Genomic DNA, 57,671 nt, shown 5'->3' with positions numbered 1-57,671 from the left:
CAAGGATGTATAAATTGACGACGATGGTAAATTTAGTTGACCGTTGCTTTCATTGGATAAATGGTTCTCGAGGCCTTGCTCCTCAATTCGCTGCCATGCAATTAAACTGGCATAAGCCGCTTCTGCTGCCATGGGATTAACTTGATCTATATACGCATAGGTATCAAATGCTTGAATTGCTTCGGAATAGTCATTTAAAGCAAACAAAGCTTCTGCCATATAAAAGCGTGTCTGCGCTAATTCAGCTCGCATATCGGCTTCATTTTCCACACTTGCAACAAAACTCTGGTAGTACAAAACCGCTGATTGATATGCGTCATTTTTAGCTTGAACAAGCGCTGAATCTGACATTTGTTGTACAGATGCGACAGACATGGTTTTTGTAGAGGCAAACGAACCATGAAAATCTGTAGCTATTCGCGCAGATTTGCTAGTTGAGTTTGCTCTCTTCGCTAATACACTTTCGAAATACTGAGCAAAACTATGCTCAGTTTGCGCAAGTTCAGGCAAATACTGTTTTAAAAACGGTAAAGCCTGCTGACCAATGGGAGAATACACATTCTCAACAACGCCGTTGCCAAGCCCATATTGCGCGACAAAAGCCTGTTTTGCTGCTAACACTTTGGCGGGATATTCACCCAAAATAAACGCATCAATATGACGAACAAAAAAGGGCACTGCTCGTGGGTGCTCAGGCCATGCCTGTGCGAACGCCAACAATACCTCAGCGCTGTCTGAATAGCGGTTATCATCGAGGTATTGCTGTGCCAGTTCGTCGTAAACTAAATGTTGATAAGCTTGCTCACCCTGTTGTTGATAAAAGGATGCAATCGCGCTGGCACTGCCTTTATAAGAAAAGGTCATCGCCATAACACGTAAACTGTCTTCCACCAAGCGCAATGCCCCTTTGCTCATCTCCAACTCTGCTAAATTTGCAATATCACTTAGCTTAGATTTGGGTAAGCTGTGGGCGAGTAAACGATTAAAACCAATGAGGGCATTGTCATATTCGTCGAGCTTAAAATAACTCCACCCAAGCATGTATGCAGATATGCGGTAAAACTCCGTGTAGGAGGGAAAGGCCAGCACTTCTTGATAGTAATTGATCGCCTTGGCGTACTCTTGCTTCGAAAAATAGTGCTCGCCAATACGAAACCAAAGCTCAACATGTCTGTTTGTTACAGCAAAGCTACTAGGATGAAAACTCGCAATAAATTCTTTAGCCGCATCAACACTTTGCTGTCTTTCACCCGCAAGATCCAAGGCTCTAGACAACTGATACATCGCGTCCATTAATTTAATGTTTAATGCTTGTTGGTCTTCACTCAGTGCTTGCCCTGGCGCAGCTTGCACGACTTGATGATGATTCAATATGTTCAAATACGATGCAATGGCATCATCAAAAACCGGCTTACCTGATTGGCTGCTGCCTTGCTCGATGGTTTGTTCGGCTAACAGCATTTCAATGTCAGCGAGGCGAAATCTAATCTGTTTTTTTTGCTCTTCGTCTACAACCAGAGAGAGTAGATCGTTATATTCTTTCTTCTTTTCGAGCAAGGATAAACGGGGTATCACTTCTTTGGGTAATTTCGCTGTTGGCGTTTGTGGCGTTCTCACGGGTTGCATGTGCAACGCGGATAGTTTAGGTCGCAAACTGCCTCCTGCCACGAGCTTTTCTCTCTCTTTTATTTGTAACTCACTCAAGGCCTCTGGATTTTGACGCGACTCTTCGTTTTCCCAGTATGGCAACCCACATGCATAAAGGTTGATACTCAGGCAAATTACCGTCATCGTACGCGCTATTTTATAGCTCATTGTACGCTTACCTCAGCCTGTAAGTCTTGTAGCCGAATTTTGGCCAAACGCGTATTGACCCACTGTGTCTTGAGTTGATCGCGACGTTCATCGATAATTGCTAGCAAGACCTCCCGCAGTTGCGTTTCTGCTCGTGAAAACAAAGTCTTCGCTTGTTCCTCTCGTCGCACTATCTCGCGTTCGATAGCGGTCATATTTGACTGCTCGACCGTATTAAATGCACGGCCTTGCTTAAGTCCACTGATTTTTGTTAGCGCATGTTGTGCAAGTGCAGCCTCGTTTTTAGCCTTATCAAAGGCACGCAAATGCGCCCAACGTTTAACAATGTAACTGTCTTCCATTTGCCATCGTAAAATGCCTTCAATGCGCGTAATCCGCTCTTGATAACTTGCTTTTAATGGCCGATTACGCGGAGGATCGGCGAGTAATCGGGAGTGCCTCTGTTTTGCCTTGCCCAACCGTTGCCAAGCGAGACTCTGCGCTTTACTCATCATTGCCAAGGACAAATCATCACGTTCAAGCTGATTAGTCGGATGTAAGCGTGAACGCAAGCGCATTAAAGCATCTTGTGTATTTGCTATATCAGTCGTAAAGGAAGTGGTAGAGAGGCGATCAATTTTGCTTTGATAGTGTTGTTTTCGCTCGTTTGACAGATCCTTGAGTACACTTAATTGACGAGACTTACTTTGCAGGCTGTCGAGTACTTCTTGAAGCTGTTTACGTGCAGACAGCAACTGTCTAACCGATACCGATTGACTCGTTTTACTTGTGTCCTTAGCAACAGAGTTAGACATCAAAAACGACCGTTTTATATCGGTAAGTGCAGCTGGCCATTGCGTGTCATCATCAAAAATAAGTGAAGAGAATGCCGGTTCTTCTACTTGATCCGAAAAGCTCTGTAGATGCTCAAGCGTACTCTCTATCTGTGCACTCGTATCGTCAAGCGCGTAATACGCTTCGACAAATTGACCTTGTTGTTGAAAGGCATAAGCCAGACCATAACTCGCCTGCAATTGATAAATACCAAGGCTATGTGTGCGCAAATACTGCCAAATATCGGTTGCACTCGACCAACGATTTTGTTGTGCATGCGCCCAACCCAAGGTCAACATAGCTTGTTGAGTGTCGCCACTATCTGCAGAAATATTGCGAAGCACGGCCAATGCATGCTCATCTTCTTGCTGTTTTAGGAGGCTATAAGCTAAATGCAAATTAAGCCTATCGAACAAAGCGTCTTGCTCCAGTCTCATCCACTTTTCTTGTTCTATTTGTTGACGTCGCGCCGCCTTTGCATTTGGATCGTCCGAAAACCAGCGCCATGGTGTAATGAGTACCTTTAGCGAATGCGCCAGTAAGCGACCGCTGGATTGTGTGCGGTCAAGCCATGTGTCTTGACGTTGTTGATATGTAATGAGGGCTTGCTTTGCCTGAACATAGCGCTCACTAGCGCCAAAGTAATTGCCGCGATTAAATGCTTGCCCCGCCGCGTTGGCGTGCAAATAGGCAGGATAAATACTTTCTTCACTCAAGTCCGGCAAAAGGCTTTTCCAATCCTTGCCCTCTTGCATCATAGCGTGCGCAGACATATATAGCAGCTCTTGCCAATGCTCGAACGCTAATTCTTTTGCGAGTCGATGCGCAGAAATAGCATCATAAGCACGTAAACTAAGCTGTGTTTGGCCGGTTTCGAAGGCCGTTTTCGCTAACCAATACCAAGTATGAGCATGAATATACTGCGAACTATTTTTGTTTAACAAATGAGTAAATTTATTTTGTGCTTGACTGTTTAAACCGAGATTCAAAAGCGCAGCACCTTGTATCAAGGTCAAACGGTCCTGATCCACTTCATCCAATAAACCAAAGCCATGTTTGCGTTCAGCACTTTCCATCACATTCAGTGCAATAAGGTAGTTTTCTTCAAAGTACGCATACATCACATGATAAAAATCCGCGTACACTTTCGCTTTGCTGACGGGTATGTCTTGTTGAACAAAAGGGGCTTCAGACTCCTGAGATAAAGCCATTGCTTGTAAATGAAGGCACAGTAAAGTGCTAAATAATAAGAAAGCCCTCACAAACCTACACTTATAAAAGTTTAGCCGAAAACTCAGGCTGTTGTTTGGTACTGGAGTCGGTAATCCGAAGTTCCAAAGCAAGGGGATCCTCACCCTTACTAACATCAATGCTGACTGCGCGTTTGTACTCGCGTTGCTCTGGTCCCTCGCCAATAAAATAGGCGGTAATTTGATGATCACCTTGTGCAATATTCCCCACATACAAACGTTGCACCCCACCACGTCCCAGTGCTTTGACTTGACGCTCGGTGTACAAATAATGAGTAACAACTTGGTCGTCTATACGCAGTTCTACCGCATCCAACACAAAATACTCACCAATATCTATTGCCACATAAACAGCAATTTGTGTTGATGCAGGAAACAGCAAGTCTTCTTCAAGAATAAATAAATCTCTGTTCAATTCGACCATGGCTTGGCGCAAGCTTTCTATTTCATCAAGCAAGCTAGAATCCGTTTCGTTTGGACTGTTTTTTTCTTTTGGTTCCTGAGCGTCGGCAAAGAAGGTGATTGCCAACAAAACGATCGCCAAATAAACAAAAGGAGATAATCGAGAAAATAGGCGCATAATCAATACCAAACCGAAGCGTAAATTTTAATTACATTAGCAGAGAAGCTGAACAGAGGTTCTTGACCAACGGCGGCGTCGGCGGTCACATCTCTAAAATTATCGTAGTCAAACCGCATATAATCGAATTCAGCATGCAGACTACTTTTCTTAAATGTCGCTGTTTGTGAAAACTGCCATTCATAAGCGAGATGCAAGCCTGCGGTTATGCCAGTATAAGTACTCAGTTCTTTGTCTCGCGCCATAAAGTTAAATTCATTGGGGCGAGAGAACAGATCTTGATAAAAATCGGCTTTTTCTTGACTGTAATGGCGCACAAAAACATCAAACACCCACGCGTTAACTGGATGGATATAGCCCAATTTATAGTTATGCGCCTTAATGCCCCACGAATCATCATAAATCCTTGCATCTGCGTATAAGGCCGCGCGATACGGCAAGTAATAATTTGCATTCAACGAATAAGCGTTAGAAGAGCGCGTATTTGGATACTGCTCGCTCGAAAACCGAAAGCCTCGTTCACTAGTACTATCCGCAAAACGAATGCTGCGATAGGGATTATTTAAAAAACCTTCGTCCGATATGTGCTCAGCACTGAAGCCCATTATCAAGTTTTTGGTCATGATTTGGGTAAAACCAAAGCCAAATTTTTGTCTGTCCGCTTCTTCCTGAAAATTGTCATCACCTCTGCGTCCCACTTCGTCCCACCCTTTTGACCAAGACAGTGACACGGTACTGAGATCACCGAAAAAATCTTGGCTCAAACCGACGTAAACAGAATTGGCTTCAAAATCATTTTCAGAACTGTTGGTATAACTCACACTGAGTAGGGTTTTATCATGCAGAAAGTCCCCGCCTAGTGTTGTTTCTTTGCGCTCTTCTTGGTAAGGGGAAGCCGTGGCTCGCACGTCGATAGATGCGCCGCTTACCGTATCAACATAGTAATTCGCACTCAAGGAAACCTGTTCTCCTACTTGTTTCCGCAGCAAAATTGAGGGACCATCAATGCTGACACCGTCTCCAGAGTACTTGTGGTACATCACATCTGCTCTTTCCTGAGGTAATACAGCAGCGTTTGCGACCACCGGCAAGATGAGTGCAAAAAAGACAAGGCTGCAAACAAACTTTGCTTTCAGAAAATCCAGCATTACCGAGAGACCTTGTCGGGTACTAGTTGCAACCACAGCCACCCCCAGCTGAACCGTCTGCTCCGCGCGCACCCTCTCGGGATTCGTGAACATGTTTAGCATAGGATAGGGCAATGGGATTTCGACCTACCGCCATGATGGGATCGGCTAAATTACTGCGTTCATAGGGTTTGACCCATGGCTCTATTTTAAATCTAGCCCAAAATGAAGCTTGAGTATCTGCTTGTGTTTCGCCCTCTTTGAGCGCTTGCCCCAGCTCAGGTGAGATTGGCTTCGAACTCGAGGCACATGCACTCAAAGACACAAGACACACAAGTGCAAAAGCGGATTGTAGAGATTGGCGCATATTAGCTAATTCTCCCGAATGCGTTTATTCGCGCAAAAGCATTTTAATGGCTTTTTCGTACTTGTTTTCATCACCTGCTCGGTAACCCAAGTGAACCAAGCGTTGCTTGCCGTCTCTATCCACTAGTACGGTTGTCGGCATAGCACTCACGTCATACAGTTGACTGACTTCTCCGTTTGGGTCGTATAGCACGGGAAAGCTCACTTCTATATCGTTTAACAAAGTATCCGCACTGGCGGAGTTTTCATCAACATTGACTGCCAGTATTTCAAAGCCTAAATCTTGATATTCTTGATAAAGCGCCTCCATCTCAGGCAGTTCCTGCCTACATGGACCACACCAACTTGCCCAAAAGTTTATCAATACCATATTGCCTCTTTGCTCAGACAGGCGAATATTGCCCGACTCTTTGCTTTTTAAGGTAAAATCTGGCGCAGTTTCCACAGCACTGGCTTGAGAAACTGCCAGTAAAGCGCCAAGGCTTAAACTGGAAATAAAGAAGTGAAAGGCTTTTTTCATCGTCGTCTCGCTCAAAAGAAAAAGGTAGTTGAGAGCGTGAACGTCAAATTGTGCACGCTTTTTTCCGTACCAATAATATCGCTGTCGAAGACGTGATCACGTACATCAAATCGTACCGATAGATAATCTGTAACAAGTAAGCGGTAGCCGGCACCTAGCGAAACAGTAAAACGCTCGTCACCCGCAAAGTCAGTATTCCCTGCGCCCAAAGATAAGAAAAAATCAGTATTAAACACGAGTTGCTGGGTAAAAAAGACTTCTCCGTTGAAGTTATATGCAATGGCGAGATCATAATAGCGGTAGTCTCTTTCCTCCTCAGTCAGAAAAGGCGCACCACCGGACAAGATTTCAAAACTGGTTTCGCCTGCAGTAGCTTGTCCAAAACTGGCTTCAATGAATACGTTTTCGTTTACGTGATAAGCCAAACGCGCACCAACAACAATGTCAGAAGAAAAATCTTCAATACTAATGACGCCAGCAAATGCACTTACTTCAAAGTTTTCCGAATCAATGTCAAACTCATCAATGCTCCTGCGCTCAATATTTGGGTCAATCGCTGAGGGCTGAGTACTTTGAGCATGCACGGCAACACCGCTCAAGGCAAAATAAAGCGCAAAAAAACAAAGCCAAGTTGAGAGGCCGCAACTCTGTCTATTTACCGTTTTTTTTAAAAGTCTACGCATTGATTTACTCATTATTTGTTTACTATGTTCGCTTTAAAAAAACACACTCGCACCAACGAGCCATTGATCGAGACGCGCTTGCTCATCTCGATCAGTGAGTGCAAGAACGCTGCGATATTCCGCTTTAACTAAGACGCCATCACTTAAGTAATAGCGCACACCTACGCCTAATTCGTAATGATTGCTCTTGCGTACCTCATCTCCAGATTGCACTAAGTTTGCTTTGGGCTTGGTGCGAATTTCTCCAGTGCCTAAAGCTAAATAAGGACTGATTTTCCAAGCAGGAAAAACGGTATGGCGCATGCGAACCGACCACAGCTTGTTGTCGGAAAAATCCCCCAACGCTTGGGTATAATTAGCATCTACCGCTAGATTTTTTGTCCACACCCAAGTGCCCGTAGCAGAAAGCGCAGCGGTATTATCTAGTACCCCCCCCATTACCGTAAATTCAGCGTGCCGTGTTAGGTAATCATCAAAACTTCCACTTGCAGGCTTGAGAGCAAGCCCGTCTTTTAGCACGGTTGCGGTGAGTGCCTCGCGAAAAATCCATCCTTCTATTTGTCTTTTTGGCGACGCGACAGAACGAATCTTGTACCAACCGGTACGCGCTTTGAGAATATCTATTTCATCGCCTTTACTGAGCACGTAAAAAACGGGGAACTCGTCTGCAGGCCCCGAGTGGACGTTTATGTAAGGAGAAGTAACGGTTACTCTCAATTCATCCGCACTGGCAATAAATGCACAAAAGTACAAAACCAGAAGTAGCGCTACAGACCTATACAAAATCAGTCCTCAGGGGTATCAAAGGGGTTGTTGTAATATTGACCACCAAGATCTATCCATTCTGCAATGAGTCGCAACTCGGCGTCAGAAAGCCAGCTTTGGTGGCTGCCTGTTTCGAACACTGCAAAGAATCTGCCACTATTTAGGGCACCATTTACATTAAGACTTGGATTAACACGAACTGTACGAGTAAGCGGAATCGGTTCACCTGCTGCATCTAAAACAAGCTCGCCTTCGTCGTCTCTTTCAAATACCTGTGCACCGTTACCGTCAAGCACTGGCACTAAGCGATCTAGCAGCACACCATTGAGCAATTCTTGTTCATTATCATTAAATAAGAGTTCTCGATAACTACTCAAAAAGTCGCTATTTTCAATCGAGGCTGTCGCCGATAAATCCAATTGAGCATCGGGCACCCTTGGGGCACCATCGGCATCGTTAACACTGTGACAAGCAATACAGGTGTAGTCTTCGATAACATTGGATTCACTGTCGAGAATTTGACGAGAAAGCGAAAACAAAGGTGCAATATGATCAGGAAAATTAATGACCGCACGGCAAACGGCTGACCAGTTTTGTGCGCAAGATTGTGATATTGGCAATGGTGTATTTAAATCAGCATACGCCAGAGAAAAACTCGGTTCGGGGGGCTGTTGCGCGGAGTCAACCCAAATATCCTCAAATTCTATATCAGGCTGTAGTGTCTCTGTACCATTGAGACGGGCAAGCGTTTGCGCCATGGTTTCCCCAAGGTCGGCGAAAAGTGCGGGGTTCGCACCGGGAAACCCCTGCCCAGTAAGAGCTGCACCTTGATTAATTGAGACAGTTTGTGCGTCGATACGTCCGTGAGGTGCTTGGCTGTCTCGACGGTGACAACCGATACAAGACTTTTCTTCGCCGGGCATAAGCTGCAACCAATTGTTGTGCCGTTGCGAAAGGCGTTTACCTTGCGCATCAACAACACTAATAGTAAAGGGCACTTGCGCGGGTATGGCCACTTGTACCGAACCATCCGGTTGTATTGGTGTGTAGCCGAGTATTTCGCGCATAAGTTGATTTCTCGACCGACCAAAAGCAGATGAAGCAAAGTCGAGTGTGTCATCGTCAGGTATTGATACACTTTTTTCAACACGTAAAAAACGCGCAAGGCGCTGACTCGCCATTGTTTGCGAAGGATCGGCTGTCACCGACAAGCCAAAAGGACTGGTGTCTGCACCGTCCACATCGTAAACACTACTGATATGCAACACCCCCATACCCGCATCAAGCAAAGCGTGATTGCTACGGTCAATATTTGAACTGGGATTAGCTGGGAAAGGGCGATCCTCCATCGCGACAAGTTCACTCACTACCCGATCGAGCACCGGTAAACCCAAGGAAAGCTGGGTGTTCTGCTCGGGATCAAACATCCATAAACCGTACACTGGAGGCGCGGCTTGGTAGGCTTCGTCGGCAATGTTTTCTGCAGTACAAGCTGCGATAGTACGGTTGCTTTGCGTATCTGCGTTCATGCTCCCGTCGTCAACGCTGTTGGTCTCTTCACCTGAAGGTGCGTATAAACGGCATTGGCTCCAACTATATATTACCCGCCCGCTGCCATCCCATAGGGGGTACAATGCATTAATAAAGCCGGCGGCCGAAATGCCTCCGCTTAAATCAATGCCATCAATCAAGGCACTTTGCTGCGCCACACTACTTATTGCTGGCATGCTGGCAAAAGGCTGTTGATAGTCAACGAAATTATTAATATCAATGGTGACGAAATCTGTCCCCATCCGCGGATTTGAAAACGACTGTAGACCCAACAACACTTGGCCATCAGGATTTACGCTGGCCTTTACGTATTGAACATCTCCCGCGCCTTCTATAATGTCGTGACTGTGCCGTCCATAGACAATTTCCAAATCACTGCCGTCAGGGTTGATTTGGTACAGATTCATTCCTTTGTTGCCATTATTCTGATCCCAGCGACTAAACAGCACTTTGCCATTGGGTAAAACCAAAGGATCCAGATCATGACTCTGATTAAACGAGATTTGTTGAATATTGTCACCGTCAGCATCCATAATATGCAGCACCGAGGCGTGGATATTCAAACTTTCTTCTAGCCCAGCATATTGTGGTTTGCCTTCATCCAGTAGCCTAGCCTGATTACCACGTTGACGTGTCGAGCTAAAAATAATCCTGCCGTCAGCCAAATAAACAGGCCCCGTGTCATGACCAACTTCTGCGACCGTGTCTGATTCGATAATACGCCGTAGGGTATCTGAGCGGCGATCATACTCCCACAAATTCCAAGTAGGAGCTGTTTGCATCGAAGGTAACTCGGGGGCTCTCACGCTAAAAATCAGACGATTTCCCGAATAATCAGCTTTGAGATCTTTGATGTCGAAGGGTAAAACTTGCCCATCCTCGTCTAAGGCCTCGGGAAATAGTCTTTGGCTAATATCAACAGGAATAGCAGAAGCATTCGCGCGCTGTTTTATAAACAAGCTAGCGCCGGGAATAAACTCAGTTGGGTCACCCAGAGAGCGAATCGGATCGCCGCCAGAAACACTTAAATCTCGTTCAATATACGCGATCGGGACGTCGACCACGACTGGATCTGGAGCCTGTGTTTGGTCGGTAATGTTTTCGCCACTACAAGCGCTTAACACTAACCCCAAGGCACTAAAAAACATTGCTCTTTTGCGTGTCCGTCTGAGATTTTCGCGCTGGTTTTGATGCATACAATTACCCAGTTTAGCTGTGCTGCTTATGGTGACCGCTGGAGTGCATATCTCCCCCAAGTATTTTAGTAGCATAACGATATCTACCAGCCCTTAATAGTGTCTCAAAATAACGACTGCCAAGGTTTTTTAAGGGTTTTGAGGGAATAGCCACAGCAATCCATCTTGTTCAATTACACTCATTCAGCTTTGCAGGCGCAGCAGCACAATACAATCTTGGTTTTTATATTTAGGCATAAATCTCAATACTATTTACGGAATGTCGTGTTTGAGCCATTAGGTGTCGATAGATAGCAACACTATTTATTTAAAAAAACCAAGCAACGAATGACTTATCTTAATAGTTTCATGAACTTAATAGAATTGGCCTAAGATTTGATACTTTGACTAACGCAATATGCCAACCACTTGATGCCAGATTCGTGTTCGACATGGATGAGAGTAATTCGCGTATTGAAGATCAGACGACACAGTAAAGTCCTATAACCATATCGCTGACGCAAGGCTGTATAAACTACCCATGTTGGCTGTACGAGATCGCAACACGGGAGTAGTTAGCATGCATCGCACAAAACCATTCAATCAGCGTTTATACCAGTGCGTTTTTAGTCTGGCTAAAACGTCATTGCTGCTACTTATCTGTATGCTAGGTCACAGTTTTTCAGCAAATGCTAACAGCCTCAGCCAAGCCAAACGGATGCATGACAGACTCGTAGGCGTGCCTCCGAGTGAGCCTGTGTTACAGGAAATGCGTGCACTTATTGAGGCAGGCGATCCTCTAGCCGCGGCCTCAATCGCCATGCAAAACCCATCGTTTTACAATATTACTTTGAAGCACTGGATCAGCCCTTGGACAAACGAAGAGGGCGATATTTTTGCCCCACTTAACGACTATTCTGCTACCGTAATCGGGATCATAAGAGACGATTTAGACTTTAGACTTATCCTCAGCGGTGATCTTATTTATACTGGTGCAACAGCTGGTGTACCAAGTTATGCAGTAGACAACAACGACCACTACGCCGCGTTGGAGCAACGAGGCATAGATCTGTCAACTGCGCTTATACAAAACACGCAATCCGCTCTTCTTGGCTTACCACCCGAGGCTACAGCGGGAGTCATGACTACTCGTGCAGGGGCTAAAGCATTCTTCAAGGATGGTACCAACCGTGCAATGCTTCGTTTCACACTCATCAATCATTTATGCACCGACCTTGAGGCACTAAAAGACACCAGCCTGCCACCTGATCGTATTCGACAAGACTTAAGCCGAAGCCCAGGTGGGGATAGTCGCATATTTGCAAACTCCTGCGCGGGTTGCCACAGCGGAATGGATCCGCTAGCACAAGCCTTTGCCTACTACGAATACAACTATGATGTTGACAGCGATCCTCAAGGTGAAAACGGGCGCCTGCAATACAACAGAACTGGCGAAAATGATCCAGACACTGGCACGCGGGTCACCAAAAAACACCGTATTAATGCCAACAACTTCCCCTTTGGTTATGTCATTGAAGATGATCGTTGGGACAACTATTGGCGACAAGGTATCAATCAAACACTCGGTTGGTCAACGCAACTTCAAGGCTATGGATATGGCGCAAAAAGTATGGGAGAAGAGTTGGCGAACAGTCAGAAATTTGCCCACTGCCAAGTAAGTAAAGTATTTGAAAACATATGCTTACGACCTGCGCAAGATGCAGCTGATTGGCAACTGATTGATGAGGTTAGCAGGCAATTTATGCAAAGTGGTTATCTAATGAAACCAGTCTTTGCTGCAACCGCTAACTATTGCAAAGGAGAATGAATATGATTCATCATCGCAAGATATTCCTACTCCTAAGTGCTGCGTCGCTGATAAACGCATGTGGTGGTGGCGAAACACAGGTACAAGAAAACCCAATCCCCCCGCCAAACAATAGTCCCGTGCAAAATTACACGGGCCCAGCTGCTGCAACCGAAGATACACAGGACTTTAAAATAAATGTTTGGGACAACATTGCCACTGCGGAAAAATGTGGTGCCTGCCACATTCAAAATCAACAATCCCCTACCTTTGCACGAAACGACGACATTAATGAAGCCTATCGCATTACTAATAGCTTGATAGATAAGGCTAGCCCTCGTGATTCCTTACTGATCACCAAAGTGGCAGGCGGTCATAATTGTTGGTTGAGTAGTGTCGAAGCCTGTACTGACTTGATGAGTACTTGGGTCGCCAATTGGTTAGATACCGAAGAGACAAGCACGCAAATTGTGTTGGAGCCACCTGCCCCCCGCGCCGTTGGTGCCAACAAGAACTTTCCCGAAGAGCCTTCGTTATTTGCCGAGAATTTGCATCCTTTGTTGCAAAGTAACTGCAGCGAATGTCACAGTAGCACGGCGGCTATCCCAATTTCACCTTATATCGGTTCGGCTGACATTAGCGAAGCGTACCGAGCAGCGATACCTAAGCTAAATTTAGACAGTCCAGCAAACAGTCGGCTGGTTGTCCGCGTGGCAGAGGAGTTTCACAATTGTTGGACTGATTGTGCACAAGATGGAGAGAGCCTGATAGCGGCCATACAAGGCATGGCGAACTCGATTCCCGATACAGAACTTGATAGTGGTCTGGTGGCATCGCATGTAAGTTCAATGCTTGAGGGAACCTTAGCGAGTGGCGGCGGACGATTTGAGGCAAATATCATTGCAAAATGGGAATTTAAGACCGGCACTGGCAACACGGCCTTTGACACCAGTGGGGTATCACCTGCGATTAATCTGACACTTTCGGGCGGCTACGATTGGGTTGGTGGTTTTGGTATTCAGCTCACCAATGGCAAAGCGCAAGGCACAACCAGTAGTAGTAAAAAACTGCATGATTTAATCACCGCCACTGGCGAATACGCCATAGAAGCGTGGATTGCACCCGCCAACGTGACGCAAGAAGGCCCAGCTCGTATTGTGACTTACTCAGGAGGTGACGAGCGCCGTAATTTCATGCTCGGGCAAACGCTCTACAACTACAATGCGGCTTTGCGGCACACGAACACTGACGGCAACGGCGAACCATTTTTAAGTACCGATGACGCCGACCAAGACTTACAAGCCGCACTGCAACATGTTGTTGTCAATTACAGTGCCGCTTCAGGGCGACAAATTTTTGTTAATGGGGAATTCTCCGGTGATGAAGACGATGTTTCGGGTGGCCTACTCAATGATTGGGACGACAGCTTTGCATTTGCACTGGGTAGCGAAGTCAGCGGTCGCTATCCTTTTGCCGGCACGATACGTATGGTCGCGATTCACAACCGCACACTTTCTGCCGAGCAAATTGAGAGCAACTTTGACGCGGGTATAGGGCAGAAATTTTATGTCATGTTTGGTATTAGCGAAATCATTAATGCCGAGCAGTCTTACATTGTATTTGAAGTCAGCCAATTTGACTCTTTTAGTTATCTATTTGCCGAGCCAAGCGTCATTAGCCTCAACGAAAACACAAGCTTGGACGGCATTCCCTTGATGGGCATGCGCATCGGAATAAATGGACGAGAGGAAAAAACGGGACAGGTATTTGCAACACTCAACAAAAATATCGACACCGCGAGCAGCACTCTGAACTCATTTGGTGCTATTCCAATATCACGACAAGGTACAATTATACCGGTACAAAAAGGCCCTGAGCTTGATGAGTTCTTTTTAAGCTTTGACACCTTGGGCGATATACAAAGTACGCGAGCCGAACCCACCCCACCCGTGTTAGCCAGCCCTCAAGACTTGCCCGCGCAGGCAGAACTTGGCGTCCGCCATTTTGCGGAAATTAACGCTAGCATGGCGGCATTAAGCCAAGTTGACCCACAACAAGAAGACGTGCTTGCAACTTATACGCAACTCAAGCAACAACTACCTAGTGTGACTGGACTCAGCAGCTTTTTAGCCTCCAATCAAATGGCAATTACACAACTGGCAATTAAATACTGTGATGCCTTGGTTGAGGATAACCTTTTACGCACTGCGTATTTCCCCAATATGAATTTTGCATATGATGCAAACGGAGGATTTAACGAGACGAGTAAGCAGGCCATCATTTCTCCCTTACTCACCAATATGATTGGCGGTGATGTGGTAGGGCAACCCAATTCGTCCGAACTCACAGCAGAAATCAGCGCACTCATTGACAAACTCAGTGCCTGTTCGTTTACCAATAGTTGTGATGCCAATACGACGCCCACCGTGGTTAAAGCCAGTTGCGCAGCGGTTTTAGGTAGCGCTGCAGTAACCTTACAATAGCGCTGTCGAGGAGAGAAAAAAATGAAACGTCAAGCCATGAATACTCGATTTAGCTTTGCAAAAAAAATCAGCCGAAACAAACCTAAGCCAAGTCAAGCACACGACAAAGACGCCGCTTTGTATCACACTGATCATGCTCGACCAATGACCCGACGAGAATTTATTTCGCAAGGTTTTATGTGTGGCACTGGCATGGCACTCGGCGCATCGGCACTAAGCTTATTTGCTAACCCTCGTAAAGCCTTCGCTGAGCTCTCTCCAGATTTAGAAGCACTAAAGCGAAGCTGTGGCATAGCTACACAAGGCGCAGGTAGAATACCTTTTATCGTATTTGACTTAGCGGGCGGTGCCAATATTGCTGGGTCTAACGTATTAGTCGGAGGACGTGGCGGACAAATGGATTTTTTGAGTACACAGGGTTATTTGCGACAGGGCTTACCGGGCAACATGACCCCCTCAGTCGCCAACCCTGATACTGGCTTATCCGACTTCATCAATACCGAACTAGGCCTTGCTTTTCACAGTGACAGCGCGTTTTTACGTGGTATTACAGACAAGTTGGCTGTTGTAAACAGAGCCAATGTAAATGGCGCCGTCATCCCAGCACGCTCTGAAAATGATACGGGAAACAACCCGCATAATCCCATGTATGGGATTAACAAAGTCGGTGCCGACGGTAGTTTACTCACACTAGTCGGATCGCGAAACTCAGACTCAGGCGGGAACTCTATGGCACCGCAAACTATGCTAGATAATAGTAAACGTCCGACCAAAATCGATAGACCGTCTGATGTCACAGGACTTGTCGATACTGGTGATCTAGTGGGACTATTGAGCCAAGATGATTCCGTCGCCGTAATGGAATCAATTCAACGCATTAGTGACATGAAGTTAAGTAAAGTTAACACCGGTATTTCCAGTGACGAAGTGCTAAAAGAACTGGTGAGATGTGGCTACGTAAAAAGTGCCGATATTACCGATAGGTTTGGCGATCCAAGTTCACTCAACCCAAGTCTGGATCCATTGATCGTGGGTGAGGGTGGAATATTTAGCCAAGAGGAGTTTGCAAATGACCGAGAATTTCAAAAAACAGCCTCAATCATGAAACTCGTTATTAATGGTTTTGCTGGTGCCGGTACAATTACAATGGGCGGCTACGACTATCATGTCGGCAATCGTGCAACGGGAGAAATCAGAGATTTACGCGCGGGTCGATGCATGGGGGCTTGCTTAGAATATGCTGCTCGCGTTGGCGTCCCGCTAATGATGTATGTATGCAGCGACGGCAGTGTATTTAGCAATGGCATGTTGGATGAATCTGTGGATGGAAGAGGGAAGGGCGTGTGGACAGGTGACAATTCCTCTACTGCCGCTTCGTTCTTTTTAGTTTACAACCCAAGTGGTAGCCCTCAACTGATTGGCGCGGATGCCCAACAAATGGCGCAACATCAACAATTAGGGTTTATGCGCCGCGATGGCTCAGTCGAGACATCCGCAAGCCCAGCTGCGAACAACGTAAACTTACTGGTTGAAACCGTGATACTAAATTACCTAGCACTGCACGGGGAACAAGGCAGACTCGCAGAGTACTTTCCCAATCACGGCTTGGGCAACGCCGCACTATTAGATGCAATGACAGCTTTTGAACCGATAGTAAACGGTAGATTGGTGTAGGAACGAGTATGAATTTTGGTTTCTCTCTCGGTGGGGTTATGCTTGGAAGCTACCCCTTTTTTGTTCAATGAGGAATCAGAGCCGTATCATAGCCAAACTACTCAGTTTCAACGGGCAAGGGCTCTATCGGTACGGTCAAACATTGTGTCCCTCTCTCACACGCGGTGTAATCTTCAATGACCGTAAATTCTGCAAATCGAATCAATGTTTCAAGTTCACCAGATGCTTTCATTTCTTTGATCACCTGATCAATTTTGGGGACTAAATCGGCGTGGCTGTTGTGCAGGTAGTGGTACAAACCAAACCGAGCTAGGCTTCTTTCTAAAGGTACTACTTTTCCGACAAGATCATGCTTGTAAATAGTGAGCATGCCATCTAGATAATTGGTGAGCGCAATATCTGCTCTGCCAGCACTCAAAAAAGAAAGCATTTGCAAAGAAGAGTTAAAATCGAGGACATTACGCATCCCTTTTGTAAAGTCATCTGTGTGCCTAACGCCTCTCACCTTTACAAGCCGATAAGCTTTTAAGTCGTCTTTTTCGCGAATATTAATGATCTGCCCTTTTTGCACAAATGCAGTGGTTTGCAGGTAATAATAGGGAGTGGGGACTCTAATCACCGAATCATTGTTTTCCCCGTATGACCAGATCCGCATAATTTCCCCGTCTTTGCGACCAGACACCACGTCTTGCTCCGCGCGTCGGCCTGGTAAGGGAGTAATAGTAATGGGTATGTCGAGGCGATCATAAATTCTGTGTAGCACAATACGCCCGACTTCTTGCTCACTGAGGTTTCGAATCGATACAAATTCATACTGGACGGCATAGGTTTTATGGATGGCAACAACAAAGAGTAGCATTGAGCACACAACAACTCGCCCGATGGCTTTCATATACGACCCTCCTTAACCGGTATTACCTGCGCATACTTATATCGGCAATGTACCCAATAAGCTAACACTACTAGAATAGTACAAAATTCGCACAATTGATATGATGGATAAACGTACATACCTCAGCTTCACTCACTCAGCAGGATGACGCGCCCTAACAAGTCTTATAAAAATACCCCAACTACGGTGTAAGCCCTTTGGAATAATGCATACGACGATGATTATCCATTACTATGGCCTCGTAGGCTGGTAAGCTATTGATCAATCCGATACCGTCTTGCACACCCATTACGAATACAGCGGTAGATAAGGCATCATTGTAGACACTTTTGTCTCCAATAATGGATACCGATTGGACTTCGTGCGTCGACCTGCCAGTTCTTGGTGAAATTATATGGTGATAACGAACACCCTTGTCTTCAAAGTAGCGCTCGTAGTCGCCTGATGTAGACATTGCTGTATTTTCTAGCGGTATGACGACAGCTTGTTTATGTTTATCTCTGGGGTCGCGAATACCGACTACCCAAGGCTTTCCTTTTCGATCACCCAAGAGTTTAGTGTCGCCACCTGCCGTTACGAGGGCATGGCGAATCCCCATTTCTTGTAAAATTTTGATGGCGTTATCAACCGCATATCCTTTTGCGATGCCGCCTAAGTCTATTTTTACCTTAGGATTAAGGAATTTAACCGTTCCCGCAGATGCCTTGAGTTCAATATGTTCATAGTTAATGGCGTCCAATAAGGTTTGTATATCGCTTTGCGAGGGATGTTGCTTGTCTTTGTAGTTGTACAAGTACCCAACACTCGCATAGGTGATATCAAAGGCTCCCTTGCTTAGACGCGATATTTCAATTGAAAGTGAAAGTAGGTCGAATAGTTCTTTGGATATACTGACTGCTTTCTTTCCTGCATATTTATTGACTTGCGAGAGTTCGCTACTGTCGATGTAGGGACTCATTTGCTGGTTTATGCGTTCCATTTCTTGCATAACAGCATCTAATGCCCGACTCGCGTATGCGGCGTCTTCGTGAAATACCTCAGCATAAATATTCGTTCCCATAATACCTGCGCTGCGCTCGTGCCAATTAGCAAAGGTGAATTGAGCGAACAGCATAAGATACCCAAGTAGTGGAATTACCGCCATTGGTTTTATGCGAGACATTTTTGCAAAACCTGTATATCAAACGAGGCCGTGACAGTGCTTAGTACCTTGAGCAATGTCTGCTTTTTTTGTTCTGACACCGTCCAATAAAACGGTGTCATCATCAGTAGATGCGCTCGTTGTTCAGGCGTAGCTAAACTAAGGTCAAACGATAAATTTGTTTGCTCAAGCCGAGTAAAGCCGGGGGGGATAGCCGTAGACACTTTATGGTCATTCGGCTTGTCGTAAACCAATTGCTTGAGTTGATGTAAGTGTTGTTCGGCTGGATTAACCGCTATCCATAAGCCGTCACTTTTTAGCACGCGATATACTTCTTCTTTGCTACTTGGAGCAAATACCTGCAGCAAACAGTCCTGACTTTCATCTAACACAGGTAAGTTAAACGTGCTTGCCACTGCACATTCAATGTCTTTATACGTTCGAGCCGCCGCCTGAATAGCTGGCTTGGAGATATCAATGCCGTAAGCAAGCAAATTTTTTGATATCGACGCTTCCCTGGTTTGCCTTTCGTTTTTGAGCAACGAATAAACGGTTTGCAAATAGTAACCCTCGCCACAACCGGCATCAAACAAGGAAAAATCAGAAATAGGCGATGATTCAGCATATTTTTTCAAACATCGACTGGCTAAGTGCTCGGACAAAGGGGAATAAAACCCTTGATTTAGGAAGCTACGGCGAGCCATCACCATATCATAGTTATCGCCCGGTGCTTTACTGTTCTTTTGATTTGAAAGCAGCAGATTAACATAGCCTTGTTTAGCACAATCAAAGCTATGTTTGTTTTCGCATTGCCAAGTGTTTGCCACCTTTTGTAGCGGCGCACCGCAATTCGGGCACCGCCACGTAGAACAAAAGGCAGGGTTCGTTGACATTTACTCTTTTAACGCAACATCAGCGTCGGCAATCATATAAATGGTCGCCGCATACGCCGCCACGTTTTGCGCTAACTCATCTGGATCGATTTTATCGAGCGTATCATCCGGAGTATGGTGCAAGTCAAAGTAATCACGACCGTTTTGGTTCAGACGAATCGTTGGTACGCCTTTTTCTACTAAGGGAATAATATCTGGACCACCCCCAGGTACGTCAGAACCGCCGCGCACGATGCCCAGTGGTGAAATCACCTTTGCAATTTCGTCAATGAGTTTCGTTGCCTCTGGATTCACATTTGAGACTAAACGCCAAATACTTCGTGCACCAAAATCAGATTCGGTTGCGACAACATGGTTATGCAGATTGTTTTCATGTTGTTTAGCATAGGCAAATGCACCTAATAAACCCACCTCTTCTGCGCCAAACATTACCACGCGAATGGTTCTTTTGGGTCGCTTGGGCAACTTTGAGATGAGTACAGCCGCCGCAGTGGTAATCGCCACACCTGCGCCGTCATCGACAGCCCCCGTTCCCAAGTCCCAGCTATCCAGATGGCCGCCAATTAGTACGATTTCCTCAGGCTTTTCACTACCAATAAGATCAAGTATTACGTTGCCACTGCTAACATCACCCTTCCACTTCGAGGTGGAGTGCAATGAAACATGTAATGGCGTACCCAGTTTGTGCAAACGTCGCAAGTGGTCAGCATCGGGGTTAGATATAGCAATAACCGGAATATCAGCCCAGCCCTCTTTGCTTTCGCTCATCATCCCTGTATGCGGGAAACGATGAGAGCTCGACCCCACAGAACGTACCACTAAGGCTTTTGCGCCACCGCGTTGTGCATGTTGCCAGCCAATTCTACGACGTTGGTTGGCTGGGCCGTAGCCCGCACCTGTTTGGCTTTTAACTAAAAAATCACCGTCAACGAAAGCCGCTTTACCAGCAATTTCGCCTTCTTTTACGGCTGCTAAGGCATGAATGTCTCTAAAATAAACCACTTCAGCATCAAATCGTTCTTTAGAAGGACCCGCACCGCCCAAGGCTGTGCCATACAAAGGCTGAGTATAGGGTGTAGTTAATGAAATATGCAGGTGTCCACGATCCCAAAATGGCATGGTAAATTCTTCCACCGACACCTTATCAAAGCCTAGTTCTTTGCCCAGAGCCACACCCCAGTCACGAGCACGTTTCTCTGCTTCTGAACCGGCTAAACGCGGCCCCACTTCGGTCGTCAGCGATTCGACAATGTCGTAGGCGAGATCACTTTCTAGAGCGGTTTGCATCAACGCTCTAGCATTTTCTTTTTGTGTATTTGAAACAATGTTTTTTTCAGCAAAACTCGGAAAAGAAAAAACACTGAAGGCCACGCCAAAGGCGAGGTAACGAGTCAGTCGCATGGTGTACTCCACTAGCCATATGCTTGGCTTTTTTGATTGTTGTTTTGGCTATACCCCTGATTTAAGGGTAGCCATTGCGTCGAATGATCGCGCAGCGAACGTTAAATGTATTATCTGTCGTAATTTGCTTATTAAGCATAGGAATAATATCCAATAATGCGCTGAAATACGAGAAGATAAAAAGTACAAGAATGAGCTAGGCATGATCAATTTTTGCCTAGTACACGATAGCGTTTTGATACGTTGGGTTGATCCTTGGTTAATGCCGAGTCTTGCAAGAGTGATGATTGCAGTTTTAAATATCGCCATAAGCCTTGTCTGGTATTTTCTTTCAGTGATTTCCATCTGAAAGGCCAAACAGGTTTTAGGGTTGAAATTTGACGTTCCTCAATCTTAAAGCGATCCAATGTCGGTATATTGTGTAGATTCACAGTTTTTAGCTTGCGCTTCCAATCAATCATATGCAGGTAGTTTGCTGAAAAACCCAGCGTGTTTTTTATTTTTCCGCTTTGCCAATACCAGCCGTGAGGTAAGTGTTTTAATTCGCCCCTGTCTAGGCAATTGCGCTTTTTCCAATAGGGTTTAAATGCACACTGTCCATTTTTAATTTCGTTAAAAAGATGGAACGAAAAATAACCTTCATCAAAACCTTGACCAAAATCTTGTGTGAATGCCTGTTGGTAATTGGGCACGTGCTTGTAGTAATGGTTGAGCGAGGTAATATTGCGATATAGTGTAAAATGACCGCTTATAGCATTGGGTCGAGTAGATACAATGTCATATTTTGTATATTTTATTTTTTGTAAAAACCTTGTCATGTCTCCCCAAATGACATCCATATCACAATGCCCCCAATATTCTTGACCAACGATATCGTCTTCAAAAATATGACCGTATAGAGGTTTGAAATCACAAAGCTTGTAGGGGTTTTTGAGTGCGTGTTTTATGCCGGTTTTTGCCTCAATAAGCTCGACTAATTTTGTTTTAGGGAAATGAATAAAACGCACATTTTTCGGCTGATAGTTGGGGGGAGTGATATCTGTATATATCAACCATTCCATTTCTTCATTGAAGGCGCAAGATCGTAAAAATGCCTCAATCCAAATAGGAAATTGACCATAATAAGGCAGAACGACGGATATTTTTGGGCGCATACTCATGTGCTGTTTACGGGCAAATAGATTAAATAACTTAAAAGCATTGAGCAGCTTATGCAATGAATATTCAACAAATAAGAATATGTGGTACTTCAATCTCACTTACTATTGTTCAAATGATCGGAATATACATTTGTAAATTCCTACCCATCAGCCCCACAAGAGCCAATTACGCCCGATATATGTTTATAAGGATGGTAGAGCAAAAGTTATCGTCTACAAAGGCCGACGACGCGTGGGTAAAAGTACCTTAGCTGAAGAATTCATCGCACATTTGAATCTGCCAACGTATAAACTAATTGGACAGCCGCCAGCAAAAGTAAACCGCACAACAACCGAATTAAGCAATTTCGCTCGACAACTCAAAGAGCAATTCAATATTCAAAAACCTTCGTTCGCAGATTGGGACGATGCTTTCTCTACACTGGGCGATCTTGTCAATCACGGTAATTGCATTTTGCTAATTTACGAGATCAACTGGCTTGGCAAAACTACCTATAAGTGGAACCTCATGAACGGTGACTTTAGCAAGAAAGACGCAGTTTATGCCATCACCGATCCGTACCTACGCTTCTATTATAAAGCAGTATTGCCACATAAAGCTAAAATCGAACAAGGCCGTGGGTCGCTACCAGATAACATAGACTCGCTGTTAGGACTTCAATTCGAATACGTAATGCAAGACAATTTAAAGCCCATATACAAAATCTTAGGGATTAATGAGAGCGACATTATCAATGAGGCTCCTTACCAGGCCAAAGGAATACAAATTGATTGGTTAATTGAGACGAAGCGAAATTTCTGTATACTGGAATTTCAATTCAAACTTCATCCATTAGATGCTGATGTTGTCAGAAACATGGATAAGAAAATATCTAGAATTCAGATCCCAGAAAACAAAAGCATACGAACTGCAGTAGTTCACGTTAACGGCGTAAAAGACACGATGGAACAAAGCGCGATAATCGGTCACTGCATCAACCTTTTGCAACCAGATCTAATCACTAATAAAAAAGAACTTAACTGTAAATCCCCAAATTTCCATCGAAAACGACCTCATCAAAACCGTCTTCGATAACGTAAAGGCAAGATAAGCACAAACATTGATTTTACAAGCGAATAAAATGTATCGTGAGTATCGATTAAATTTTAACGACTAATACAATCACAAGCATGAAATACGTTCATATAGGGTTTCCAAAGACAGCAACAACATTCTTACAACGAAAAGCTTTTTGCAAACTACCAAAGCGCTTCAAATACTTTTCGGAAAATTCAGCAAAGTTTTTCAACCCGATATTGAGCTTTGATGATTCAATTTTGAACTTAAATGCACTGAAAAAAAAGATGGATTCAGAAATTGGCGATCATCCGGACGCGCTATTTTCGTATGAAGCTTTGACAGGTCAGCACCTAAATTCAGCATTTGTTAATAGGACACAAGTTGCAAAACGTTTGCAACAATATGGTTTTGAAAAGGTCATTATTTCAATAAGAAATCAATATGATGTATTAGAATCTGCATACCGGCAATATATCAAAAGTGGTGGCGTTTGCGCCTTTGAGAATTTTGTCAATTTCAAGTCAACTCATCCTAGATTCATGCACCCGCACTATTTTAACTACTATTTAATATACAAACTGTATTCAGAATTGTTCGGAAAGAAAAATATACTTGTGCTTCAATATGAAGATATGAAAACTGAAGCGTTTTGGCGTTCGCTAAACAGTTTTTTAGAAACCGAAATTCAAATGGATACTGACGAATCGAGCGTCAATTCTTCATTGTCATATAACAAAACAAAACTGCTGAGGTTGTTAAATAATTTTGCACACTCACCCTACAACCGTTCTGCTTTAATTACACCGAAGTTTTCTAGCAAATTCATATTCAATCAATTGCAGAAATTACCGAATTTTAGCAAGCCCAAACAATTTTCAACCATTGAAAACAAACAAGAGATCGGTGATTTTTACGCGCAATCAAATAGGCGATTGGAGAAATCTGCCAATATCCGCCTTTGTGATAAATATCCAAAGTGTTACTCGTAAATCTGAACTGTTCCTTCGTAGTTTTTCATAAAAAACATTTATTGCCCGCAACTTTTATAAAAACGGGCGCGTAAGATAAAACTATCCGCTATTCGAACTAATTTTCAACTTGTGATAATTATGTGAGAAATATATGAGTAAACTGATAAGAAACGACGAAACAGAGTGCTCAAGCATGCGTGATTGTATTGCAAAATTTGGCGACTATGACTAACTCATGATGACTAGTTTTACCCGACAAGTATTTCACTTTTCAAGTTTAAGCCTGAACAAATGGTCAGACTTGCACGCTATTGCTATGCTGGTAACGGTGCTTTTGTGCGTTTTTTTTAGCTCTCTCAAACTCTTGATATTTGTTGCCGCTCTGTCATTTTTGTGCTTGATACTCAGTCATTTAAAGCTCTTAACCCAATACCGTGTGTTCGCGGGTCTTGCCAATTGGGTCACTTTTTCACGTTTAGTTATTACTATGTTGGCCTTAATAAATTACAGCAACATTGCAACACAGACCTTGTTTACGCTGATGGCTTTGGCACTAGTGTTAGATGTGGTTGATGGCTTTGCCGCGCGAAAGCTCTCGCAGAGCTCAGAGTTTGGTCGAGTTTTCGATATGGAAGCTGATGCATTTTTCGTCATGGCATTGGGGTTGTATTTTTATTTCACGACTAACTTAGGTTCGTGGTTGCTGCTTCCAGGACTGATGCGTTACGCCTATCGTTTATGTGTCTTACTTTTTCCAAAGACTGGATTTAACGAAAGTAAAAAGCGATACGCCGCCACGCTTGCTGGTGTTAACTTTGTAATTTTGGTGGCGGCGATTGTATTGCCTTCAAATATACAAACCCCTGCTTTAGTTATCAGCACCTGCATTGTTGTATTCTCTTTTGGCATTTCGTTTATTGAGTATTTTGGCTATGCAGACCATCATTAACTTCGTGTGTGAAGACGCTCACAAAAAAGTGTCTGGCGGTTATATTTATAACCACCATGTACTGAATGGCTTGAAGCGTAGGGGCTACCTGCTTCGTTATTTCGACGCCAACAATATTAATACACTCACAAACGAGGGGATCACTATCGTTGATAGTATATCTGTCAATGATATCGCAGAGGTGTTGCTCACCAAGCTCGAACCTGAACATCTCATTCTGTTATGCCATTTGCCCCCAGAACTTCAAGTCGCCTATGATAACGCAAACAATAAGAACCTACTTTCGCCTTTGACGCAAGTTATTCAACAGAGTCACATATTGTTCACGGGCACCGCTTGCAAAGAGTACATGGTAAGTACCTATCAACTGCACGCAAACAAATTACATATGATCAAACCTGGCTTATGCGAAGGTTGGCGCTACAAAACCGAGTTTGCCGTTTTACCCTACCGATTAATTGTTGCCGCGAGCCTTATCCCAAACAAAGGTTATGAACTATTGTTGCAGTCGCTAAAAGCCCTCGAATATTTACCTTGGCAATTAGAAATATATGGAGAGTCACGCTTTGCGATTGATTACGCCAACTCGATTTTTGCATTAGTACAGCAATACCAACTCGGTGATCGCATCTCTTACAAAGGTGTTGTTAGTCAGCAAGATTTAAATGTAGCGATGGTTAATGCGGATCTGATGATTCATTTGTCCGCATATGAGCCATATTCAATGATCAGCTTAGAGGCGATTAATGCCAAGCTACCCATGCTTTCTTCCGTAAGTGGTGAGCTTGCAGAGTTTTCTCGAGCAAAAAATGTAAGGTACATCGATGCGTACACGGTGGAAAGCTGTGCACAGGCACTGGCTGATTTGTTGTGCAACAAAAACGCGTACCAAAGTTTGTGTCAACAAGGCGGCGGGAGTGCTCGCACTTGGGCAACAGTCGTAGACGAATTTGCAAGCCTGTTGCAGCATGTGAAGCCGAAAAAGCAGCAAAGCGGAGCTTTCATATGATTGATATTTTATATTTTATTATCGTCCTTGCTTACATCAGCTTAGCACTAGAATTAAGCTTGGCACACGTCCCAAGTGTCGCGTCTAATTTTACAATTAGTCGGTCGAACAACAATATTACTAGTGTATATTCTGAAAAATACCAATGGATATTCCACTTGCACCCCGCCCTTAAAATCCTTGTATTTTGGTTACCATTATTTGGTGTATATCTGGTTTTTTTATTGCCATTTTTAGTCATGTTCGGCTCGACAGACTTTTACTTTCCGCAAGTATTTAGGGGCTCAGAATCCACTGTGCTTTTGGGTATCGCTTGTATTGTTATTGGCAGACTCATTACCTTAAAAGCAGTGTTCACTATTCGCAAAAAAAACGCCCAAACAGAGCACAACTATAGTCTTCACACAGACAGCGTATTTTCTCGCTCTAGAAACCCAATTCAAATCGGCATGTATCTGTTTTATGCCGGCATATTCATCAGCATTCCTTCAGTCTATTTGCTCATTGGTTTGATCTACTACATTGCCTATATGCACATAAAAATAGCCATGGAAGAAGATTTTTTAACGAATAAATACGGCAGTGAATATCAACTCTACCTCAAAAATACAAGGCGGTATTTGTAATGACTGACTCAAGCGAAGAACAACAACAAATCACGAATTGGTTCAATACAACTTATGCCAAAAAAGGAGAGCGTTACCTAAGGAAAGTTGAAGCCTACGAAATATTCCTGTCCTTAGTCGACCTAAAGCCTACAGACGCCTTGCTCGATGTTGCTTGTGGCCTTGGTCGTTTGCTACAAGCGGCACAAGCAAGTAATTGTAAAATGACAGGGGTGGATATATCACCCATTGCCGTTGCAAAAACAAAGGCGCTGTTACCCCAAGCAAACATTCTCGAAGCCAATGCTGAGAATTTACCTTTCGAAACGGGTGTATTTGATGTCATTACATGTTTGGGTAGTTTGGAGCGAATGATTGATTTAGGCGCCGTATTAGACGAATTACACCGAGTGGGTAGTAAAGACGCTCGCTATTGTATTTTGGTAAGAAACTCCGAAACAGTCGTATGGAAATGGTTTAAAGAAGCATTAGGCTTAAGGAACAAAGCGGGCCATCAAGGCGCTAAGTCATTGCGAGAATGGACTCACATTTTTCATCAACATGGTTTTAATGTTGGCGATGTATTGCCCGACCAATATCCGCTGCAACGCAAGAAACGCTGGTTGTCTTTGGGTATTGCTCACGTTGATCCTAAACAAGTACTGGATAGTGGGCAAGCCATTGAAAGAACGGGCAAGTTTATATTTTTGCTTTCAAAGGCCAAAGTATGAGAACGCAAAGTAATACCGAGCGCGTCTCAGCGTTGTACGACCAACTTCTGGCTACTGAGTTAAAGCACAAGAAAGAAGCCATGTACCCGATACACAAGGTACTAAAATTTGCAGATAAAAATATTTCAGATATTTATCAGTGGATACACCACTACATCGGCTTCCCAAATACTGGGAAAATATTAGATGCAGGTTGCGGCGTAGGTTGGGGTAGTGCATTTATAGCTAAACAAACCCATGCTGCAGTAGTCGGTATCAGTGTTAGTCAGGACGAAATTTCTCAGGCTAAGCATTTTCATGGGATCCAGTTTTGTACATCGACGGATCAAGTGAGTTTTTTGTGTCAATCCTTTGATGATGTACCTACGAAAGAATATAGCTTTGTAGTCGCTGTTGAGTCACTAAAACACAGCAAAAACATTCAACATAGCTTAGGCAAACTCATTCAATCATTGGAGCCAGGCGGCACCTTAGTAGTTGTAGAGGACACTTTGCAAAACAAGGCTCCAGAAGAAAAGCTAATGTCTTTTAAAGCAGATTGGCAACTCACTGAAGTCCTCGAACAAAAACATATGGAACCAAGCTCCCTAAACCAGTTTGAAAATATCTTTGAATATCAACAACATGATTTTACCTCAATGATGCAAATACCTTCCCCAGCCTTGCTTGAGCTAAAACGGATGTTTGTATCGTGTTTGCTAAAATTTAAGCCCTCACATATGGGCTGGCAGGCATTTCGAGGCGGATTTACGCTCGATCAACTCTACGCAAGTAAACATATGAAGTACCTTGCGCATGTGTATAAGAGAGGCCTGTAAGATGCTGTTTTGGCTGGGCTTCATTGGCGCAAATATAGCGTGCTTTATGCCCTTCTACTTAATCAACATTAAGCAACAAGCTAACCCTTTCGCTTTTTTATTTGAAAAGCGAGCGCGTCATAGAAAGCTGAGGCAATTGTTGTTTAGTAAGCTAGAGTTTTCAGACCCGTTTAGAATAAACGTAGAATTTAGCCTTTTCGTGCTGGTTTGTTTGTTATTTGAGGTACCTTTCACACTTACTTTATTGACCGCTACTGGCATACTGGTGTTAACGCAAGTGTATATTATTTACCTCTCGGTCATGCTATTCGTCTTTAATCGCACCCCAGCTTTTTTAAGTGATATTTCGCTCATCGCTACCGGTATCGTGGTGTTCAAAGGACGCGCCATTGCAGTCATTGCTGGCTTAGTGTGTTTTATTCTGCTGTTAACTTTTATTGCTTACCACTTTAACAGCTGGTTAATAAACACCTACGTTAACAATAAGTCTTGGCCGCAAAGTGGCTTGGCAGTGCTAGTGTTGTTGGTGGTGGGTGTATTTACTGTACTTGACTGGAAAAAACAAAAGACACTTGCACTATTTAGCTGGCGAAAACACCGGTACAAAGACTTACATTGGCGGAATGCGTTTTCTACTTTTCATCATCTAGTAAGAAACATCATATTTTGTCAAAAATACAAACCCATCTTGTTGCAAAGCAAGGCTTCTTTTCGAGATAAAAACCCATACTCAGCAGTGCGATTGAAAGAAAAGCCACATTTCGTGTTTTTGTGCATCGAATCGTATGGTGCGCGAATATACAAAGATCCTAAACTTGCCGTTCATCTTGAAGATGTGATTAACAAATTTAGCAAAACATACCAAAAAGCTGGTTTGCATGTAGCGTCGCATTTTTCTAGTTCACCGATATTTAGTGGCGGATCTTGGCTGAGCTATACAACGTTTATGTATGGCACCAAAATTGAAAACATACAGCTTTACGACACCTTGTTTGAATCAACAAATAATTTTGGTGAATACGAGTCTATTTTTCATTTTATGCATAGAAATGGCTATCACAATTTACTGAGTTGTCCGATGGGGGGAGTGGCTGACAAGGATATTAATTGGGAGCCTATTCGTCGATGCTTTCAGCCCGACGACATTGTCGACTGGCGAGAATTGGATTTTATCGGTCAGAAACTTCCTTTTTTCGGCTTAACAAAACGTCATTGTGCACCTGATCAATATGTTATTAATCAAGGGTACGAGCGCGCTAAAGTGGTGGGCGAAAAGCCTGTTTGCATGTTTTACTGTACCATGAACTCTCATATTCCTTGGATTTCACCTATGCAAATTACAGAAGATTGGCAAGTGATCAATTCATCGGAATATCAACCCGCATTGACAAGCGACACGCTAGAGAGCAATCACGACAAATACCTAGCGTCGATAAACTATCAACTCGCCAGCGTATTTGATTTTGCCTTTCAAAATAAAGAAGATAATCTAGTACTCGTTGTATTTGGTGACCATCAACCACCCCTTATCAGCATACCGCGTATGGGGCTAGAAACACCGGTTCATGTAGTAAGTAAGAATAAACAGTATATCGATTTGTTTATACAACACGGTTTTACGCAGGGCATTAACTTGCGGGGGCACAAAGCAAACATCAAACACGAGGGCTTTATGAGTATTTTTATCAAGGTGACTAACAAGATCTTTGGTGAAGATCCCAAGCTAAATGTGCCACTGTTTCCAAATGGTATAGATCTTTACCCACCCGAAAATCCAAACATTATCGCAGAGGACGCGCAAGCTAATGGACACGTTTGAGCCCTATTGGACACAAATTTTAGCGCTTAAAGCCGCGTGTAAAAACCTGCCTGAAGACATCAATATAATTGGCTTTAGTGAAAGATCGATCGCGTTTTTTGATCACAAAACGCAATTTACTCACATTGATCGATTTGAAGTGGTATTGAGCAAACAGCCGATCAAACAACTACGTCGCGAACCCATAGTCGTTTTTAATAACAAACTCTTTCTGTATTTTCTTAAAGACTTTGACCATGCTTTACAAGCTCACTTGCAGCTATATTTGCCTTTGGCTACTGTGAAGATGCACCATCGCCAAAGCTCGTTTGTTATCACACATATGGCGCAAAGTTTAGACGGTAAAGTCTGTACAATGTGCGGCGCCAGTAAGTGGATTGGAAATACTGAAAATCTGCGACATGCACATAGAGTGCGTGCACTGGTAGACGGTGTCATCGTCGGAGGGAATACGGCCAGAAACGAAGCCCCGAGTTTGAATGTACGGCATGTGAATGGTCCTAACCCTGCTCGAATCATACTGTGCAACTCATCGTCATCTTTGCAGGCTCTGCCCAACATAGCTGGTATGCGAAATTTTCTATTATGTAAGGAAGATTGTGTAGATGGCATCGATCACAAGTCTATTCCCGTGGCAAACTTAAAAACGGTTGCATACTCAGGCGCAAACAAGCAGCAGTCTATTGAAAATGCGCTCGCTAAGTTGCGAGAAGAAAACATTGGCTCAATTTTGCTAGAGGGCGGACCCACCACGATAAAGGCATTTATGCAAAGCCAATCGATATCTTGGCTTCAACTTCATATCGCCCCTCTTATTTTTGGTTCGGGTCATTCTTTTGTTTCGCTTCCCGAAATTGAAACGGTCGATCAGGCAATAAAATTAGAAAACGTCCTTTATACTCAAATGGGCAATGCCATGGTCGTCACAGGGCAACTTCACAATGTCTAATCTAGCACTATGGCATGTAGACAATACAAAGTCAGAGTTACGCGAAGTTGACACAGCCAAACTAGATTCCGAATTAATACAGGTAAACAGCTTATTTTCACTGGTTTCAAGTGGTACTGAAAAACTCGTCGCTACCGGTAATGTAAACAAAAAACTGGTTGATAAAATGTCTGTGCCCTATATGCAAGGCAGCTTTAGTTTACCTATTAAATACGGGTATTCTCTCGTCGGGAAAACACAAGACAATGCACTCGTTCATGTTTTACACCCACATCAACAAATAGCTTACGTTAACAAAGCCGATGTATTCCCCTTACCAGCAGATATACCTGCCAAACGGCTTAGTCTATTGAGTAATATGGAGACAATAGTTAACGCAATATGGGACAGTGAGCACCTACTTACACTAAGTAATAAAGATTTACCTATCGCCATATGCGGGTTTGGGAACATCGGTGCATTGCTGGCTTGTACCTTGAAGCAAATTGCTTTAAAAAATATCACTATCATCGAAACTGACGAATGGCGTGCATCGAAGGCTGCAGCACTCGGTTTTAAAGTTAGCTCCCCCCTCATTAAGAATCAGCAGTATACACTTATTTACCACACCACCTGCACTCAAGAGGGCATACAATGGAGTTTGCAGTCGGCATGTTTTGAAGGGACAATTGTTGAGCTAAGTTGGTATGCGAGCGAAGCTGTGGAATTAGTCTTAGGTGAACATTTTCACTACAATCGTCTGCGTATAATTAGTTCGCAAGTTTCCAATATCCCTGGGCATAAACCTGACGAAACTTACGCCAGCCGCAAAAAACTTGCGATCAATTTCCTGCGTGACCCTATTTACGATAGCCTATTTGCAGAGGACATTGAATTGAAAGACGCACCTGACTTTTTTAATCATTTACGAAACCAAACGCTTCCCAAAGGACTCATTTGGTGTATTCGCTATCCGAATATTAATCCGTAAAAAACATCACATACAGGATAAAATCAAAAGTATGGTTGTTTTTGATACCACGAAGGAACCCACACCCTATGTTTGCTGTAAAAATTAGAGAATCTATCATGATTGCTCACTCTCTACCTGATCCCTTTTTCGGACCTGCGCAACATATGCACGGCGCTACGTATGTGGTCGATGTTGAATTTCAATCAGCGACTATCACAAAACACAATGTGGTCATCGATATTGGGGAGGCAAAAACGATCACCAAGAAAGTGTTGGCAGAACTCAACTATCAAAATTTAGACGAGATAACAAAATTCAATGGACAACTCACCACAACCGAATTTTTAGCTAAGTACATTCATGACGAAATCAAAATCCTCACTCAGCAAACTTTTGCGGGAGCCATAAAAGTGTGTTTAGGCGAAACACATGACGCTTGGGCATCTTATCAAGGCAGCTAAGCTATAGCGTAAATTCCAGCACTACGGCGTCAAGTTTGTCTACGTTTTGGTTAACAGCAAGCGCTGTTTCCTTGGTTTTCGAAGATATCTCTTTGGCATTCTTGGCAATATCTCGCAATTGCCCTAGATTTTGGTTAATACCGTTGAGCACTCGATTTTGTTCTTTCGCTGAATCGGCGACATGCTCTGCTGAAGTATTAATTTGTGTTGAGAGCGCTTTTATAGCTGTCAGTGCAGCATTTGCTTCATCCGCTTTCTCAATTGTTTGTGCTGCCTGACTTTGGCTCTTATTCATAGCCGCTACAGCCGAACTCGAATGGGCTTTAAACTGCTCAATAATATCACTGATTTCTTTTGTAGAGTTCTGTGTTCGCGTCGCCAACGTTCTGACTTCATCCGATACTACCGCAAACCCTCGTCCATGTTCGCCAGCGCGTGCGGCCTCGATCGCCGCATTTAAGGCCAGTAGATTGGTTTGTTCGGCAATCTGCTCTATGACCTCAATGACTTTTGCGACGTTTTCGCCACTCTGCGCCAATTCAGAAACGACATTAGCGGCAGATGTTACATCACTCGACAATACACTTAACTCAGCACTGGTTGTTTCCATTGCCGATCGCCCACTCTCAGCACTTTGATCTACATTTTTAGCGTTGTCAGCCACCGACATTATTTTGTCGTCTACGTCTTGAATAGCCGCAGTTATATGTCCGATAGAGTCAGAAATTTCATTTGTCATCGTAAATTGCGTCGCCACACTTTCGTTTGAATCTTCTGCGAGCTGTGCAAGTTTTTTGCTTTCGTCAGAGAGGGAAGTATTTGACGCAATGACCTTGCCAATTAATGCTGCAAATTTCTGTAGCAAGCGACTTAAGGACTCGGCTACCGTGCCTATTTCGTTATTTGAAAAACCTTGCGTCGCGTATGAAAGTTTATTCGACTTTTCTAGCATAGATATGTCATCTCGCAACAAAAACAACTGTGATTTAATCTGCTTCATTAGCATGTAAGCGCCAATTAATAGCACTATCGCAAAAAGAACAGACATACTCACAATAAGCGTCACCATAAAATGCCTGATTTCAGGCACAATTGCGGCAAATTTTAACGAATGCTCTTCTGCAATTTTTAAGGGGGCTTCAACGTCTTGTACAAAGTCCAAGGCTGACAGCTTGGTTTGTTTTAAGTCAGTGGCTAGACTTACTAACGCTTCTCGGTTATCAAGGGATGCTTTGCAAATATCAATGGCTTCACCAAAGCCAAGCAGATTGAATAACACTACTTCAATGGGTAGTACCGCGTCGAGGCATAATTCTGCCTGTTTTTTGGCAGACTTTGCCGCTGCTATAACGGTATTTGCATTTTCTATTAGTGTAGGCCTCGTGCTTATCTGGTCCGCGTGAGAAGCAAGTTGGATATTGCCCACGGCATCCCGTATTTTAATGATCTCAACGATGTGTTCTCGCTCCAAAAACGTAAAATATGCTGTTTTAGCGATGGTTAACATACCAACAATGTTGATGATCAGCAGCACGATCAAACTGACAAACAGTACCGAAAACATTTTTTGGATCGACCAGTTTTTCATATTCCAATGCCTATACAGTGCGAATGCGACATGAAAATGCAAAAAGCGATCCCAACTAGCTTTTTCGCTCACAAAAAACCAAGGGCACATCGTCAGTGGGTTTCGCTACAGGCAAGCCTGATATGCTAAATGCATAGTTCGCTGTAAGCGCAATCTCATAGTGGAGCAATATTTGGTATATAAAGGCTTTAATTTCTAATGTCGCAAACTTCATCCCGAGGCAAAGATGCGCGCCGTGACCAAATGGTACCCATGCATAGGGAGGAATTTTTGGGTGTGAAATCATAGAATCAAAGAAGCGATTTATACAGCGCTCATTGAAAGGCTTGATGAAGAAATGGCAAGCGCGGTATTCGAACATTTTCCCGATAAGCACAAATTGCAACCGGAACAATTTTTAGCGCGTGTATTACGCGCTCGAATACAAGCTGCGATCGACTTTCCAGCGCTAGAGTCGTTATTGCGAGCAGAAATACCCGATAGTTTATTCAGCGAACAGGTAGATCGCACCTATGCGCGATTCGAGCAGGGTATGAAAGCCTTTGCCATGGCCTATCCTGATAGAATTAGAGTACGTCATCTAGACACCGCTATCGAACTTGGTACAACACTGGTCGAATCAACAGTACGCGCCCTCGCCAGCCACTCTCCAGAAAGACTAAAAGATGAAGTATTGTTACAAGAGTTTATTGATGTTGTCACACACTATATTTTAAAAGAGTAGGGGGGCGAGATGATGCCAAAAAGAACCTTTTATCAGGGATAGCTTTCAGCATTTGTTGTTTGCTGCTTCTATTGTTTAAAGCTCTTTATTTCGCAAATTTTAGTCATAATATGCGCTGGGTATCGTAGACAAGGCACATTGCGTCAAAGTAAATATGCGCCATGTGTTTGATCTAGTTGCATTGCCTTATCGGTTTTCCAATGTTACGCAATGCCACGGATATTCCTGCATATTCTTCTGTGCCAAGATTGTCTGGCCAGTATCGTCGTCGAATATTAACTGTAGATAACTTATGTCCTGCAACTGCAAGCTGCGTATATAGTTCAAATTTTGATGCAGAATCATTCGGATCACGGATTAATTCGGTATATCTTGCATTCACTAAATAGGACAACGCAAGGTTACCTTGTGATAAAAGATGTAACTCATCTACTGTATTAATTGCAAGTTCTAATTCAGGTGGCAAAACCCCCGTTCCAACTAGTTTCCTCTCAGAAATGAAATCACCGACTGTATAGTCAGGTTTATAATCTTTTAGAAGATTAATCAACTCATCAAGCGCGCGATTGAACGTAAGGCTAGCCAACTTCTCTATTTTGACATAGTCCGGATCTGTAAATTTCTCGATTTTACTCAACCGTTCATGAATTTCGTCAACAAGAGCATTTAATTCATGATTGTAAACGTATTTTAACTCCTCTTGCGTTGGAAACCCGTTTGCCAGTGCTAAATTATATTTTTCTCTACTATTGAAATTGAATGCATCGAATAAACTGTCGTTTAACCTTTTATGCATAAGCTCTGATTCACTCGACAATTGACTCAGATATTCAGAATACGTTGTTGCTTTTATTTCTTCGGAAGACTCTAAAAACTGAACGGGCTTTAAACGGCTAGATCCGTTGTTCAATTTTTTAAATTCTGCTGCGCTCTCCTTTTCCGAAATGGATTGGTTATTATCCGTTTCCGAACAAACCAAGTATTTATCGAATTGGGTGTATATGTATAGTTATTGCCCTCGCCTACGCTTTCTAAATTGACGTTCGAAGGGCTTTCATCAAACTTACCTGACGTAATCGCAAAACCAAAATATCCAACAATACTGCCGAATATGAAGCCAATATAGAGCTTTAAATTTTTCATTTTACCCTCTATATTCCTGACGTACTTCTGCAATTTCGAGCATAGTCATCTTTATATTCTTTGCAATTTTTGGTTTGAGAGGATGCGATGTATGGATCGGCTCCGTGATCTCTCACTAGTGTATAGTACTTGTTAGCCATTCTTTCGCAGGACATACTAAATCCACAGAAACTCAATATATCATGCAAATGTGAGTTTTTTGGAAGATCTCACCGCACAATAACGATAATTCCATTTGGCACGTAACTGATAAATTATTTCACCAAAAACATATTTACGTTTTTAAACTACAAGGCCATTGCCTTAGCCCAAGCTTCGCCAAGTTTTTTTGAAGCCCAGCTTCTCCAATCAACAGAGTCGACAGACGATAAAGTATTGTATTTGTATTCACAAAATATGTCTTCGATTACTCTTTTATCTCGTTGTTTTGGCGTTTCTTTTACTTTGATCTTGTTGGCACGCTTCCGCTCCTTTAAGCGCGTGTCTATGTGGTATATTTTCCTAATTTCGTCCAAACTATTGTCGGAAAAGGTTTGCTTGGCTCTTTGTTGAGCCGAAGCATCAATTGCTCTTTGTTCTTCTTGAGGGATTTCAGACCAAGGTATCATGAAGTGCTTATTTTCTATCGATAGTTCCTCAGCATGTATGACATTTGAAAACCCATCCGCCGATATAAAATCAGATTGGTCTTTTCCCAAAAACACTATTTTTGACAGATTATTGTAAAACACCTCAGCAGGCAATTTATCAATTTGCTCACTTAAACGCCTGAATACATAATCTGCCTTGGCTAAACGTGAGCGCTCTTTAGGCTCTCTTGTTGGTGGAAGGCTAAATTTGAGATCATTCACAATAAACATCATATCGTGAATCTTTGCGTTAAAATCCCAAGCGGAACGAGGCCTCGCCCCGAGATTAAAACGAAACCCTCTACCCGCAAAGTTAACAAAGGGAAATGCCCAACCCATGCGCTTTTTGGCACCAATGGATCGCGCTTCACAATTTAATTGGCTCATCTCGGTTCTCCTGTCTTATAAATGCACCTTACTGAAGCACGTCACCGCATTCAAAAGCTACCTATACAGACTTAAATTAAGCTGTGTATTGAAAACTGATCGACGTCTGCGCTCTCAAGCTAGCATACAAGGCTTAAAAAAGTTAGCCTGTCACACTAAGCTGAATAGTGGAGGCTGAAACAACATTCTCTCACTGATTGTACAACGGAGTTATTAGGGATGTTCAAATGGAAGCGCTAGCCGTTTTGTGCGCAGCACTATTGCACGCCTCATGGAATGGGATGTTAAAGCACAGTAGTAATCAAACCCGCTCATTGGTTTTAAACAGAGCTGTAGCAGCGAGTGTTGGTTTACTCTTTATTTTCTTTTTACCGCCTCTTAGTCCGGCAGCATGGCCCTATTTGCTGGCCGCTAGCGCCATTCATTTAGTTTACTTTTTTAGTCTTTTAGGGGCATACCGCTATGGCGACTTTTCGCAGGTATACCCTGTTTCTAGAGGATTGGCGCCAATATTTATCCTAGCTTTAGGTCTTGTCTTTGGGTTTGATACGATGTTGGCCCAAGAGATCGTGGGTGTTATTTTGGTCAGTATCGGCATATTGTTGCTCGTGAGAAAAGGCTTTGTAAACAACACAAAACCTTTGGCATATGCCTTACTCACCGCAATTTGCATTACAGGTTATTCTGTTTCTTCTGGACTGGGTGTTCGTATATCTCAAAATTATTTGGTGTATATCGCCTATCTGGAATTTATTTCGGGTTGCCTCTTCGTTTTTAGCGCATTGCTCACGCAAGGTGATAAATTGCAATGGCAAACCCTGTCTGCAAAATCAGCAAGCATAGACTTTGCAGCAGGATTAATGGCATTAGGCGGATTCGGCGTGGCACTTTGGGCAATGTCAACGATTCCCATCCCTACCGTTGCCGCCTTGCGCGAGACCAGCGTTATTTTTGCGATCTTTATCGCGTGGTTTGTGCTAAAAGAACCTTTAGCAAAAGGCCGTCTAATTGCTGCACTAGTCGTTTTTAGCGGAATAGTGTGCATATTTTTGACATGACAGTGGTAGGCTTACTGGGTTCGCTTATTTTATCGTTCTTTCATAAACGATTTTGCTCGTAAACTTGCGTTTTCTCTAATGTTCATATGGAAAATTGCAAAATTGACACCGTGCATAGCGTGATCACTCATCAAGCCTAGCGCTGCATATTGACTATGTGTCGGATCATTCACATAAAGCAAACCATCCTTACGTTTTGCCCCTGTAAATTTCGTTGTGATTAGTGGCTCATCAAAATTTGCTTTTTTATTCATTAAACTATTGTCCAATACATACTGTCCTGAAATTGAATCTGCCCCCAGATGTAAGGCTTTGTCAGCGTAGCGATCATCTTTTGTCCATGTTAGTGGATTCACACAAATCGCATCTTGTGAAAAAGGTACGATGAGCTGCCCTCCACCGTCACCGATTGTTTCCCAATGAACTAGGCACTTTATTGTATGCGCTGCTTTACATACAGAGAGATAAACTAAGGAATCTACAAACTTTTGCGAAATTGGAGAAAACGCATCACCCAATACGAGATCCCATAAATAAGCCTAATACAACCGCAATCCCGAAAACAGCATAAGCTAAGTTCTTAAAGTAAAGAGCTACTTTATAGTAAGTGTGCTCGTTATCTCTCTTATCATAATGGTCAACAACTTCTGCAATCATCATTATCGATGCAAAAACGATTGCCACGAACATTAGAATGGCCGGTATACCTGTTAATACAATACTTATCCGTTTTGCGAGAGGAACCCAAAGTTCATTTACATGCAAGCCATAGCCACCATATAAAATAATACCCACCGAGAATAGGGCGTTAGTTACCCTGTTTTTTTTCGGTATTTCATTTGGGATGTAGTTTCCTTCATCGTCGTATTGTGGCTCAGGAGGCAAACATGTGTATGAGGGTTTTGACTCTTCATTGGGGCGATCCATGTTCGACGATTCGTAAGCCTTTGTAGTGAGTTGAAAACCTGTTTCCGTTTCAACAATAAGGCCTTTTTCCTGCATGAATTTACATATTTTTTGAAACCTTTCTGGGTAGTTTTCCCTATCGATACTTTCGTAAGCTTCCAATAATTCCAAATGAGAATAATTCGTGTAATTAGGACCATCCGACATAAAAAATTGCTCCATTAGATACGATTCTTGACTCCCTTCCCAAGCCGATTAGTTTGGGTGAAAACTGAATAGGGGATAGACTGAAATATGAGGCACCGCCTTTTCATGCAAGAATAACAAACTACCCATGGTATGTCCGCTCAAGACCAATTCATAGCCAAGCTAGACAAGATTAATTTCCAATCTCGGTCAAAAACGCAACTTGACGTTTAAGTTGGATGCTTTGTTTATACCCCCAAACAAAAACACCAGCACAAATAAGACTGCCTGCCAAAGCAACACCTGCGACCAAATAGTGCTTAAACTCTAGCGGCTTGTTTAGTGCCACAAAGCCAATCAAACCGATTAAGAACAACATTATTGTAAGGACAATCAACCCAACGATTCGGCAAAATGACAAGTATTTCAGGTTGTTTTTGGATTGCTCAAGTAAAACCGTTACATGGCTTTGTGTACTGCCTGTTGATATATCAATAAAACGTTTTGACGATAAAAATGTGTAGACACCTACGGATATCGCTATGACTAAAAATACTGAATATAAAATGATATCAGCGACAGAGGGTAGCCCGCTATACATCTCAAAAACAACATAGATAGCTAGGGCAATACTGGCAATTGAATTCGCTAGTACCTCCATTTTTTTATGCCGATGTTGTTTTGTTATTTGGGCGATCAACACCTTATCAGAAGGTATTGTTTTGTCGATGCTTGTATCGTTTATCTTCCACGTTTTCACTACACCGTCCCATGTGTTTGCTTGATGACTCATTGTTGTTTCTCCATTAATTGAATAAGTTTAGTTTTGGCTCTGTTTAGTTGCACCCCGACATTTGTCTTGGATAGCCCAGATATTTCCGCCATGTCGCTGTAAGAAAAACCCTCTAGTGACAAGGTAATCAATTGGCGTTGAACGATGGGCAAGAGCCTAATTTTGCTGATCACATGCTCTGCTGATTTCAGAGTAATAATGTGCGCTTCTATGTCACTTTTTCGACATTCAACACTTTCAAAAAGCGCTGCGTGACTTTTCGTTCTGCTTTCTTTAGCAACATGACTCAGTGCTTTGTTGTACGCAACCCTATAGATAAATGTATGCAAAGTACTTCGCTCTCTAAAAAAAGCTAAGGCTTGCCATATCGCTAACAGCATGTCTTGCAATAGATCTTGTTGAACAATAGGGTCGGCTTCAAACGTAGCAGCAACTTTAAACAAGGATAATCTATGCTTCGCGACAATCGATTCGAAGTGCTTTTGGTAGTTAGACATGCGCTTCTCTGGCTCACAAAACTGTGAGCGACTGAATATTATTCACGCCGCTATCGGATGGTCGAAGCTTATCCGGATATGTCTTTGTTGCTTGCCTCATGTGACTTGTATTTTCCATAATATTTGTATGTTGTGATTGATAGTTTGTTAGTAGGTATCGTGGAATATTTATTACAAATATTTTTATTTATTTGCTCTGAAGATTGATAGCTACTTATATCAGTTTCAAGACTATGAAAGGCGTAAGGTGTTGGCGGCAATTCAATAGCGGCATTGACCGATTAAATCAGCGCTCGCGTTATCGTTTTTCCATGCTGTAACTCGTCTGCACTTGGGACTTCAAATCGGGTTTCCATAAAGTCAAACATTTGCTCTGTGACCTCAAAGGCATAAAGTTTTGGATCTTTTTCGGTATTGCGTTTTGCTACTTGTTGCTTACGTATATTGGTATCCACGTTTAAATAATGTAGCTCTGCTTGTACGCCTATGGACAAACCTTTATCAATAAATTGTTGCCGCTGTGCTCGTTCCGTAAATCCTAAATCTAGGATAACATGCCCGCCAGTCTGTAAGATCTGACTGGCGGTTTGCCATATTTGGTCGTAACAACGATATACGCGTTCAATCATCCAGTCGTAGTTTGGATTTTTGATATCTGTATCTGGGACGAATAAGGTTTGCATCCAAGAGTCAATAGAAAAACATACCGCTTGTATTTGCTCCGCTTGTGCCAAGCTATAGCTTGTTTTTCCAGCCCCAACTTGCCCAGTGACTAAGATCAATCGAGGTTTCGAGATGACTTGTTTCTTGACTTCTGACATGGTTAATACATCCTGCGTAATAGGTTGGCTAACTGCTCACCTTGCTTAGAAGTAAGCTTTTCAAACAATTGATTCGACGTCTCGTTCACTGCAGTTTCAGCTTCTTGATAAATCTTATGACCACTAGTGGTCAGTTTTACCAAACTTACTCGGGCGTCACGAGGGTTTGCGGCTTTTTCGACTAAACCTATTTTTTCCATCGGAACTAACATACGAGTAATCCCTGAAGCTGTTAGACTCACTTTTTTAGCGAGTTCGACACGGCTTAAACAGTGCTTGGGCGCTGAAACTAGTTGGTTCATGACTAAGAATTCACTAAAGCTAATACCATGCATATTGAGCTGGCCTTCTATGTGTTTGCTTAGATTGTTGTAGGTGTCGCCAAGTTGGACGACTAACTCGGAATTTTGAGATAAAGCCATAACAAATTAACTTAACATATAATTGATTAATCAAGTATTGATCAATTATATGGGTTTGTCTAGAGCAAAAGTTTATGGTTTGATGTTGTTGGCCGCTGCTGTTGACAACATGCCATCGTTATTTGTATGAGTACTGAACAACTGCTCATTACGTACTGCGGTCGTTCGATTTAAATTGTGTATTGGTGCGCGTTAAATGTGACTAGATTCCTTATGAAGTCTTTCTGCCTATCGCTCTCGTCCTCATCTAAATCGTTGATTGCCCACAATACTTCATCTGCATAGACAAGCAAAAGCATACTTTGCCAGCTTTCTTTTTCAATTTCGGTCATTTGAATATGTTTTTTATAACCTGAAAGAAACAACTCCCATTCTTCTGGCGTAAAAACTCTGTTTGGAGCGGAGTCTTCACATGTGTGAAAAAGAAGCAACGCTAGCGATAGGTCAAATATTCTTGGCACCTTCCCCGCGTTGTCGGTATCAATTAGAACGGGTTTGTTAGTCTGATAAACTAAATTACTGGCTTTGAAGTCCCACGTGCAATCAGAAGTCGGAAGTTCCTGTCTTGCTAGGTTACTAAACCTTTTCGATGCTTCTAGTGCTATGGCGCGAAATAGCTTTTGACCTTCATGCGAATTAAATTCTGTTGGGTAACACTTCGAAATTATCTGAATGTCTTCAGCAACCTCATCATAAAATTCGCCATCATAGTTTTCCCACGAAAAGCCATGCTCGAAAACACTGTCAGATGTAGCATGAATTCTCCCAAGCAACTCACCTGCGCCGTGTATTTGCTCTTCGTTAGCCTGATATTTATTCCCTTTTATAAATGGGTAGACAACCCAATTTTCCGTTCCTATCGAATGATAGAACTTCTTCTTGAACGCTATTGGGAGAATTGTTTCAATTCCGCTACCTTTTATAGTTTGTTGCCAAGTTAGTAGATTTGCAAGTCTATCTGTTTGCTCTTTGGTTCTTTTGATTATGACTTCTTCAGTGTCAATTATGCTCTTATATACAGGCGCATATTTGTATATAGATTTGGTGTCTTTCTTTAAGTCGAAATACTCAAAAACGTCCATAATTCTCCATCTTAGCTTCTGGCTTTTACAATTAGTTTTTCTCGCAAAAATTGAAATGGCATGCGGATTTCATTAAAGCGAGAAAGATAATGCACTTTAGATGCATTTTTCATCGCTCACAACAAGGTAATTTATTTCAACGAAAAAGAGATCGCACACGCACACGCATCCAAACCAAAAAACTTGATCTAAATCAAAAACCTTTTATACTTTCAGAAAATATTGAATCTTCAGAAACAAACATTATGCAAATGACACCGATGATCGAATCTTTTGTATTTCACTTTGGTGAAATGGGCAGCCGTTGGGGGTTTAATCGCACTGTCGGCCAAATTTATGCGCTTTTGGTTTTGAGCGAATCAGCGTTAAGTGCAAATAAAATTGGTGAGTTATTAGGCATCTCTCGCGGCAATGTGAGCATGGGCTTAAAGGAATTACACAGTTGGCAATTGGTGCAAACCACTTATAAGCAAGGGGATAGGAAAGACTATTACCAAACCAAAGGCAGTATTTGGGACATGGCTAACAAGGTTTTTGAAGAGCGACGCAAACGCGAAATGGATCCTACCTTATCGCTATTAAGGGATATTTTACTCGATGAACCGGCTAACTCTCAAGAAGCCCATGCGCAACAAAAAATACACGAAATACACGATTTACTCGAAAACATCACGCATTGGACGCAAAGCTTGCAAACCTTATCTCCTGAAAAGCTCAATACCTTAATGAAGCTTGGCTCGGGTGTAGGAAAGGTACTTGACTTAAAAGACAAGCTTATTCAAAAAAAAGCGGAGTGAGCGCAATCAATAGCGCATATCGGGGTAAAAAAATTCTTAATTTACCAGAGGTAATCAATAATGGACGTTTTGCTGCTATCGCGGATCCAGTTTGCCGCAAACATTAGCTTTCATATTCTGTTTCCAACCATCACCATCGCCCTTGGTTGGCTACTTTTTTATTTTAAAATCCGATTTGATTTGTCTAAGCACCCCGTCTGGATGCGTGCCTATCGGTTTTGGGTAAAGGTATTTGCGCTTACCTTTGCTTTGGGCGTGGTGAGTGGCATAACCATGTCATTTCAATTTGGTACCAATTGGCCCGGATTTATGGAAACCATTGGCAATATTGCTGGGCCATTGCTGGCTTATGAAATTTTGACTGCTTTCTTTTTAGAAGCAACCATGCTTGGCATCATGTTGTTTGGTTTTAATCGTGTGCCTGCTTGGGCTCACACTCTGGCCACGTTCTTGGTGGCATTGGGGACGAGTATGTCTGCCTTTTGGATCCTCGCATTAAACTCTTGGATGCACACCCCTGCAGGCTTTGAAATGAAAGACGGCGTTGCACACGCTACTGACTGGTTGGCTATTATTTTCAACCCCTCATTTCCGTATCGCTTAACACATACGCTACTGAGCTCTGCATTAACCGTGTGCTTTTTAGTCGCAGGTATCAGCGCATACCGCATTTATCGAGGCGATAACAAAAAAGCACCTCGACTCAGTTTAAAAACTGCGCTCTTTACTGCGGCAATACTTGCGCCAAGCCAAGCCTTTGTGGGTGATTTACATGGTCTTAATACTTTGCAGCACCAGCCTGCCAAAATCGCTGCAATGGAAGGGGTATGGCAAACACAAAAAGGCGCGCCTCTTGTGCTCTTTAGCATACCAGATGCTGAGACTAAAACGCATCGCTTTTCGATAGAGATACCCAAACTCGCCAGTGTCATCCTAACCCATGATCCAGAAGGAGAAATAAAAGGTATCGATGCATTTGCCGACGCCCACCCGCCTGTAGTACCCGTGTTTTTCAGTTTTCGGGTGATGGTTGGGATCGGGTTAGTGATGATTATCCTAGCTTGGTGGACAAGTTATTCATTATTAAAAAACAAGCGCTTATCCACAACACAACTTAAGCTTGTAATGGCAATGACGTTTTCAGGTTGGCTTGCGAGCTTAGCGGGTTGGTATGTCACTGAAATAGGGAGGCAACCCTACTTGGTTACTGGTGTTCTTAGGACAGCTGACGCAGTGACAACAATAGCTGGAGAAAACGTGGCGCTCACGCTCGTCGCGTACTTGACTATCTATGCAGTACTATTGGTCGCTTACATATCCACCCTTTTAAACCTTGCACGTAAAGCAGTGAATGTAGAAGAGTACGACTTAAAGATACCCGGCGTACCGGAGACAAAGGCGTATTCAAATCCCAATGTTCAAAGAGGAGCGCAACTATGATGGATTTAAGTCACCCTCAACTGGCTATCATATTTGCCAGCTTAACCGCCTTATCCATATTAGTATATGCCATACTCGATGGTTATGACCTAGGTGTAGGTATTTGCCTATCGATGAGCAAGGAAGAATGGCGAGACACCGAGATCGCCTCCATTGGACCTTTTTGGGATGCTAACGAAACTTGGCTAGTACTGGCTGTCGGTTTGCTGCTTGTGGCATTTCCGGTCGCGCATAGCGAAATCCTAAGGGTATTGTATTTACCCGCCTCATTATTACTCATTGCATTGATCTTACGCGGGGTTGCCTTCGACTTTAGAGCCAAAGTAAAGCCAAAAAATAAAATCCACTGGGATATATGTTTTAAAGTTGGCTCTATTTTGGCCGCATTTAGCCAGGGCTTTATGCTAGGTATCTATATTATGGGATTAAAATACAACATATGGAGCAGTCTATTTGCCGTATTTAGCGGTGTGTGTGTCATCGCAGCCTATGCACTTATCGGTAATACTTGGTTGATATTGAAAACCTCTGGTGAACTGCAAAAACGGGCGATACAGCGCAGTAAACAAGCAGGCATAGTGAGCTTTATTGGTATACTCACAGTGTGTTTGGTCAATCCTTTAGTAAACGCAAATGTCTTGGCTGTGTGGACGCAGCTGCCAATGGCCTATTTATATGCCGCAATTCCCTTGTTGTGCTTTGTCATGTTTGCCTTGGGATACGCGGTACTCAAGCGCTTACCTCTAAAAAACGACAGTGGTGCTTGGTTGCCATTTTTGATGACTAGCATAGTATTTGTAAGTTGTTTTGTCGGCTTGACCCTAAGCTTTTACCCTTATGTCGTACCGAACACGCTGACGATATATCAAGCTGCCAGTGCTAAATCCTCACTTGAGATCATGCTCTACGGCACTCTCGTTGTGGTGCCAATTATTGTTATGTACACCTTTATCGCGTACTACGCATTTAGAGGAAAGGCCGACACCCTAAGGTACTATTAGGCTTTTTTACTGATGGACAAGACTGGCTGCATTTGATTCCCAGTTTTGTCCCTCGAATTCGAACCTAGCTTTTTGACAAGGGCAACTGCCTTTGTGCTTAACATACACCTCAACTTATGAAGCTTGTTAAGTATATTGCCCATTAATCCCTAAAAACGGCATTTATACTATACTTTTGACTAGTACAAATTATTGGCATAAGTCACTGTTATTGTTTCTATATTGATACACAAGCCATAAAACCAAAATTATTTTACTTTTTTTTAAAACTAAGCAATTAAAGAAATTCATAAAATACACGGTAAATATTAAGTAATTGATTTTTATTTGTTTATCTATTTTATTCAAGTCTCATCTTGACTCGATAATTTACACTTAAGTATAGAATTTTCCGGTTTTAAGGCTCAACCAAAGTATAAATATATCTACACGTTTTTTTTCAGCTTATACATAGTTATTTCAGTTAATACTTTCCTATCAAAATCGGAGTGCTTAAATCCGTCTCGCCTTCAAACACAAATATGAACTTGAGGGAACAAACACACAATTTTGAAAAAAGGATATTAATTATGAACAAATTTAAATTAGGTGCTTTAATCACTGCTTCTTTAGTATCGACTGCTTCTTTCGCGGCAAGCGAAACATTTAACGCAAGTGTGACAGCCGCTGCGGATGCCACTATCACAAACTCTACCGCTATCGACTTTGGCACCGTGCAGGTTGCGTCTGGCTCGGTTTGTACGATGGATGCCGCCGGTGCTGTGACAGGTGATTGTGATGCTTCAGCCGCTGAGATTGCACTAGGACAAGTGGACATCTCAGGTCTACTCCCTAATACCGGCGTAACAGTCGAACTCACATTTTCAGCAGGCACTAACGTTACGTTTGTTCCGTCTTTTGACATCAACAATGCAACCACAACTTCAGACGGTCATGCTTCAGCTGACGGTGCAATTAGTGTAACCACTGATGGCTCAGGTACCGATTTACTTATTGACGTGTACGGACAGCTTACTGTTAACAACACTTTGACTCCAGGCGCAGACGAAACTGCACCTTATACAGTAGAAGTATTATTTAACTAAAGACTGTTGAAGCTATTGAGTGGCATCGCGGCTCAATAGCTTTGTTGCATCAGATAATAAAAAAATGGAGTAATGCTGCCATGTTACTTACAAGATTTTGTGCCGTCATCTGCGTATTGGTAACACTCTATGCAGGGACCGCATCAGCTAATTTGGCAATGTCAAAAAACCGCTTAGTGTTTGATAGTAATCAACGTTCAGACGCACTTCAATTACGCAACACCGGGTCGGTTCCAATGTCTTTTTCGACAGATTTGCTCTTGGTTGAGATGAACCAATTCGGCGCTGTTAAGAAGGTTGACACACTCGCCAATTCTGCAATCGGAATGGTGCGTTTTTCACCAAAGCGAGGAAGCTTACAACCAGGTGAAAAACAAGTGATTAGATTTTCGATTCGACGCCCAAGAGATCTAGTTGATGGCGAGTACCGTGCGGTATTCAGTATGAAAAGTTCACCCGACCTGCGCGCAGCGGGCTCAATCTCACTCAAGCCTACGATGAGCTATAACATGCCCTTGATCGTTAGGCATGGTGAAGTGCACGCCAAAACCAGTTTGCAACGACCACGACTTGTGAATGTAGGAGACACGCCTCACGTAGAGTTTTGGCAAACTTTAGACGGCAATCGTAGTTTGTTCGGAAATTTCATCATCACAGACAACACTGACAAAGAAGTGGGTGTATTAAACGGTGTGGCGGTTTACACATCACTTGCCGAACGTCGTATAAGAATACCGTTAAATATAAATAGCGCCGCATCAAAAATAAACATCGAGTACCAAGAAGTAGCAGAGTTTGGTGGCAATCTGCGCTCAGCAATTGATCTCACCTTATAACAAGGTAAAAAGGAATACTCTTTGCAGCATGGAAGCTCATGGAAGCAATTTGGTAAAGGATTACCGCTGTTTTTTGTGTTAACAATCTTTTTGTTTGTTTATGCCCCCCTAACCAATGCCTGCCAGACTCAATTCAATTGGCAAAAAGTAAAGGTCAATGAAGACGATGTGTTGTTCATGGTTGTGCGTGTAAACAACCGCCCAGTGTTGGACAGCGTCGATGTATATGCTGTCAATGATACCCATCTTGTTGCAATTTCTCAGTTACCTGAAGGCTTTAACCTGCCTTGGCGTTTGTCTTTTGAGCCCTATCAGCTTTGGTCAGAGTATGATGAGACGTCGCCGCTATCTTGCGATTTTGTCGTTGATTTTACAACTAGGCAGGAAACCGAAACAGCATATTGGTATGCCGATGATTTTGATATTTATGTCGATATTAAGGTAATAGCCAAACTGTTAGAGGGGATAGCGACAACAAACTACGAAGTCATGCAGTTAAACTTCACCAGTTCATACGAACGCTTTGGCTTACGTGATAGAAACCAAAGCGTTGCCAATGAACGATCCTACACTCCCCTTGAGACTATGCCTTTAGTCGCGGATGAATATCAACTTTTTACTCTCCCGCGCCTTAATTATCGACTCGACGCACGTCGTCAAGATAAAAAAAGTAGTATTGCGCATAGTGCACATCTTAATGCTTATTTCGACTTGGCATATATGGCCGCGGACTATCGTCTCAGCAATACTAAAACAGATACTCGTCAGTTTTTGCGTTTAAGTAAAAATTTTCTAATTGATGATAGCTTTACTGACTACAAACAAAGTTTAGAAACAATAAACGATCGCAGTATTAAATATGAATTTGGCGATATATCTTTGCAAGGTGACGAGTTAGTTAGTACTTCTTTACAAGGATTGGGTTTTAATACATTTAGCTTTTCCCAAAATAAGCGAAGGAATTTTTCTACTATTCGAATAGAAGAAACCGTTTTACCGGGTTGGCAAGCCCGTTTGTTTCGAAATGGAGAATTTCTTGAAGAGGCGGAAAGCAATGACAACAACCAAGTTGTATTTCTTAATGTACCGACATTTTTTGGACGAAATGAATTTGAAATTAGCTTACTTGGTCCTGAAGGCCAAGAGGAGACGCGAACGCAAATTGTCAACGTCGGTCAAGAACAGCTACCTGCTGGTAGTTTTGATTTTCGTGTATATGCAGCAGATGCGGCACAACGTTTACTCGACGGCAAAATACTTGACAAGAATGAAAGACAAATAGGTGTATCTGGTTTGGTCGGAATAGGCCACAACACAACACTTAGCACGGATTTTCAACGTATAGAACAAGATAGTGGATTTGTTGACTATGGAACGCTTGGGCTGGATATGCGTATTGGTGATCATGCCATTAGAGTGCGACATGCCAATCAATTTTCAGGTGGGTACGCAAACTTCTTTGGCATAAATAGCCGTATTTCAAAAAACATTAGCGCAAATGTGCAGCATACTTCCCTGCATAATTTTACGAGTAATAAATTTCGAAAGACGATAGATTTTACGCAGGAAACAAAAGCCAGACTAAGTGTGAAACTCGGCGACAAAAAGCCATTTACAACAAACGCGAATCTATCTAGAAAGCAACGAAAAGACGGAAGTCGACAAGTTTCAGCCGCCCTTGGCGTATCACAAAATCACCACGGCAATACTTATTCCACTAAGTTATCGTATTCTGAAAACAAAGGTACGAAGGAAGTTGTTCACGATATTTTTGTCAGTCAACGACTTGGCAATACTCAAATTAGTCATTCTTTGTTGTGGCAACCCTTTGATCGCATCGGCATTGACAGCTATCAAGCCAATATCCGCTGGCCAAATAAACTGCGCAGTTTTCAACAAACACACTTTAGTTACCGAGCAAACAATGCGGAAAAATTTACGCTTCGTCATCAGGCCAGCTGGCGACACAAACTATTCAACTTAAAAGTAGGGGCAAGCATTGATAGTGGCGGGCACTGGAATGTCAATATGGGGATCTCCGGTGACCTGTATTACAACAAGCCCAAGCGGCGACTTCAACTGAGTAGACCGAGAGGGGCGACTGCTGCAAGCATCGATGCGTTTGCTTATCTGGATCGCAACCGAGATGGTCACTTCAATAATGACGATGAAGCACTAGCAGAAGTCGGCTTTGAGGGCTCTCACAATTGGGCAGAAAAGCTAACAGAAAAAAACGGTAGGGTGCAACTTTTTACTCACAACCGCTATCAAGAAATTGGCGTTGACGAGAGCAGTTTGCACGATCCATTTACGGTACCCGCAAAAAAACCCGTATTAGTCGCCACCCATGAAGGGGGAGCAGCAAAAGTTGCTTTTCCAGTGGTCAGCGCAAACGACATCGAAGGTGCAATTATTCAAGAGAAACAGGGTGAAAGTCGTGGCTTAGCAGGACTGACAGTGAAACTACTAGAAATAAATGGTAGTAATCACTATACCAGCATGACCGAAGTGGATGGCTTTTTCTTTTTTACTAAAGTCCCACCAGGCAAGTATTTGTTGCAACTCGACGAAAATAAATTAAATGATTTCAAGCTGGCAAAGCCGGAAAACCCAATATATGTCGTTGCCCCCGAAGAAGGCGATATTGTCTCGATAGATGACATTGTCCTGATCGGCAAAAAGGAACAAAATATCGAAGCTTTGTCTCGACTGAAAGCGGAGTCTGCACCTTACAATGATTTACAAAAGCTAGCATTTCTAGCCCTGAAACCTGCTATTCAGCGCAGTCTCGACGCCATCAAATATACCCGTATAGATAAATCGCCCTTACTCGCGTTTAACGACCTTAGCTCAAGCCAAAGCTTTGGGAGAAATACACAAGTAAGTACCAACTAACTTTTACGATCCTACTGAGTAATCCCGTGTGCAGTCAACATAAATGCAGTCTCTTCCGCCGCATCGCGCAATCGACCGTAACGACCACTATTCGCAAAATGCCCCGCGCCCATATTTATACGCATGACCAATAAATTAGAATCGGTTTTATTGGCACGCATTTTTGCAGTCCATTTAGCCGGCTCCCAATAGGTCACTCTAGGATCATTTAGCCCACCTGTCACCATCATAGGAGGATATGCTCTTTTTTCAATATTGTCATACGGTGAGTAGCTTTGAATGAAACGGTATGCTTCAGCATCTTCGATTGGATTGCCCCACTCTGACCATTCTGGCGGAGTCAACGGCAAGCTCGCATCCAACATCGTATTTAGCACATCTACAAATGGTACACCTAACGTGACAGAGCGCCACAATTCAGGCGCTTGAATAACAATGGCGCCCATCAATTCTCCCCCCGCACTGCGCCCTGAAGCAGAGATATTTCCCTCTGCAACGTACTTTTCTGCAATCAAATATTTCGCGACATCAACAAAGTCATTGAAAGTATTCGTCCGCTTATCTAGTTTGCCGTCCAAATACCACTGATGCCCCATCATGTCGCTTCCACGCACATGCGCAATAGCAAAAGAAAACCCTCTATCCAATAGACTCAAACGAACAGTAGAAAACCTAGGTTCAACACTGACACCGTAAGCGCCATATCCATATAGGTGCATTGGGTGACTTGCATCTTGCTTAAAGTCTTTTTTATAAACAATACTCACCGGAACAAGGGTGCCGTCTCTGACCGGTGCCATCAGTCTCTTAGTGATGTATTGAGATTTGTCATACCCAGAAGGTATTAGCTGCTCTTTTTTCGTAATGAGTGATTTACTTTCAATGTTATAGTCAAAAATAGTATCGGGCGTAATCATTGATTCATAGCGCAGACGAACAAAATCTTGTTCAAACTCACTATTGTTGCCAAAACTTGCGACAAATACATCTTCAGGAAAGACCACATCATGCGCTTCTCCTGAGTACGAGCGCACGATAATGCGCTTTTTACCTTTTTCACGCGCGGACAACACCATAAAATCTTTAAACGCGGAAATGTCTTGCAGATACAAGTCAGTGCTTCCCTCTATTACTGACTCCCAATTTTCATACTCAGTTTGCTGATCAGAGACCCTAGCTAAACGAAAATTAACATGCTTGTCATTGCTCAAAATGTAGAAATAGCCATTGGCATGGGTCGTAGAGCTAAGCATATTTTGCGAACGATCAATTAATACCTGTGGTTCAGCAGCAAGGTTATTTGCTGGAACAACACGCGTTTCGGTCGCCTCACTATTACCGGTAACAATGACTAAGAACTTTTCACTACGAGTAGTGTAGAAGTTCAAGAAAAATGCATCATCTGTCTCGGTATACAGGGTGATGGTATCAACAGACGATGATCCAAATGTCTGCGCTTTTATGCTTTTCGTATACCATCGTTCTGGGTGCAACTCGCCAAAGATTAGCTGTTTACCATCTGCACTAAACGCTATATCGCCATTTGTGTCGTTTATACTCGTGTCGATCACTTCGCCCGTGGCAATGTTTTTGACCACTACCGAATAACGCTCATCACCATTGGTGTTGTATGTATAGGCAAGCAGTTGATTGTCTGGGCTAATATCCCAGTCTCCTAACGAAAAATAATCGTGCCCTTTTGCCAATTCGCTAACACTTAAAAAATCAATGATTTCGCCTGTTTCAATATGTTTACGCGAATATGTGCGGTATTCTTCTCCGGAGACAAAACGCCACGCATATTCGTAACCATTTTTTATCCAAGGTACGCTGCTGTCTTCTTCATTCACCCTCGATTTGTATTCCTCAAAGACCTTATCTACCAATGGCGCAATGGGCTCTAAAAATGTTTGGTAATACGCATTTTCTGCATTCAAATAATCCAGTACAGCTTGATCATCCACCGTTGGGTAGTCTTGATCTTTCAGCCAATGATAAGGATCACTTAACTGTGTTCCATGGTAATTGGCTGTATACGGGATTTGCTTTGCAAGTGGCGGGGTGATGCTCAGTGCTTGCAATCTGTCTAATTTAGTCACGTCTGATGTTTCGTTTTTGGTTGCGTTATCTGGTGCTGGGCTACATGCGGTTAAGACAAACATCGTCGATACCGCCAAGCATGACCTGAGGTAGTTGAGTAACATTACATTCCCTATGATTATTATTTTACCTTCTTTTGTCCCTACAATAGCATTTATAAACAGCGCAGCTCAATACGCCAAAGCAGATTCACAATAAAGAAAATGACATGAAAAAGGGTTACTTAAAAACTGCAAGTAACCCTTTTTAGTTGGGAATCAATCTGAAGATTTATGATCGCTTACATTTTTCTGCGAATAGAAAGTGCCACTAGCCCTAAACCAAGTAAACTCAAGCTCATAGGTGCGGATACTTGCACTGATGAACCAAATGAACCGTCAACCAGCTCTTCACCAAAGAAAGCATCAACCAATACGAGATTCTCTAATGCAAAGTCTGCAATGCCGTCAGACAGCGCAGTGAATTCAAAGCTAAGTAAATCCACTACACCGGATGTGGGCAACAAAGGTGCGGTAAAATCAAGATTAAACACTTCAACCAATAAAGCGTCTACAAAGCTTAAGTCGTCAACTACTAAGTCATAGTCATTAAAACCGTTGAAGTCATCATCGATACTTGCATAAGGACCCGCTAAAGCCGCACCAGCAAAAGAGACCAAACTAGGGTCGAACACTAGATCTAGACCAAATTCGTAAATTTCATCCAAACGTGTGCTGCTATCAAAGTCAAAGGCGACATCGAGCGTAATGGTGTCACCCACATTCACGCCCGATGCATTTGAGGTAAAGACCAAGCCCGCTGATGAGCTAAAGCTCATCAGGGTGATTAAACTAGCAATTAATAGGTTTCTCATTTGTTTTACTCCGCACAACGAGTTTTAGTACATAGGGTCTGGAGGGTTCTAGCATCTTCTCTGCTCACCACTCCATCACCGTTAAAATCATATTCTGCGCGCACTGCCGAAGGATCTCGAATCAGGCGAACAAAGATAGCAAGATCTCTTCTGTCCACATCTAAGTCACCATCGAAGTCACCTTTGACGCCAAGGGAAGGATCAAGAGGGTAGTCGTCCACATCATCTGGCACGTTGTCACCGTCGTCATCTTGATCAACCGTATCAGCGATACCATCACCATCTGTATCAGCTAAGACACTTATTGGGAATATCGGCGCAATATTATAGTCTTGTCCACTGCTTGTTCCCATAATGGCAAACAGGAAGTAGAAATCGCCTTCTGGCAATTCAGACGATGGCAACACACCGGCTAAAGACAACTCAACAGAAGATGTACCGGACTGCGAGCCAATAACAGATGCATCATCAATAATGATATCCTGAACGACACCAAAACTTGCATTCAAGTGACGGAAGAAATAACGGATACCGCCAAATTTCTCATTTACGGTTTGCCCAGGGCCTGCCTCATAGGAGGTTTCGATAGTCACAGTTTGACCCACTAATAAATCCGCTGTGAAAACACCGCCGTTGTTTAAATCTAATGAAGGCTCTGCAGCGGGTGCAACCACACTAATTGGGAATACAGGATCTATCGTATATTGCGTGCCATTGGAGTCAACAAATCGGGCAAAGAGGAAATAGAAGTTTCCTTCTGGCAATTGATCACTGGGAGGTACACCATCGAGTGATAATTCAACAGACGAGGTACCCGTTTGTTCGCCCACTACACTAGCATCAAACGCAATATAATCGTTCACCACACCAAAACTGGGGGTGAGTTCGCGTAAGAAATACTGAATTCCGCCTACCGTATCAGACACTTCTGCATTTTCTCCGGCGCTAAATTCAGTCGATATACTCATGGTTTCGCCTGATACAAAGTTTGTCGTCGCATAACTTTGCGCATCAACTAAGCTGATAAATGGTGCGGGTACTTCGACTTCGCCTTCTACGATATTTAATGGGAATGCCGTCACATTTTGTGTTTCACCATTTGAGGACTCAAATTGAACAAATAAGAAATAGAAGTTGCCTTCTGGCAAATCCGCGGTGGGTGTTGCAAAATCCAATGGAATATCAACAACAGATGTGCCACGTCGGGTGCCTATTACAGATGCATCAAATACAATTATATCTTTAACTACCGATGCAAAACCCGCTGTTAACTCACGAAGGAAATAGCGAATACCACCAACGCCATCTGTTACCGTCTCACCAGTACCTGCATCGAAGTGAGTCGTCACAGTGATTACCCCATTATTTGCAAATTCAGTATTTACATAAAACCCTGGGTCATCCAGTGTGATACTCGCGCCCACAGGCTCTTCAACGCTTATGATCGCTTCTGCGCTAAAGTTGCCTACTTCACTTGTTGCTGTAATCACTACTTCTCCAGCAGCAATAGCAGTAACGACACCGCTTTGGTCGACAGAAACAATACTTTCGTCGCTGCTCGACAAGGTATAATTTTGATTGGAGGCTGAAAACGGTAAAACTTGTGCGTTAACTTGAGCAATCTCGCCAACAGCTAAAATCTGTGAACTCGGTGCGATTGCGATACCCGTTACTTCAGTAGGCAAATCACGGACATCAGTACTAAAGTCAAATACTTTCAGAGCCATACTTGCCACGTGGCCAGTACTGTCTGGAAAACTAACTGAAATAGCATTGTTTTCTTGTAGAAGTTCGTACGGAACTTTAACTTCTAATAGACTAAAAAACCTATCGCGCTCTGCTTGATCATCACCTGAATAATAAACCTCATTGCTCAGTTGTGTGCCGTTTACTGAAACAACAGGCGTCAAAGATAAACCATGGTCGCGACCCACAGCAAAGCGTAAAAATGCTTCGCCATGTTGATTTGTTTCAACACCATTAATGTTGAAGCTAATTGGACTATTTGCTGAGATTTCTTGCAAATACGTAGTGGCATAGTATTTAGATTCTGATGATTCTTGGTCTATTTCGATATCAGAAGCAAACGTATAAGTAATAATCGCGGTAGCTTCTCCACCTAGTTCGATACTCGCCGGTGCAGTAGCCGTATTTTGCTCATCGAGCACTGGTGCATTGATATCTAGAAATAGGTGTTTGATTTGGACATTTTGAAGGACATTACCCTCAGCGCCAAAAGTTTGTAAAAAGACTTGCTCAGACTCACGAGACAAATTGCTTAGTATTAGATAAACCTTATTGTCTTTTACGTAACTATCTACCAAAACGTTAGGGTTGGTAGAGGTAGTATCAACACGCGTACCTTCTACATCAGACCATAGTTCATAAAATTTAACCTGCTCTGTGAAAACCCAATGATCGCCAGTTTCGTTTGGTGCTTCATGAGCTTGACGCAATAGGCGCCAAGGATAGGGGTTCCCGTCTACTGTTCCCCAAGGCGCTTTTACGACGATAAATGGCAAGGTCTTTAGCATTAAGTCGGGGCGATCCATAAACTGCATCAACATAGGACTCATTGCTTTCATAAAATGCCAATCCCGCACAGGTGACCAGCCTTGGCTTTCTAAGGTATGATCACGACCACCATACTCAGAAATAACCCAAGGTTTCTGCGTATTCAAGACCAGCTGGCTGTAATGCTCCATCATATCCATCGTGGCTTCTATACGACCACCTTTGAAATAGTTGACCGTACGAGCATTCCCTAGAGAATTAAAGTCATACAAATGGATAGAAAAGAAATCCATATGGTTACCACTGGTATCGATGAATAATTTCATTCTCTCTGCCCAGCGCGCAAAATTTCTTTCTTCAAAAACCGGGAAAGCTGTTGTGTACCCACCGATCAAGACATCGTCGTTAAAGAGACGAATATTGTCTGCTACGTCATTGTGGAACTGAAATACGTCAATTGGAGGAGTATCGCCTCTGGTTGTCAGTTCGTACAAAGGTTCGTTGAGCACTTCCAAAATCTTCGGGCGTGGATGACCTTCCGTCACGCTTTCGCCTTCGTTTCTGTAGAACTCATTGAGGAAACGCCCCATGAATTCGCCTACCGCATCAGCACCGCCAATTTCCCAACCTTCATGCGCTGCACAACACGGGTTAGTTACATGTACGGGCCAGAAAGGATTTACTTGTCCGCCAATCATGACATCACCGTAATCATCATACAGATGACGGCTAGCTTGGTTTACGCCATACAGTGTTTCTCGCCAATATTGACCTTGATTTTGAATCCAAGTCGGATCAGCAAAACCCGGACGATTGGGATCTTGCTCCGCTTGGTTAATATTCCAAGGCATAGCCCCATTGTCTCGTCCAAAGTAAACATTCAACTCGCGAATAAGGTAATCGAGTTTATCTTCGTCACCATTCCAATCATTCTCACCGACTGACGAGTGCACAGTAATAAATTTGCTTCTATCAAACTCTGAGACACCATTTTTACTGTGTTTGGTATCAACATTAACAACTGTCTCTGTTTGAGCAAAAATGATTAAAGGCATCAAAGTGATACCCGCTGCAAGAACCAAACCTTTGGTTACGCGCTGCATTTGCGAATCCTCCCAATTAATCGATATTAAAAGCTATACATAGGTATGTAAAAACTTGTCTATTTTAAATAATCCACAATTAATTGTTAACAATTTATAACAATTATGTTTATTTGATGAGAGTTTTTAACAAATTTTAATAGGTAAGCTATTGATTAATTGATTTATTATTTTTTGTTTTTTTTTGATGTAAAAATCTATTATCGAACAATAATTAATCTTTTATTTACAATGCTATAATTTTTATGTGTAATTTTATTTGCTTAGCAGAGTGTTTGTTTTTGAATTGAATAAAATAACTCCAGCCTGAGACATTTGCCTTCTGACTGACATCCCGCACCCATTTTAAGAATAAATTTGTTGATAGTGGTAGCCTAGGCAGTTGACGATA

At 42.9% G+C, this 57,671-nt stretch carries 50 protein-coding genes (1 of these 50 running past the window's edge); 22 read left to right on the top strand and 28 right to left on the bottom strand.

Going from position 1 to position 57,671, the window contains the following annotated elements; translation table 11 throughout:
* The 9 genes from ACFOHL_RS07505 to ACFOHL_RS07465 form a co-directional block, all read right to left on the bottom strand.
* A protein-coding gene (locus ACFOHL_RS07505) for a tetratricopeptide repeat protein (protein ID WP_376919600.1) crosses the window boundary here: on the bottom strand, positions 1 to 1,815 show its 5' portion. Its footprint begins 1,455 nt before the window's first position; the window shows 1,815 of its 3,270 coding nt (coding positions 1-1,815); it begins with the start codon at positions 1,813 to 1,815; its stop codon lies off the left edge, out of view.
* Positions 1,812 to 3,839, bottom strand: coding sequence for a hypothetical protein (locus ACFOHL_RS07500; protein ID WP_376919599.1), 2,028 nt, complete (start codon positions 3,837 to 3,839; stop codon positions 1,812 to 1,814). The genes ACFOHL_RS07505 and ACFOHL_RS07500 overlap by 4 nt, the downstream gene beginning before the upstream one ends.
* A gap of 61 nt (positions 3,840 to 3,900) precedes the next feature.
* A complete protein-coding gene (locus tag ACFOHL_RS07495; protein ID WP_376919598.1) occupies positions 3,901 to 4,458 on the bottom strand; it encodes a hypothetical protein in 558 nt (185 codons plus the stop codon).
* Positions 4,459 to 4,460: 2 nt separating this feature from the next.
* Positions 4,461 to 5,606, bottom strand: coding sequence for a DUF3570 domain-containing protein (locus ACFOHL_RS07490; protein WP_376919597.1), 1,146 nt, complete (start codon positions 5,604 to 5,606; stop codon positions 4,461 to 4,463).
* Positions 5,607 to 5,628: 22 nt separating this feature from the next.
* Positions 5,629 to 5,952 (bottom strand): DUF4266 domain-containing protein, encoded by a 324-nt coding sequence (locus ACFOHL_RS07485; protein ID WP_376919596.1) that lies wholly within the window; start codon positions 5,950 to 5,952, stop codon positions 5,629 to 5,631.
* Positions 5,953 to 5,976: 24 nt separating this feature from the next.
* Positions 5,977 to 6,471: a TlpA disulfide reductase family protein gene (locus tag ACFOHL_RS07480; RefSeq protein ID WP_376919595.1), complete on the bottom strand. Its 495-nt coding sequence runs from the start codon at positions 6,469 to 6,471 to the stop codon at positions 5,977 to 5,979.
* Between the two features lie 11 nt (positions 6,472 to 6,482).
* A complete protein-coding gene (locus tag ACFOHL_RS07475) occupies positions 6,483 to 7,154 on the bottom strand; it encodes an outer membrane beta-barrel domain-containing protein (protein ID WP_376919594.1) in 672 nt (223 codons plus the stop codon).
* Positions 7,155 to 7,187: 33 nt separating this feature from the next.
* Positions 7,188 to 7,937: an SH3 domain-containing protein gene (locus ACFOHL_RS07470; protein ID WP_376919593.1), complete on the bottom strand. Its 750-nt coding sequence runs from the start codon at positions 7,935 to 7,937 to the stop codon at positions 7,188 to 7,190.
* Positions 7,938 to 7,939: 2 nt separating this feature from the next.
* Entirely contained in the window at positions 7,940 to 10,666 is a 2,727-nt protein-coding gene (locus tag ACFOHL_RS07465) for an HzsA-related protein (RefSeq protein ID WP_376919592.1), read from the bottom strand.
* A gap of 559 nt (positions 10,667 to 11,225) precedes the next feature.
* Between ACFOHL_RS07465 and ACFOHL_RS07460 the strand changes: the two genes are divergently transcribed.
* The 3 genes from ACFOHL_RS07460 (at position 11,226) to ACFOHL_RS07450 (ending at position 16,609) form a co-directional block, all read left to right on the top strand.
* Complete coding sequence (locus ACFOHL_RS07460) at positions 11,226 to 12,473, top strand: hypothetical protein (RefSeq protein WP_376919591.1); 1,248 nt, start codon at positions 11,226 to 11,228, stop codon at positions 12,471 to 12,473.
* Positions 12,474 to 12,475: 2 nt separating this feature from the next.
* Positions 12,476 to 14,935: a LamG domain-containing protein gene (locus ACFOHL_RS07455; protein ID WP_376919590.1), complete on the top strand. Its 2,460-nt coding sequence runs from the start codon at positions 12,476 to 12,478 to the stop codon at positions 14,933 to 14,935.
* A gap of 144 nt (positions 14,936 to 15,079) precedes the next feature.
* Positions 15,080 to 16,609, top strand: coding sequence for a hypothetical protein (locus ACFOHL_RS07450; RefSeq protein ID WP_376919630.1), 1,530 nt, complete (start codon positions 15,080 to 15,082; stop codon positions 16,607 to 16,609).
* Between the two features lie 97 nt (positions 16,610 to 16,706).
* On the opposite strand, the gene ACFOHL_RS07445 is transcribed toward ACFOHL_RS07450, so the two are convergent.
* From ACFOHL_RS07445 to ACFOHL_RS07425, 5 genes are all read right to left on the bottom strand, one after another.
* Positions 16,707 to 17,501, bottom strand: coding sequence for a substrate-binding periplasmic protein (locus tag ACFOHL_RS07445; protein ID WP_376919589.1), 795 nt, complete (start codon positions 17,499 to 17,501; stop codon positions 16,707 to 16,709).
* A gap of 181 nt (positions 17,502 to 17,682) precedes the next feature.
* Positions 17,683 to 18,663: an FAD:protein FMN transferase gene (locus ACFOHL_RS07440; RefSeq protein ID WP_376919588.1), complete on the bottom strand. Its 981-nt coding sequence runs from the start codon at positions 18,661 to 18,663 to the stop codon at positions 17,683 to 17,685.
* Positions 18,651 to 19,535, bottom strand: a complete 885-nt coding sequence (locus ACFOHL_RS07435) for a putative RNA methyltransferase (protein WP_376919587.1) — start codon at positions 19,533 to 19,535, stop codon at positions 18,651 to 18,653. The genes ACFOHL_RS07440 and ACFOHL_RS07435 overlap by 13 nt, the downstream gene beginning before the upstream one ends.
* Entirely contained in the window at positions 19,536 to 20,936 is a 1,401-nt protein-coding gene (locus ACFOHL_RS07430) for a M20/M25/M40 family metallo-hydrolase (RefSeq protein ID WP_376919586.1), read from the bottom strand.
* A gap of 206 nt (positions 20,937 to 21,142) precedes the next feature.
* Complete coding sequence (locus ACFOHL_RS07425) at positions 21,143 to 22,189, bottom strand: DUF6625 family protein (RefSeq protein ID WP_376919585.1); 1,047 nt, start codon at positions 22,187 to 22,189, stop codon at positions 21,143 to 21,145.
* A gap of 139 nt (positions 22,190 to 22,328) precedes the next feature.
* On the opposite strand from ACFOHL_RS07425, the gene ACFOHL_RS07420 reads away from it, so the two are divergent.
* From ACFOHL_RS07420 to ACFOHL_RS07370, 11 genes are all read left to right on the top strand, one after another.
* Positions 22,329 to 23,171 carry a hypothetical protein gene (locus ACFOHL_RS07420; protein WP_376919584.1) on the top strand — a complete coding sequence of 281 codons (843 nt, stop codon included), beginning with the start codon at positions 22,329 to 22,331 and terminating at the stop codon, positions 23,169 to 23,171.
* Positions 23,172 to 23,440: 269 nt separating this feature from the next.
* Positions 23,441 to 24,145, top strand: coding sequence for a sulfotransferase domain-containing protein (locus ACFOHL_RS07415; RefSeq protein ID WP_376919583.1), 705 nt, complete (start codon positions 23,441 to 23,443; stop codon positions 24,143 to 24,145).
* Between the two features lie 217 nt (positions 24,146 to 24,362).
* Entirely contained in the window at positions 24,363 to 25,076 is a 714-nt protein-coding gene (locus ACFOHL_RS07410) for a CDP-alcohol phosphatidyltransferase family protein (protein WP_376919582.1), read from the top strand.
* Complete coding sequence (locus tag ACFOHL_RS07405) at positions 25,060 to 26,085, top strand: glycosyltransferase family 4 protein (protein WP_376919581.1); 1,026 nt, start codon at positions 25,060 to 25,062, stop codon at positions 26,083 to 26,085. Before ACFOHL_RS07410 ends, ACFOHL_RS07405 begins: the two co-directional genes overlap by 17 nt.
* Positions 26,082 to 26,711, top strand: coding sequence for a methyltransferase (locus ACFOHL_RS07400; protein WP_376919580.1), 630 nt, complete (start codon positions 26,082 to 26,084; stop codon positions 26,709 to 26,711). Before ACFOHL_RS07405 ends, ACFOHL_RS07400 begins: the two co-directional genes overlap by 4 nt.
* Positions 26,711 to 27,421 (top strand): class I SAM-dependent methyltransferase, encoded by a 711-nt coding sequence (locus ACFOHL_RS07395; protein ID WP_376919579.1) that lies wholly within the window; start codon positions 26,711 to 26,713, stop codon positions 27,419 to 27,421. Before ACFOHL_RS07400 ends, ACFOHL_RS07395 begins: the two co-directional genes overlap by 1 nt.
* Positions 27,418 to 28,239, top strand: coding sequence for a class I SAM-dependent methyltransferase (locus ACFOHL_RS07390; RefSeq protein ID WP_376919578.1), 822 nt, complete (start codon positions 27,418 to 27,420; stop codon positions 28,237 to 28,239). Before ACFOHL_RS07395 ends, ACFOHL_RS07390 begins: the two co-directional genes overlap by 4 nt.
* Position 28,240: 1 nt before the next feature.
* Entirely contained in the window at positions 28,241 to 30,058 is a 1,818-nt protein-coding gene (locus tag ACFOHL_RS07385) for a sulfatase-like hydrolase/transferase (protein ID WP_376919577.1), read from the top strand.
* Positions 30,045 to 31,007: a RibD family protein gene (locus tag ACFOHL_RS07380; protein ID WP_376919576.1), complete on the top strand. Its 963-nt coding sequence runs from the start codon at positions 30,045 to 30,047 to the stop codon at positions 31,005 to 31,007. Before ACFOHL_RS07385 ends, ACFOHL_RS07380 begins: the two co-directional genes overlap by 14 nt.
* Positions 31,000 to 31,977 carry a zinc-dependent alcohol dehydrogenase gene (locus ACFOHL_RS07375; RefSeq protein WP_376919575.1) on the top strand — a complete coding sequence of 326 codons (978 nt, stop codon included), beginning with the start codon at positions 31,000 to 31,002 and terminating at the stop codon, positions 31,975 to 31,977. The genes ACFOHL_RS07380 and ACFOHL_RS07375 overlap by 8 nt, the downstream gene beginning before the upstream one ends.
* A 68-nt stretch (positions 31,978 to 32,045) precedes the next feature.
* A complete protein-coding gene (locus ACFOHL_RS07370) occupies positions 32,046 to 32,420 on the top strand; it encodes a 6-pyruvoyl trahydropterin synthase family protein (RefSeq protein ID WP_376919574.1) in 375 nt (124 codons plus the stop codon).
* A 1-nt stretch (position 32,421) separates the two neighbouring features.
* On the opposite strand, the gene ACFOHL_RS07365 is transcribed toward ACFOHL_RS07370, so the two are convergent.
* Together ACFOHL_RS07365 and ACFOHL_RS07360 are read right to left on the bottom strand one after the other, a co-directional pair.
* Positions 32,422 to 34,008: a methyl-accepting chemotaxis protein gene (locus tag ACFOHL_RS07365; RefSeq protein WP_376919573.1), complete on the bottom strand. Its 1,587-nt coding sequence runs from the start codon at positions 34,006 to 34,008 to the stop codon at positions 32,422 to 32,424.
* Between the two features lie 55 nt (positions 34,009 to 34,063).
* Entirely contained in the window at positions 34,064 to 34,369 is a 306-nt protein-coding gene (locus ACFOHL_RS07360; RefSeq protein WP_376919572.1) for a cytochrome P450, read from the bottom strand.
* Here ACFOHL_RS07360 and ACFOHL_RS07355 point away from each other — a divergent pair.
* Positions 34,346 to 34,732, top strand: coding sequence for a hypothetical protein (locus tag ACFOHL_RS07355; RefSeq protein WP_376919571.1), 387 nt, complete (start codon positions 34,346 to 34,348; stop codon positions 34,730 to 34,732). The two genes, ACFOHL_RS07360 and ACFOHL_RS07355, sit on opposite strands and share 24 nt — an antisense overlap.
* A gap of 172 nt (positions 34,733 to 34,904) precedes the next feature.
* Here the strand turns inward: ACFOHL_RS07355 and ACFOHL_RS07350 are convergent, their stop codons facing one another.
* Positions 34,905 to 35,711 carry a hypothetical protein gene (locus ACFOHL_RS07350; protein WP_376919570.1) on the bottom strand — a complete coding sequence of 269 codons (807 nt, stop codon included), beginning with the start codon at positions 35,709 to 35,711 and terminating at the stop codon, positions 34,905 to 34,907.
* Between the two features lie 451 nt (positions 35,712 to 36,162).
* Positions 36,163 to 36,891: a hypothetical protein gene (locus tag ACFOHL_RS07345; RefSeq protein WP_376919569.1), complete on the bottom strand. Its 729-nt coding sequence runs from the start codon at positions 36,889 to 36,891 to the stop codon at positions 36,163 to 36,165.
* A gap of 227 nt (positions 36,892 to 37,118) precedes the next feature.
* Between ACFOHL_RS07345 and ACFOHL_RS07340 the strand changes: the two genes are divergently transcribed.
* Complete coding sequence (locus tag ACFOHL_RS07340) at positions 37,119 to 37,949, top strand: EamA family transporter (RefSeq protein WP_376919568.1); 831 nt, start codon at positions 37,119 to 37,121, stop codon at positions 37,947 to 37,949.
* A 29-nt stretch (positions 37,950 to 37,978) separates the two neighbouring features.
* Here ACFOHL_RS07340 and ACFOHL_RS07335 read toward each other — a convergent pair whose 3' ends face one another.
* From ACFOHL_RS07335 to ACFOHL_RS07305, 7 genes are all read right to left on the bottom strand, one after another.
* Positions 37,979 to 38,467: a hypothetical protein gene (locus ACFOHL_RS07335; RefSeq protein ID WP_376919567.1), complete on the bottom strand. Its 489-nt coding sequence runs from the start codon at positions 38,465 to 38,467 to the stop codon at positions 37,979 to 37,981.
* On the bottom strand, positions 38,460 to 39,062 hold the full coding sequence (locus ACFOHL_RS07330) for a hypothetical protein (RefSeq protein ID WP_376919566.1): 603 nt from the start codon (positions 39,060 to 39,062) through the stop codon (positions 38,460 to 38,462). Before ACFOHL_RS07330 ends, ACFOHL_RS07335 begins: the two co-directional genes overlap by 8 nt.
* A gap of 172 nt (positions 39,063 to 39,234) precedes the next feature.
* On the bottom strand, positions 39,235 to 39,834 hold the full coding sequence (locus ACFOHL_RS07325; protein WP_376919565.1) for a hypothetical protein: 600 nt from the start codon (positions 39,832 to 39,834) through the stop codon (positions 39,235 to 39,237).
* The gene (locus tag ACFOHL_RS07320) at positions 39,831 to 40,331 is read right to left on the bottom strand and encodes an RNA polymerase sigma factor (RefSeq protein WP_376919564.1); all 501 of its coding nucleotides are present in this window, start codon (positions 40,329 to 40,331) and stop codon (positions 39,831 to 39,833) included. Before ACFOHL_RS07320 ends, ACFOHL_RS07325 begins: the two co-directional genes overlap by 4 nt.
* Positions 40,332 to 40,612: 281 nt before the next feature.
* Positions 40,613 to 41,152, bottom strand: coding sequence for an AAA family ATPase (locus ACFOHL_RS07315; RefSeq protein WP_376919563.1), 540 nt, complete (start codon positions 41,150 to 41,152; stop codon positions 40,613 to 40,615).
* Positions 41,153 to 41,154: 2 nt separating this feature from the next.
* Positions 41,155 to 41,574, bottom strand: a complete 420-nt coding sequence (locus tag ACFOHL_RS07310) for a MarR family winged helix-turn-helix transcriptional regulator (RefSeq protein ID WP_376919562.1) — start codon at positions 41,572 to 41,574, stop codon at positions 41,155 to 41,157.
* 170 nt (positions 41,575 to 41,744) lie between these two features.
* The gene (locus ACFOHL_RS07305) at positions 41,745 to 42,656 is read right to left on the bottom strand and encodes a phosphotransferase (protein WP_376919561.1); all 912 of its coding nucleotides are present in this window, start codon (positions 42,654 to 42,656) and stop codon (positions 41,745 to 41,747) included.
* A 245-nt stretch (positions 42,657 to 42,901) separates the two neighbouring features.
* On the opposite strand from ACFOHL_RS07305, the gene ACFOHL_RS07300 reads away from it, so the two are divergent.
* The 6 genes from ACFOHL_RS07300 to ACFOHL_RS07275 all read left to right on the top strand — a co-directional run bounded on the left by ACFOHL_RS07300 (position 42,902) and on the right by ACFOHL_RS07275 (position 50,710).
* Entirely contained in the window at positions 42,902 to 43,453 is a 552-nt protein-coding gene (locus ACFOHL_RS07300; RefSeq protein ID WP_376919629.1) for a GbsR/MarR family transcriptional regulator, read from the top strand.
* 57 nt (positions 43,454 to 43,510) lie between these two features.
* Complete coding sequence (locus tag ACFOHL_RS07295) at positions 43,511 to 44,893, top strand: cytochrome ubiquinol oxidase subunit I (RefSeq protein WP_376919628.1); 1,383 nt, start codon at positions 43,511 to 43,513, stop codon at positions 44,891 to 44,893.
* Positions 44,890 to 45,894 (top strand): cytochrome d ubiquinol oxidase subunit II, encoded by a 1,005-nt coding sequence (gene cydB, locus ACFOHL_RS07290; RefSeq protein WP_376919560.1) that lies wholly within the window; start codon positions 44,890 to 44,892, stop codon positions 45,892 to 45,894. The genes ACFOHL_RS07295 and cydB overlap by 4 nt, the downstream gene beginning before the upstream one ends.
* A 569-nt stretch (positions 45,895 to 46,463) precedes the next feature.
* The gene (locus ACFOHL_RS07285; protein WP_376919559.1) at positions 46,464 to 46,979 is read left to right on the top strand and encodes a hypothetical protein; all 516 of its coding nucleotides are present in this window, start codon (positions 46,464 to 46,466) and stop codon (positions 46,977 to 46,979) included.
* 80 nt (positions 46,980 to 47,059) lie between these two features.
* Entirely contained in the window at positions 47,060 to 47,815 is a 756-nt protein-coding gene (locus tag ACFOHL_RS07280; protein ID WP_376919558.1) for a hypothetical protein, read from the top strand.
* 21 nt (positions 47,816 to 47,836) lie between these two features.
* Positions 47,837 to 50,710, top strand: a complete 2,874-nt coding sequence (locus ACFOHL_RS07275; protein WP_376919557.1) for a hypothetical protein — start codon at positions 47,837 to 47,839, stop codon at positions 50,708 to 50,710.
* 11 nt (positions 50,711 to 50,721) lie between these two features.
* On the opposite strand, the gene ACFOHL_RS07270 is transcribed toward ACFOHL_RS07275, so the two are convergent.
* The 3 genes from ACFOHL_RS07270 to ACFOHL_RS07260 form a co-directional block, all read right to left on the bottom strand.
* Positions 50,722 to 52,914, bottom strand: a complete 2,193-nt coding sequence (locus ACFOHL_RS07270) for a S9 family peptidase (protein WP_376919556.1) — start codon at positions 52,912 to 52,914, stop codon at positions 50,722 to 50,724.
* Positions 52,915 to 53,090: 176 nt separating this feature from the next.
* Positions 53,091 to 53,663, bottom strand: coding sequence for a hypothetical protein (locus ACFOHL_RS07265; protein ID WP_376919555.1), 573 nt, complete (start codon positions 53,661 to 53,663; stop codon positions 53,091 to 53,093).
* Between the two features lie 5 nt (positions 53,664 to 53,668).
* Positions 53,669 to 57,280: an Ig-like domain-containing protein gene (locus ACFOHL_RS07260; RefSeq protein WP_376919554.1), complete on the bottom strand. Its 3,612-nt coding sequence runs from the start codon at positions 57,278 to 57,280 to the stop codon at positions 53,669 to 53,671.
* Positions 57,281 to 57,671 lie beyond the last annotated feature (391 nt).

Origin of the sequence: Agaribacter flavus, from assembly GCF_042646125.1 — a bacterium.
In the GTDB taxonomy this organism is placed as follows: Bacteria; Pseudomonadota; Gammaproteobacteria; order Enterobacterales; family Alteromonadaceae; genus Glaciecola; species Glaciecola flavus.
The sequence above is the reverse complement of the archived record's forward strand: the minus strand, read 5'-3'. Positions and strand labels throughout refer to the sequence as shown.

Bases quoted from the DNA above. Each gene is read 5' to 3' on its own strand.
- ACFOHL_RS07500 (WP_376919599.1), bottom strand. From the start codon at position 3,839: ATGGCTTTATCTCAGGAGTCTGAAGCCCCTTTTGTTCAACAAGACATA.
- ACFOHL_RS07495 (WP_376919598.1), bottom strand. From the start codon at position 4,458: ATGCGCCTATTTTCTCGATTATCTCCTTTTGTTTATTTGGCGATCGTT.
- ACFOHL_RS07490 (WP_376919597.1), bottom strand. From the start codon at position 5,606: ATGCTGGATTTTCTGAAAGCAAAGTTTGTTTGCAGCCTTGTCTTTTTT.
- ACFOHL_RS07485 (WP_376919596.1), bottom strand. From the start codon at position 5,952: ATGCGCCAATCTCTACAATCCGCTTTTGCACTTGTGTGTCTTGTGTCT.
- ACFOHL_RS07480 (WP_376919595.1), bottom strand. From the start codon at position 6,471: ATGAAAAAAGCCTTTCACTTCTTTATTTCCAGTTTAAGCCTTGGCGCT.
- ACFOHL_RS07475 (WP_376919594.1), bottom strand. From the start codon at position 7,154: ATGCGTAGACTTTTAAAAAAAACGGTAAATAGACAGAGTTGCGGCCTC.
- ACFOHL_RS07465 (WP_376919592.1), bottom strand. From the start codon at position 10,666: ATGCATCAAAACCAGCGCGAAAATCTCAGACGGACACGCAAAAGAGCA.
- ACFOHL_RS07460 (WP_376919591.1), top strand. From the start codon at position 11,226: ATGCATCGCACAAAACCATTCAATCAGCGTTTATACCAGTGCGTTTTT.
- ACFOHL_RS07455 (WP_376919590.1), top strand. From the start codon at position 12,476: ATGATTCATCATCGCAAGATATTCCTACTCCTAAGTGCTGCGTCGCTG.
- ACFOHL_RS07450 (WP_376919630.1), top strand. From the start codon at position 15,080: ATGACCCGACGAGAATTTATTTCGCAAGGTTTTATGTGTGGCACTGGC.
- ACFOHL_RS07445 (WP_376919589.1), bottom strand. From the start codon at position 17,501: ATGAAAGCCATCGGGCGAGTTGTTGTGTGCTCAATGCTACTCTTTGTT.
- ACFOHL_RS07440 (WP_376919588.1), bottom strand. From the start codon at position 18,663: ATGTCTCGCATAAAACCAATGGCGGTAATTCCACTACTTGGGTATCTT.
- ACFOHL_RS07435 (WP_376919587.1), bottom strand. From the start codon at position 19,535: ATGTCAACGAACCCTGCCTTTTGTTCTACGTGGCGGTGCCCGAATTGC.
- ACFOHL_RS07430 (WP_376919586.1), bottom strand. From the start codon at position 20,936: ATGCGACTGACTCGTTACCTCGCCTTTGGCGTGGCCTTCAGTGTTTTT.
- ACFOHL_RS07415 (WP_376919583.1), top strand. From the start codon at position 23,441: ATGGATTCAGAAATTGGCGATCATCCGGACGCGCTATTTTCGTATGAA.
- ACFOHL_RS07410 (WP_376919582.1), top strand. From the start codon at position 24,363: ATGATGACTAGTTTTACCCGACAAGTATTTCACTTTTCAAGTTTAAGC.
- ACFOHL_RS07405 (WP_376919581.1), top strand. From the start codon at position 25,060: ATGCAGACCATCATTAACTTCGTGTGTGAAGACGCTCACAAAAAAGTG.
- ACFOHL_RS07400 (WP_376919580.1), top strand. From the start codon at position 26,082: ATGATTGATATTTTATATTTTATTATCGTCCTTGCTTACATCAGCTTA.
- ACFOHL_RS07395 (WP_376919579.1), top strand. From the start codon at position 26,711: ATGACTGACTCAAGCGAAGAACAACAACAAATCACGAATTGGTTCAAT.
- ACFOHL_RS07390 (WP_376919578.1), top strand. From the start codon at position 27,418: ATGAGAACGCAAAGTAATACCGAGCGCGTCTCAGCGTTGTACGACCAA.
- ACFOHL_RS07385 (WP_376919577.1), top strand. From the start codon at position 28,241: ATGCTGTTTTGGCTGGGCTTCATTGGCGCAAATATAGCGTGCTTTATG.
- ACFOHL_RS07380 (WP_376919576.1), top strand. From the start codon at position 30,045: ATGGACACGTTTGAGCCCTATTGGACACAAATTTTAGCGCTTAAAGCC.
- ACFOHL_RS07375 (WP_376919575.1), top strand. From the start codon at position 31,000: ATGTCTAATCTAGCACTATGGCATGTAGACAATACAAAGTCAGAGTTA.
- ACFOHL_RS07370 (WP_376919574.1), top strand. From the start codon at position 32,046: ATGTTTGCTGTAAAAATTAGAGAATCTATCATGATTGCTCACTCTCTA.
- ACFOHL_RS07365 (WP_376919573.1), bottom strand. From the start codon at position 34,008: ATGAAAAACTGGTCGATCCAAAAAATGTTTTCGGTACTGTTTGTCAGT.
- ACFOHL_RS07355 (WP_376919571.1), top strand. From the start codon at position 34,346: ATGGCAAGCGCGGTATTCGAACATTTTCCCGATAAGCACAAATTGCAA.
- ACFOHL_RS07360 (WP_376919572.1), bottom strand. From the start codon at position 34,369: ATGTTCGAATACCGCGCTTGCCATTTCTTCATCAAGCCTTTCAATGAG.
- ACFOHL_RS07345 (WP_376919569.1), bottom strand. From the start codon at position 36,891: ATGAGCCAATTAAATTGTGAAGCGCGATCCATTGGTGCCAAAAAGCGC.
- ACFOHL_RS07340 (WP_376919568.1), top strand. From the start codon at position 37,119: ATGGAAGCGCTAGCCGTTTTGTGCGCAGCACTATTGCACGCCTCATGG.
- ACFOHL_RS07330 (WP_376919566.1), bottom strand. From the start codon at position 39,062: ATGTCGGATGGTCCTAATTACACGAATTATTCTCATTTGGAATTATTG.
- ACFOHL_RS07325 (WP_376919565.1), bottom strand. From the start codon at position 39,834: ATGAGTCATCAAGCAAACACATGGGACGGTGTAGTGAAAACGTGGAAG.
- ACFOHL_RS07320 (WP_376919564.1), bottom strand. From the start codon at position 40,331: ATGTCTAACTACCAAAAGCACTTCGAATCGATTGTCGCGAAGCATAGA.
- ACFOHL_RS07315 (WP_376919563.1), bottom strand. From the start codon at position 41,152: ATGTCAGAAGTCAAGAAACAAGTCATCTCGAAACCTCGATTGATCTTA.
- ACFOHL_RS07310 (WP_376919562.1), bottom strand. From the start codon at position 41,574: ATGGCTTTATCTCAAAATTCCGAGTTAGTCGTCCAACTTGGCGACACC.
- ACFOHL_RS07305 (WP_376919561.1), bottom strand. From the start codon at position 42,656: ATGGACGTTTTTGAGTATTTCGACTTAAAGAAAGACACCAAATCTATA.
- ACFOHL_RS07300 (WP_376919629.1), top strand. From the start codon at position 42,902: ATGCAAATGACACCGATGATCGAATCTTTTGTATTTCACTTTGGTGAA.
- cydB (WP_376919560.1), top strand. From the start codon at position 44,890: ATGATGGATTTAAGTCACCCTCAACTGGCTATCATATTTGCCAGCTTA.
- ACFOHL_RS07285 (WP_376919559.1), top strand. From the start codon at position 46,464: ATGAACAAATTTAAATTAGGTGCTTTAATCACTGCTTCTTTAGTATCG.
- ACFOHL_RS07280 (WP_376919558.1), top strand. From the start codon at position 47,060: ATGTTACTTACAAGATTTTGTGCCGTCATCTGCGTATTGGTAACACTC.
- ACFOHL_RS07270 (WP_376919556.1), bottom strand. From the start codon at position 52,914: ATGTTACTCAACTACCTCAGGTCATGCTTGGCGGTATCGACGATGTTT.
- ACFOHL_RS07265 (WP_376919555.1), bottom strand. From the start codon at position 53,663: ATGAGAAACCTATTAATTGCTAGTTTAATCACCCTGATGAGCTTTAGC.
- ACFOHL_RS07260 (WP_376919554.1), bottom strand. From the start codon at position 57,280: ATGCAGCGCGTAACCAAAGGTTTGGTTCTTGCAGCGGGTATCACTTTG.